General features: G+C 40.4%; 48 protein-coding genes and 1 pseudogene (1 of these 49 cut by a window edge). 9 read left to right on the top strand and 40 right to left on the bottom strand.

From position 1 onward, the window contains the following. Nucleotides 1–98, top strand: partial view of a thioredoxin family protein gene (locus tag BXY_RS20265; RefSeq protein ID WP_004315955.1) — the end only. 367 nt of this gene lie to the left of the window's left edge; only the last 98 of its 465 coding nucleotides appear in the window; its start codon lies beyond the left edge, outside the window; its stop codon occupies nucleotides 96–98. 144 nt (nucleotides 99–242) lie between these two features. Here BXY_RS20265 and BXY_RS20260 read toward each other — a convergent pair whose 3' ends face one another. From BXY_RS20260 to BXY_RS20205, 12 genes are all read right to left on the bottom strand, one after another. Further along, the gene (locus BXY_RS20260; protein WP_178286184.1) at nucleotides 243–878 is read right to left on the bottom strand and encodes a SagB/ThcOx family dehydrogenase; all 636 of its coding nucleotides are present in this window, start codon (nucleotides 876–878) and stop codon (nucleotides 243–245) included. Between the two features lie 94 nt (nucleotides 879–972). Then, a complete protein-coding gene (locus BXY_RS20255; RefSeq protein WP_004297333.1) occupies nucleotides 973–1,533 on the bottom strand; it encodes an NADH peroxidase in 561 nt (186 codons plus the stop codon). Between the two features lie 22 nt (nucleotides 1,534–1,555). Further along, the gene (locus BXY_RS20250; RefSeq protein WP_004315958.1) at nucleotides 1,556–1,984 is read right to left on the bottom strand and encodes a Fur family transcriptional regulator; all 429 of its coding nucleotides are present in this window, start codon (nucleotides 1,982–1,984) and stop codon (nucleotides 1,556–1,558) included. Nucleotides 1,985–2,225: 241 nt separating this feature from the next. Beyond that, nucleotides 2,226–2,720: a lipocalin family protein gene (locus BXY_RS20245; RefSeq protein ID WP_225450801.1), complete on the bottom strand. Its 495-nt coding sequence runs from the start codon at nucleotides 2,718–2,720 to the stop codon at nucleotides 2,226–2,228. A 21-nt stretch (nucleotides 2,721–2,741) separates the two neighbouring features. Then, a complete protein-coding gene (locus BXY_RS20240; protein WP_015532818.1) occupies nucleotides 2,742–3,503 on the bottom strand; it encodes a DUF1573 domain-containing protein in 762 nt (253 codons plus the stop codon). 8 nt (nucleotides 3,504–3,511) lie between these two features. Next, on the bottom strand, nucleotides 3,512–5,575 hold the full coding sequence (locus BXY_RS20235; protein WP_015532817.1) for a S8 family serine peptidase: 2,064 nt from the start codon (nucleotides 5,573–5,575) through the stop codon (nucleotides 3,512–3,514). Between the two features lie 7 nt (nucleotides 5,576–5,582). Further along, entirely contained in the window at nucleotides 5,583–7,286 is a 1,704-nt protein-coding gene (locus BXY_RS20230; protein WP_008643290.1) for a BACON domain-containing protein, read from the bottom strand. 23 nt (nucleotides 7,287–7,309) lie between these two features. Further along, a complete protein-coding gene (locus BXY_RS20225) occupies nucleotides 7,310–9,955 on the bottom strand; it encodes a DUF4458 domain-containing protein (RefSeq protein ID WP_117684616.1) in 2,646 nt (881 codons plus the stop codon). A 22-nt stretch (nucleotides 9,956–9,977) separates the two neighbouring features. Further along, a complete protein-coding gene (locus BXY_RS20220) occupies nucleotides 9,978–11,519 on the bottom strand; it encodes a DUF5003 domain-containing protein (protein WP_008643288.1) in 1,542 nt (513 codons plus the stop codon). Nucleotides 11,520–11,538: 19 nt separating this feature from the next. Next, nucleotides 11,539–12,429, bottom strand: coding sequence for a DUF4984 domain-containing protein (locus BXY_RS20215; RefSeq protein ID WP_015532815.1), 891 nt, complete (start codon nucleotides 12,427–12,429; stop codon nucleotides 11,539–11,541). Between the two features lie 25 nt (nucleotides 12,430–12,454). Beyond that, a complete protein-coding gene (locus tag BXY_RS20210; protein ID WP_008643286.1) occupies nucleotides 12,455–13,972 on the bottom strand; it encodes a RagB/SusD family nutrient uptake outer membrane protein in 1,518 nt (505 codons plus the stop codon). A 12-nt stretch (nucleotides 13,973–13,984) separates the two neighbouring features. Beyond that, on the bottom strand, nucleotides 13,985–16,918 hold the full coding sequence (locus tag BXY_RS20205; RefSeq protein WP_015532814.1) for a SusC/RagA family TonB-linked outer membrane protein: 2,934 nt from the start codon (nucleotides 16,916–16,918) through the stop codon (nucleotides 13,985–13,987). Nucleotides 16,919–17,530: 612 nt separating this feature from the next. On the opposite strand from BXY_RS20205, the gene BXY_RS20200 reads away from it, so the two are divergent. Further along, on the top strand, nucleotides 17,531–19,456 hold the full coding sequence (locus BXY_RS20200; protein WP_015532813.1) for an NAD(+) synthase: 1,926 nt from the start codon (nucleotides 17,531–17,533) through the stop codon (nucleotides 19,454–19,456). Nucleotides 19,457–19,640: 184 nt separating this feature from the next. Here the strand turns inward: BXY_RS20200 and BXY_RS20195 are convergent, their stop codons facing one another. From BXY_RS20195 to BXY_RS20105, 19 genes and pseudogenes are all read right to left on the bottom strand, one after another. Continuing rightward, the gene (locus BXY_RS20195) at nucleotides 19,641–20,204 is read right to left on the bottom strand and encodes a dual specificity protein phosphatase family protein (RefSeq protein ID WP_004315962.1); all 564 of its coding nucleotides are present in this window, start codon (nucleotides 20,202–20,204) and stop codon (nucleotides 19,641–19,643) included. 26 nt (nucleotides 20,205–20,230) lie between these two features. Further along, complete coding sequence (gene hisB / locus BXY_RS20190; protein ID WP_015532812.1) at nucleotides 20,231–21,355, bottom strand: bifunctional histidinol-phosphatase/imidazoleglycerol-phosphate dehydratase HisB; 1,125 nt, start codon at nucleotides 21,353–21,355, stop codon at nucleotides 20,231–20,233. 3 nt (nucleotides 21,356–21,358) lie between these two features. Continuing rightward, nucleotides 21,359–22,456, bottom strand: a complete 1,098-nt coding sequence (hisC, locus tag BXY_RS20185) for a histidinol-phosphate transaminase (RefSeq protein ID WP_015532811.1) — start codon at nucleotides 22,454–22,456, stop codon at nucleotides 21,359–21,361. Beyond that, complete coding sequence (hisD, locus tag BXY_RS20180) at nucleotides 22,416–23,705, bottom strand: histidinol dehydrogenase (protein ID WP_015532810.1); 1,290 nt, start codon at nucleotides 23,703–23,705, stop codon at nucleotides 22,416–22,418. The genes hisC and hisD overlap by 41 nt, the downstream gene beginning before the upstream one ends. A 29-nt stretch (nucleotides 23,706–23,734) precedes the next feature. After that, nucleotides 23,735–24,586: an ATP phosphoribosyltransferase gene (gene hisG / locus BXY_RS20175; protein WP_008021757.1), complete on the bottom strand. Its 852-nt coding sequence runs from the start codon at nucleotides 24,584–24,586 to the stop codon at nucleotides 23,735–23,737. A 245-nt stretch (nucleotides 24,587–24,831) separates the two neighbouring features. Further along, nucleotides 24,832–25,323 (bottom strand): PaaI family thioesterase, encoded by a 492-nt coding sequence (locus tag BXY_RS20170; RefSeq protein ID WP_004310812.1) that lies wholly within the window; start codon nucleotides 25,321–25,323, stop codon nucleotides 24,832–24,834. 73 nt (nucleotides 25,324–25,396) lie between these two features. Further along, a pseudogene (locus BXY_RS20165) lies at nucleotides 25,397–27,299 on the bottom strand (fimbrillin family protein). Nucleotides 27,300–27,624: 325 nt separating this feature from the next. Continuing rightward, a complete protein-coding gene (locus BXY_RS20160) occupies nucleotides 27,625–28,278 on the bottom strand; it encodes a DUF2490 domain-containing protein (RefSeq protein ID WP_192919012.1) in 654 nt (217 codons plus the stop codon). A 205-nt stretch (nucleotides 28,279–28,483) separates the two neighbouring features. Further along, nucleotides 28,484–29,830 carry an MFS transporter gene (locus BXY_RS20155; protein ID WP_015532808.1) on the bottom strand — a complete coding sequence of 449 codons (1,347 nt, stop codon included), beginning with the start codon at nucleotides 29,828–29,830 and terminating at the stop codon, nucleotides 28,484–28,486. Between the two features lie 12 nt (nucleotides 29,831–29,842). After that, on the bottom strand, nucleotides 29,843–30,742 hold the full coding sequence (locus tag BXY_RS20150; protein ID WP_032811830.1) for a glycerophosphodiester phosphodiesterase family protein: 900 nt from the start codon (nucleotides 30,740–30,742) through the stop codon (nucleotides 29,843–29,845). Nucleotides 30,743–30,762: 20 nt separating this feature from the next. Next, nucleotides 30,763–31,821, bottom strand: coding sequence for an MBL fold metallo-hydrolase (locus BXY_RS20145; RefSeq protein WP_015532807.1), 1,059 nt, complete (start codon nucleotides 31,819–31,821; stop codon nucleotides 30,763–30,765). A gap of 1 nt (nucleotide 31,822) precedes the next feature. Beyond that, complete coding sequence (locus BXY_RS20140; protein WP_008021743.1) at nucleotides 31,823–32,704, bottom strand: sugar phosphate isomerase/epimerase family protein; 882 nt, start codon at nucleotides 32,702–32,704, stop codon at nucleotides 31,823–31,825. A 6-nt stretch (nucleotides 32,705–32,710) separates the two neighbouring features. Continuing rightward, complete coding sequence (locus BXY_RS20135) at nucleotides 32,711–34,675, bottom strand: outer membrane protein assembly factor BamB family protein (RefSeq protein WP_009040895.1); 1,965 nt, start codon at nucleotides 34,673–34,675, stop codon at nucleotides 32,711–32,713. Nucleotides 34,676–34,702: 27 nt separating this feature from the next. Beyond that, the gene (locus BXY_RS20130) at nucleotides 34,703–36,094 is read right to left on the bottom strand and encodes a RagB/SusD family nutrient uptake outer membrane protein (protein ID WP_015532806.1); all 1,392 of its coding nucleotides are present in this window, start codon (nucleotides 36,092–36,094) and stop codon (nucleotides 34,703–34,705) included. 23 nt (nucleotides 36,095–36,117) lie between these two features. Then, on the bottom strand, nucleotides 36,118–39,561 hold the full coding sequence (locus BXY_RS20125) for a TonB-dependent receptor (protein ID WP_015532805.1): 3,444 nt from the start codon (nucleotides 39,559–39,561) through the stop codon (nucleotides 36,118–36,120). A 208-nt stretch (nucleotides 39,562–39,769) separates the two neighbouring features. Continuing rightward, nucleotides 39,770–40,759, bottom strand: a complete 990-nt coding sequence (locus tag BXY_RS20120) for a FecR family protein (protein WP_015532804.1) — start codon at nucleotides 40,757–40,759, stop codon at nucleotides 39,770–39,772. An 86-nt stretch (nucleotides 40,760–40,845) separates the two neighbouring features. Then, nucleotides 40,846–41,448, bottom strand: a complete 603-nt coding sequence (locus BXY_RS20115; protein WP_009040891.1) for an RNA polymerase sigma-70 factor — start codon at nucleotides 41,446–41,448, stop codon at nucleotides 40,846–40,848. A 150-nt stretch (nucleotides 41,449–41,598) separates the two neighbouring features. After that, nucleotides 41,599–43,680 carry a protein-disulfide reductase DsbD family protein gene (locus BXY_RS20110; protein WP_015532803.1) on the bottom strand — a complete coding sequence of 694 codons (2,082 nt, stop codon included), beginning with the start codon at nucleotides 43,678–43,680 and terminating at the stop codon, nucleotides 41,599–41,601. Nucleotides 43,681–43,694: 14 nt separating this feature from the next. Beyond that, complete coding sequence (locus tag BXY_RS20105; protein WP_015532802.1) at nucleotides 43,695–43,994, bottom strand: Dabb family protein; 300 nt, start codon at nucleotides 43,992–43,994, stop codon at nucleotides 43,695–43,697. A gap of 108 nt (nucleotides 43,995–44,102) precedes the next feature. On the opposite strand from BXY_RS20105, the gene udk reads away from it, so the two are divergent. Together udk and BXY_RS20095 are read left to right on the top strand one after the other, a co-directional pair. Continuing rightward, nucleotides 44,103–44,714: a uridine kinase gene (gene udk / locus BXY_RS20100; RefSeq protein WP_049703399.1), complete on the top strand. Its 612-nt coding sequence runs from the start codon at nucleotides 44,103–44,105 to the stop codon at nucleotides 44,712–44,714. A gap of 44 nt (nucleotides 44,715–44,758) precedes the next feature. Then, nucleotides 44,759–46,150, top strand: coding sequence for an MltF family protein (locus BXY_RS20095; RefSeq protein ID WP_208946929.1), 1,392 nt, complete (start codon nucleotides 44,759–44,761; stop codon nucleotides 46,148–46,150). 94 nt (nucleotides 46,151–46,244) lie between these two features. On the opposite strand, the gene BXY_RS20090 is transcribed toward BXY_RS20095, so the two are convergent. From BXY_RS20090 to BXY_RS20055, 9 genes are all read right to left on the bottom strand, one after another. Next, nucleotides 46,245–47,789, bottom strand: coding sequence for a sodium:solute symporter family protein (locus tag BXY_RS20090; protein WP_015532799.1), 1,545 nt, complete (start codon nucleotides 47,787–47,789; stop codon nucleotides 46,245–46,247). Beyond that, the gene (locus BXY_RS23915) at nucleotides 47,786–47,911 is read right to left on the bottom strand and encodes a symporter small accessory protein (protein WP_015532798.1); all 126 of its coding nucleotides are present in this window, start codon (nucleotides 47,909–47,911) and stop codon (nucleotides 47,786–47,788) included. Before BXY_RS23915 ends, BXY_RS20090 begins: the two co-directional genes overlap by 4 nt. A gap of 68 nt (nucleotides 47,912–47,979) precedes the next feature. Beyond that, on the bottom strand, nucleotides 47,980–48,582 hold the full coding sequence (locus BXY_RS20085) for a nitroreductase family protein (RefSeq protein WP_004315984.1): 603 nt from the start codon (nucleotides 48,580–48,582) through the stop codon (nucleotides 47,980–47,982). Between the two features lie 11 nt (nucleotides 48,583–48,593). After that, the gene (gene metH, locus BXY_RS20080; RefSeq protein WP_015532797.1) at nucleotides 48,594–51,341 is read right to left on the bottom strand and encodes a methionine synthase; all 2,748 of its coding nucleotides are present in this window, start codon (nucleotides 51,339–51,341) and stop codon (nucleotides 48,594–48,596) included. 88 nt (nucleotides 51,342–51,429) lie between these two features. Next, nucleotides 51,430–51,882 (bottom strand): SsrA-binding protein, encoded by a 453-nt coding sequence (gene smpB, locus BXY_RS20075; protein WP_008643258.1) that lies wholly within the window; start codon nucleotides 51,880–51,882, stop codon nucleotides 51,430–51,432. Nucleotides 51,883–51,891: 9 nt separating this feature from the next. Then, nucleotides 51,892–52,437: a Yip1 family protein gene (locus tag BXY_RS20070; RefSeq protein WP_008021718.1), complete on the bottom strand. Its 546-nt coding sequence runs from the start codon at nucleotides 52,435–52,437 to the stop codon at nucleotides 51,892–51,894. A gap of 32 nt (nucleotides 52,438–52,469) precedes the next feature. Then, nucleotides 52,470–53,243: a hypothetical protein gene (locus BXY_RS20065; protein WP_117809150.1), complete on the bottom strand. Its 774-nt coding sequence runs from the start codon at nucleotides 53,241–53,243 to the stop codon at nucleotides 52,470–52,472. A gap of 82 nt (nucleotides 53,244–53,325) precedes the next feature. Next, entirely contained in the window at nucleotides 53,326–53,826 is a 501-nt protein-coding gene (locus BXY_RS20060; protein ID WP_008021714.1) for a DMP19 family protein, read from the bottom strand. A gap of 436 nt (nucleotides 53,827–54,262) precedes the next feature. Next, nucleotides 54,263–54,667, bottom strand: coding sequence for an HsmA family protein (locus BXY_RS20055; RefSeq protein ID WP_008021711.1), 405 nt, complete (start codon nucleotides 54,665–54,667; stop codon nucleotides 54,263–54,265). A gap of 237 nt (nucleotides 54,668–54,904) precedes the next feature. On the opposite strand from BXY_RS20055, the gene BXY_RS20050 reads away from it, so the two are divergent. From BXY_RS20050 to BXY_RS23910, 5 genes are all read left to right on the top strand, one after another. Continuing rightward, nucleotides 54,905–55,606, top strand: coding sequence for an iron-sulfur cluster assembly scaffold protein (locus BXY_RS20050; RefSeq protein ID WP_007759112.1), 702 nt, complete (start codon nucleotides 54,905–54,907; stop codon nucleotides 55,604–55,606). A gap of 19 nt (nucleotides 55,607–55,625) precedes the next feature. Beyond that, nucleotides 55,626–56,636 carry a GGGtGRT protein gene (locus BXY_RS20045; RefSeq protein WP_004315991.1) on the top strand — a complete coding sequence of 337 codons (1,011 nt, stop codon included), beginning with the start codon at nucleotides 55,626–55,628 and terminating at the stop codon, nucleotides 56,634–56,636. Nucleotides 56,637–56,943: 307 nt separating this feature from the next. Next, a complete protein-coding gene (locus tag BXY_RS20040; protein ID WP_008021707.1) occupies nucleotides 56,944–57,243 on the top strand; it encodes a nucleotidyltransferase family protein in 300 nt (99 codons plus the stop codon). Continuing rightward, a complete protein-coding gene (locus BXY_RS20035; protein WP_009040918.1) occupies nucleotides 57,236–57,574 on the top strand; it encodes a HepT-like ribonuclease domain-containing protein in 339 nt (112 codons plus the stop codon). The genes BXY_RS20040 and BXY_RS20035 overlap by 8 nt, the downstream gene beginning before the upstream one ends. Before the next feature lie 37 nt (nucleotides 57,575–57,611). Further along, nucleotides 57,612–57,671, top strand: a 60-nt coding sequence (locus BXY_RS23910; RefSeq protein WP_208946928.1) for a GGGtGRT protein, incomplete at its 3' end; no start/stop codon positions are given.

Raw genomic sequence — 57,671 nt, 5'->3', positions numbered from 1 at the left:
TTGTGTTCATTCCGATGAAAGGGGATCCACAGCTTTTCCGTGGAGCTGCTGATAAAGCAACTTACAAGAAAGCGATTGATGAATTTCTCTTGAAATAATGAAGAAAATATAGTGACGGTATCCGGTCAGGATAGTGACGCTATAACAAGCAAAGAGTGACGGTATCCGATAGAGATAGCGTCACTCTTTTTTATAGGCTTATAAATCTTCTTTATACGGCTTATAAGTCTTCCTGCGAATCCTTATTTGAAGTATCCTACAGGATGATTCATCATTGGCATCTGACTATCTTTCAATTTCAAAACTTTCTTTAGCTGCTCATTGTCCATCGAAGCACGTGGTACTGTTGCCAAGTTAGCAGCAGAACAAAAGATTGAAATATTTTGGGAAACAATACCGGCATCCATAGCCCCCATCAACTGACTGCGTGGACTTTTGGCATCGCCAAACCGCGAAAGATCGCTGATTAAAACCAATGATACCGGAGCTGTTTTCACAAACGCCTGACCACCTGCCACTGCACCACGATAATCTCCCGCAGCTATCAGTGTCAACTGATGATTTTTAGCATCATACAGATAACTTCCTTCAGGCAACACTACATATACATCCACATCCTGTTTATTCAACGCTGACGGAGCGGTTCTCATTCCGGATTCCTTACGGTTGATTCCATTAGCAGCCCACAACAAATCAGACAGTTCAGCCAGGCTCAATGCTTTCGAAGCATATTCGCGAGTTGAATGTCGTTCAGACAATGCCTTCATCACCGCACCAGTGCGGTTTAAATTAGGCTTCGGCAATTTAATCACCTTATCAGCAGCAAAGGCAGCCGCTGAAAGCATTAAACAAACTAACAATAGTTGTACTTTTCTCATAACTGTGGTATTTAAAAATTGATAGACAAATATAAATAAAAAAGGTCTGTATTCGTTGCGAAATACAGACCTTTTAAGAGTTTATTAGGCTTAATTATTTCTTATCACCGAAATAACGGTTGTATAATCCTTCAAAACCTTTACCGTGACGAGCTTCGTCTTTGCACATTTCGTGTACAGTGTCATGGATAGCATCCAGGTTCAGAGCTTTAGCACGAGTTGCGATGCGTTTTTTGTCTTCGCATGCACCTTGTTCAGCGTCTTTACGTTTCTGCAGGTTAGTTTTAGTATCCCATACGCAGTCACCCAACAGTTCTGCAAACTTAGCAGCATGTTCAGCTTCTTCCCAAGCGTAACGTTTGAAAGCTTCAGCTACTTCAGGATAACCTTCGCGGTCTGCCTGACGACTCATGGCCAAATACATACCAACTTCAGTACATTCTCCCATGAAGTGATTGTTCAGGTCCTTAATCATTTCTTCGTCACAACCTTTTGCAACACCGATAACGTGTTCGTCAGCAAAAGACAATGCGCCACCTTCTACTTCAACAACTTCTACGAACTTGCTAGCAGGAGCTTTACACAATGGACATTTCTCAGGAGCTGCGTCACCTTCATGAACGTAACCGCATACAGTACATCTAAATTTCTTCATTTTCTTCTCAATTTTAAATTAATTAGTCAATACGTGTTTCTTTATCTTTACTTAAGCAATTCTTGCAAATACCTTTATAATAATAATGAACTTCCGATACCTGATGACCATCCATTTCCAGATTTTCCACTTGTTTAATCGCTTCCGGACATTTCAAATCATAAATATGTCCGCAACGTTTACAAAGGAAATGGGAATGTACAGAAGTATCCGCATCAAAATTTGTATTCTTTTCGTCAATCGTAAGCATTAATGCCGCACCCTGTTCGGAAAACAATTTCAAAGTATTATAAACCGTTGTCTTTGAAAGTGTCGGCATTGAAGGAGACAATGCTGTGTAAATATCATCAGCCGACGGATGAATCGGATGCTCCATCAAATATTCCATGATAGCGATGCGTTGCATGGAAGGCTTGATATTATGCTCTAATAATCGATCGTATGGTTTCATTATCTTCCTTCCTTTTCAAAGTTGTATTCATTACAATTATAAATCCAATGCAAAGATAAGAAGTCTTTATTTTATTTCCAAATAAATCTTTGATTTTATTTGTGCGGTCTTGTACCAATAAAGATAAATACAAAAATAAAAACCGTTTAAATACAAAGATTTGCTTAAACGGTTTTATTATAAAAAGATGCCCCAATTTTCAAGAAAATCTGATGGCAATAAAGTAAGAAACAGAATACAACTAGAATGAAGCTCTTGTTCCGGCTATGATATCTGCCGGAACTTCATTACAACGAGTATAAACTTTCATTTCTCCCATATCTTCTTTGGCAGTCCATATCATCGAAGTATCAGTCAACCCCGAAACAATGTATGAATATTCCCATTCATCATCCGTATCAAGCTGATAATAGTAAGTACCGCTAATAATATCTCCGTAATCATCTTCTTTACTCAAAAGAAAAGAACCGGGAATTTGCTCAGATGTAGCACTGTTGAGATTCGTATAAATAGTGTAAGAACGTTTTCCGTCTTTTTCCTTCCGATCAAACGTTATATAATAGTAACGTGTGTCACCTTCCAGGTTTTCTCCATTCCATTCACTCAATCGCCAGCTTCCTGCGATATTCGCATAATTTACATCCTTAGTATCAGGAAGCTTTACTTCATCATCATCCCCACATGACACAAACAGCATCGTGGTGAGTAGTAGCATTATTCTGAATATATTTTTCATATACATATTTTATATTATTTATTATTGTAACAATAATTTCACTTGTACTGTCCGTTCAGAAGGGCGTACTGAAATGCCGTCCAAGACCAAACAAAATGTAATTTCATTCTTTTGAGGCAACAAACTTCTATCAATAGAAAGAATCATGTCGGCTTCCGTTTCCGGAAGAATAACTTTCGGCTCTGTTCGAAAACGAATGTATTCCGGCAGCATCAAGGCTGACAAATTTAAAGGTTGCTTTCCTGTATTGACACAAATGAATCTTTCCACTTGCATTCCTTCTCGAGAAAGCACTCTAATCTGCCATTCTTTCCGTTTCAGTCGCAATGTATTCCCAATAGCTACGGGATATCCCTTCCATTGGTCGCTGGTAGGTGATACCTTACCAGTAAGTACCAGACTGATCATCGGTTTCTTTCCGGAGAGATCGGTATAGACAAATGCTTCCCGATACAAATCACCAGCCTGATCCTTAGGATGAAAAACCAAATTGATTTCTCCCCGTTCCCCCGGTTGTACCAAGTCTTTATTACACTTGGCTACCGTACAGCCACAGGAAGTAGTCAACTTAGAGATACGCACCGTTTTTTTACTTACATTACAGTATTTAAAATGATACGTTACCGGCGCATCGTCTTCCGACAAAGTCCCTATATTGATTGCAGTACATTCAAACTGCAAGACTTGCTCCTCTCCTGTTTCCTGCACAAAACTATGCGCAGAAGACAGAAGAAAGAAAAAGAACAGTCCATACTTGATGGCTCCGGTAAAGTATCGTTTCATAATCACATTTACAACCAACTATCGTTTTTACGAACAGTAATAAAGAAATCTTGCTTGGTACCGTCAGTCGCCGTAACGGTAGCTTTCGTAGAACCCACTTTCAATCCTTTCAAGGTGAAAGTAATGTTGTCTTCCGCAGTGAGAAAAACAGCTATCGAGCTATCATCAACTTTACATGAGAAAGTCATATTCTCTCCATTCTTAAAATAACGGGAGTAATTGATCTTACTTGTACCACCAACGGACACATATATATTGGGAACAGTCATCTCGACACCTCTGCCCTCAACAGCTTTCAATAACTGATAGGCATCAATCAGTCCTGTACCCATATTACCTGTATAAGCAGCAGGTTCCATCTGTCCGGCTGCAATTTGGCCAAATGAAGCATTTGTGTACCAATATACTTTCATTTCCGTGAAATATGGTTCTACCGGCTTGGCAGATTCCAATATCATTTTACGGAATTCATCTGCACGAAAATGACGATGCAATTTGGCAGCATAAGAAAGTCCCAGTGCGGCTACTCCCGAAACATGTGGACAAGCCTGTGACGTTCCTTCCATGTATCCATAATTCCCACCATCTTCACTGGCAGAAGATGGTATTGTGGAATATATTTTACCTTTGGGGCTCTGATGATAATCACTGTCTCCACCTGGAGCACAGATAGAAACTCCATGCGCATAATTAGAATAACTGGATGGAGTACCATCGGCTGCTACGGCCGCTACCGAAATATAATCAGGATAAGCGCCCGGATATCCGGCCATGGCTGCATATTCATTACCTGAAGCAAACACGATGATACCTCCGTCTATGACATCATTTGGCGAGCCGGCATTATGAATAAAATAGTCAAAAGCCTCTTTCTCCAGCGGAGCACTGTCTACCCAGGCTTTATCAGAAGTATAACCCGGACTATATCCACTAATGGGATTGGCAAGTCCCGAATTGTATCCCCAACTACACTGCAAAATAACGGCACCATTATCTGCTGCATATTTCACGGCTTTCGCTTCCTGATACAGGTCACATCCTTTAGAACCGGAAAACACCTGACAACTCATTATCTTTACACCACCTATATTACTAGCTTTATCCCCTCCTGCAATACCACTAATACCTTCACCATTATTTCTCACTGCACTGATAATCCCAGCCACATGAGTTCCATGTCCGGTATCATTCGGGTCATCATAAGAAATATAACCTTTATCATCTGTGAAATTGTAGCCATAACGGTCACCGGCATAACCATTTCCATCAGCATCTTCCTTTGAAGCAAATGTTTCGGCCTCATTCACCCACATATTCCCCTTTAAATCAGGATGATCATACATCACACCTTCATCAAGCACAGCTACGATGATGGAAGGATCTCCCGTACAAAGTTTCCAAGCTTCTCCACAATTTACATCAACCCCCGTTACAGCAGGTACCACCTTGTCACCCTTGTCATTCTTGTCTTCATTCTGAAGAATAGAACCATCATTCTTACACCCCCATTGTAGATTAAAATAGGTATCATCCGGTGTGACATTTATGGCGCGAGTGTTACGCATCACATGACTCATTGCTTGTTTGGTGAGAACTGTTGCCCGCACATTAGGATCGTATGAACGTTGGATAATATGGCTAAATTGGACTTTCGCCACATCTGCTACCTGCGACAAATCTTTAGCCACCTGCTCCAAATTCGTATCTTCATCAAAATGGATAACATACCAAAGATTCAGTCCTGCCTTGCGGGTGCGTTCTTCCGTGCGGTTATCTATCGGGAAAATACGCTCCAATTTATGAGTACCGATTCGCTGCAGAATTACATCCATATCCGAAATTCCCGAACGGGTCATCGCACCTCCAATAGAGCGAGTTACAGCAGCATCCAAAAAGGATGCCGCTTCCGGTTTGAATTTTACCATTATTTTTCCCTGGCTCGCTCCCTCGGGTAAATTAATAATTGGAGCTCCCTGCCCTGTATCAGGTTTCACTGTATCCATATCCCGGTCGGAACAGGATGTAAAAGTGATTGCTACAGCGGCTATTAGAATTAAATATATTCTTTTCATAATCAAATCAATATTCAGTTAATGTAGGTCTGGCTTTCGGATAACGCTCGTAAAACCATTCCAAATTAGAAGGTTCGTTCTTAAATCCCGGAACATTACCATTCATATCCTTTCCAGAATCCTGTGTATAAATCAAAGTGAACGGATCGAAACGTGCGAAACGCGGATGATAAAGTAGCCATTCCGGTAAATCATCTCCCGACAAGAAGTTCAAGTTAATAGTGAACCGCTCGGCATTAGGCAGAATCCTTGGAATAGTCTTTAATTTTGCCTTCACCTCATTGCTTGCACTGTTTAATGTATCGTTACTCTGAATATCTTCATCGGTATAAGCATATACACCCGATTCCAGTCGGCCACCGTAACCGATGAATGTAGGTAGCTCTCCATATATCAAATTATAGGATAATGACAACGATTTCAGTTTTTCCCACTTCAACAAGTTCTTAAAATTATAATTATTACTCGCATCAAATTTCAAGCCGAGATTTTCACGTGTATCGTTCAAATCTGTAATTGAACTGTATCGACGATTACCTGTCAAACTCAAATGAGTCAGTTCCGGGAAGTTCCTGAATTGCAAGTCAGACGGTATAGCCGTAAAGTTATTACTACTCAAATCCAATTTAGTTAAAATCTGACAAGATCCTTCTAATTCTGATTTTGAGATAGTTGTAATACCCATCGCACTTATTGTCAGATTCTTCAGATGCTGCAATCCCTTTAATGCGTTTCCAATCCTATAAGTAGCAGGAAGCAACTGCGTATTCGTATTACTAGCGACAACCAATGTCTCCAAATATTTGATTTTACCGATTTCAGCAGGTAATTCCTCCTTTGTATTCAGCATTTTGAATTCAACAGAACGTACACGACCGATTTGTTCCGGAGTCACACCTTTATCTGTTCTCTCCCATACGGTTATGCCTGCCCAATAGTCAAGACGTTCGCTGGTATCCCAACTTATCATTGAACGCAATTTGGTACTTGCAATGACAATAGCAATGGAATCTCCCCGTCTATCATCTGTTATTTCCGGTGAAGCTTCCTGTTTTATAGTCAAAGCTACCTCTTTCTCCAGTTCATCTTCCTCGTTCACCGGAAGGAACTTAATCGAAGCGATTCTTTCTTTCGGATCCGTATTCATATCCCACTTAAATCGCATCTTGATGGTACGGGGACGAGCTCCATAATCCAAAGATATATCAGGTTGTCTTTTGGAAGTAGTCACCCAAGAGCCCATCAAAGGATAATCGACCTTGAACTTGACATTCGTAGTCACCGATATATCAAAATATCTTTTATCCTCGTTAGCCATACTGGCAACTTCCACTTCATATTTATCCAGACCTATCATCTTTCCATATCCGGTCTGATGTATTTTCAGTTCTTGCTTAGACTGTCCTTCCGGTACAAACGTCACGACAGCATGTCTCACATCATTAGAAAGTGTAGAATCCACTACAATCTCACAATTAGTGCTTCCGACACCATTAGCAGGCATCACCTTCACCCAAGGCTGGTTGACCTTTGCCACCCATTTAGTACCCGAAGCCACTTTCACCGACTCCATTCCACCTGTAGCACCCAAGGTGAACTCCTGGGCATTGATGGTGAAGCCAGAAATGCCTTCCTCATCCGAATCATCACAAGCGGCAATAAAACACAAGCTTGCAAAGAGGCATAAATATATTTTAAACAATGGTTTCATATAGATTCTTTTTTGTTATTTATCTATTTATCTTTCAAATAATCGCATCCACGAATATCCTGTTCCGGATCGTAGATAAGAAGATATGCTCCTGCCTTAATCATATTACAGACATTGGAAAGATTGAGAGAAATATTTGGATTATCCTTTATCTCAAAAACGACAATATATGGTGATATCGTATCAGAAATCTTTCGCAAATCATTTCCACCAATACAGAACTGTCTCAAACTCGGACATAAGCCTAAATTGCCCGGCCATTTTCTCAACAAGCGGTTACCATTCTCATCGCGCTGGTTACGTACAGCATAAACAGTTAATGTGGCAGCGTCCATCGGTCCGGTAGGAACTTCCGTAAAGCGGTTGTTACTTAGATCCACACCATAAAGGAAAGGCATATTTTTCCCATTAAAATCATCCGGAAGCTTTGATAAGTGATTATAAGTCAAGTCGAATGTTTTCATCATATACGAATATTTTGATGCATTGAATGTACCTTTCGGTATCTCTTCTATTCCATTACCGTTCAGTCCTAAAGCTGATACCTGAGAATTTGTATCAAACAGTATCTTCGGGAATTTTTTCAGTTTATTACCCCCCAATGCAATCGTACTGGCATTTACGCCCTTAAAAGTTCCATCCTCTTCACCCTCAAATCCATCAATTTCATTGAATGAAAAATTAACAGAAGACATTACATATACAGATTGCGAACTGAATATATTTGGAAATTTCTTCAATTTATTATAAGCAAAAGAGAAAGACTCCACATCAGCATATCCGCAGAAACTTCCACTTTCATCACGTGGCAATTCCTCTATCTGATTGTGATCCATTGACAATTGTACCAAAATAACATCACTACCGAATGCTTTCTCAATCTTTTTAATCTGATTGTATGCACAATCCAGTTTACCAAGTTTTTTCACCATTGACATATCCGGCAAAACAGTCAGTTTATTATAAGTCAAATAAAAGATCTGTAATGTTTTACTTATACTTTCGCTGGCCACAAACTTACCTAAATCTTCATGAAAATCTCCCAAACTCGGATTGCTCGCCAAGTTGAATGATTGAAGGTTCGGCAGTTTATTCAGTTCTTCCGGAAGTTTTGTCATAGACGGACAATTGTAAATTTCAAGGTCTGTCAGATTCTCCAGCCCACTTAGGTCAGTCCCCGGTTCAAATCCTTCGAATTTACCGTTGGCAATATACAAATATTGCAATTTCTTCAGGTTTCCAATAGAAGCGGGTATTCTATGAATTCCATTTGTCAACCGATTGACCGGGACATCTTTCAAAGAAGGACGATTGGCTTTGCTATTTACAGTAGGCTGAGAAAAACGACTGGGTATCCCCTCTTTCTGCCACTTCAAAGCAGCTTGTATCGGTTCGGAGAAATACGATTCAATATCCACCTTTACAAACTTATTATAATAATCACTCCTTATAGAGTTCTTCTGTACTTCAGTCAATTCAGTTCCCATCGTCTTCTCAATGATGTTATCACCTACTTGGTCGGAATGATTACCTAAAGATAAAGTTCTAAGCTCCGTTAAGTCTCCTAAAGATTCAGGAATATCACCTTCAGGACCGAACGCACCGATAGAAAGACCTGTGACACGTCCTTTGGCATCCAAATCGACACCAGGTTGATCTCCCCACAAATCAATATCTTTATTGAAATCCCAGTTAGTACCTAAAGGATATGTAGTACCCGAATAACTCCATCCCTTCTGATTCTTTTCTGGAATAGACGGGCCTTTCAAGGCTTCCCACATTTCTTTCAGAACAAGATAGTCCTTAATACTGCCGGTAGTTTTACTGAAGTTAATCGGAACGTTAACTTCAGTAGTCACATTATCCAGCACTTCAAAGTCAGCACCGTTTACTTCTCCATATTCCAAAGACCCCTTATTTTTCTTTTTAGTCGTATAACTTTTAATCTTATATTTACCGGCAGAAAGACGGAATAATGAATCACTGACAGCCACGGATATCTTCTTTCCACTATCATCCAGCTTCTCTGTATACTTTACGGCAATATTCTCAAGAGTCGTCTCTTTTTTCGTAAACTGTTCCTGTACCGTTACATTGATGTATTTGATATCGGAGAAAACATAATCTTCGCCTATTGCCCGAGTGGATGGTAGAAATTTTTTAGTTATAGTAAATTTCACTATCCCTCGATTCACTACTTTCACCTGTATGTCTTGTACAGCTAACCCACCATTTACTACAGTCAAAATTGTCTTTTTATCCGGTTCGCCGGAAAGAATCTGTTTCAAATCCTGCGTAGTTCCATCTGCTTTATACAGATAGAAACCGATAATCTGATAAGTTCCGGCCATCAATTGAAGTTTGTCACTTCTCAAGCCAAATTCACTATCGTCACCCATCGCTTCCAGACCGACAGTCTGTACAATTTCAGTACCGTCTTCCTGATTGATAAGCACGATTTTCATTTTTTGCGCATCACGCAAATAATCCAGCTCATTCGTACTGGCACGTGTACCTGTCGAAACACCTTTATAAAGTTTGAACTGAGCATATCCATATCCTGCCTGAAGTACGTCATCATCGTCAGAGCAACTTCCAGCTGTAAACCCTAAAGTAAACAACATGCAAGAAAGGACAAACATTTTTATAAATAATATCTTAGTTTTCATATAAGCTAAATTTTACATGTTATCAATCCTCATATCGGGGTTGAATCAGCAATACTCCTAAAATAGTTTCATTATCCATTAATTTAATAACCATAGGCTTTGTTCCATTCTTGCTTTCGTCCATACCTGAAACATTGACAAATGCACTTGTCATATACCTTCCCTCAACTTCAATTCCTTCCCATACGGTATCCTGACCATTATGCTTAGTTTCAGCTTGCAAATTCCAACCGGAGTAGCCATTTACAATAATATGGAATGGATCATAATTAACACCTAAAGTCAACGATGAAACCAAAAATACATTTGTAGTACCATATTCACTTTCTAATTGTTCATCTGGCATATCCGAAGGTACAGCTTTCACAGGATTGCCTGTACCATCCAAAATAGGTTCACCACTTTCTTTAACCAAAGATATCAGATCTCCTGCCACTCCTTCCTGTTTTATATCAGCAATTATATTTTCATCATATTCCTTTGGAATCCCCTTTTCAAGTAAAACAAGATCGGATAGATGATCCTTAATTTCAGCATATATAACGTTAGGAAATGCTAATACATACGCAGTTCTTGCTTTCGAATTATTTGCGCTTGCTGCTATATTAATATTCCCTTCTTTATCATCATCTATCCAAAGCCAACGATTAAAGGAATCCATTATTGTATAAGAATATTCAAGCTCCCATGTCATCTGATTCCGTTCTGCCACATATTCCACACATACCAAGGTATATTCATCATTCTTAGCCATTACCGTTACAGGAACTCCCTCGCTATCATAACTATTATCGCCTGCAGTATAACTTTCTCCATCAACCGAGACTTCTATGTTGTCTTTCAGAGTACCAATAATTCTATCAGCAGGAATACCTTCATACTTCACAGGAACTTTTGCAACAGCTCCGCTTCTACTTTCAATTGTCAGAAAGCCGGTAATTTCATTCTTTTTATATTGCATTATCATCTGTGGAATGACGCTGACATTATCTCCGGCATTGCCAGATACAACTTCGCTGTCTGATGCTCTACGATTGAATTCCATCCATTCGGGGTTACTTTTCAAAGCCCAATCCTCATTAGCTTCTAACACCAATATGTCAGTTCCATCAAAATTGATGACAAAAGGATTTTCTTCTGTGTACATTACAGACTTGTCCGCATTGAAAGCCCGAACTTCATAACCAGTAGACGGACGCGTCACCTCCGCTATCACCTGCTGGCTTCCTGCCAGCTTCATAGTCAGCTCTGCCTTATAAGATTTTAACAGTTCGGTAGCATCATCACTAATATGGATAGTGACTGTCTGCTTTCCGGCATTGCCTGAACAAACGAACGTCCTCTCACCATCCTGTTCAAAATAGCACCATAACGATGAGGAAGTCAATATCCAGTTATCGGCAGCCTCAAAAGTCAGTGTCTTGGTATCTCCGACTTCACATTCTATTTTCTGCAAATCCGGGAATACAGGCGTTGTAGTCTCGTCATCATCACTGCAAGCAGATACGAAGAGACAAAACACTAACGTAATCAATTGCAAATAATATTTCATTATATCTTTCATATTTATTTCCGATTATAGTTTAGAGTCCTTCCTCTTTCTTATACTGTTCCGCTTCTTCATCACTAATCCACTCCAAGATATTCACATAAGTACCTACTGTACCTTTACCCACCACATAAATAGTGCTATATAAGAATACGAATTTCTGGCATACATTATAATAAGAATCGTACGCAACAGGCTGAGTACACATCAGCTTTCCATTACCGTAAATGGTTCCGAAGGCTTCTGCCGTACTACCTATAATTTGATCATCAAACTCTACAAATGGTTTCAACGGATCGGAAGGATCATACTTAATTTTAAGATCATAATTCTTGTAGAAAAAATCATGTAATATGATAGTATTATCTTCCGTCTTGTCTCTTTCTGCCTGCAATAACCGATGTTCCGTATCCGTCATATATGCATTAAAGAAAGAAGAAGTCAATAGACAATAGCCTTCAAAAGTACTTAGTTCAAAAGGACATGCTTTTTGCATTTGAACACGAGTACGTGTACCGTACAAATCCCATATATTTTCATCTTTCGGAAGCAAATTGAATGTAACCGACAAAGAGTCAGTTTTACCTATATTTTCATAAACACCCTTCATCCGGAACTTTGCAACTCGCTCCCCTGCTTTAATGGTTACCGTATTTGATTCAACTACATATTGCTTTTTTTCAATTGCATTACTAGCCTTATCGTCTACTTCCACACCAAAAGAACGGTCATAATCGCATATATTCGTAGCTACTACCGGAATCTCAAACCATTTCTCGCTGTCCTGCACCGGATACATAGATAATGTATCGGAGAACATCACGTAGTCGGAACCGCTGTAAGTCGTCCGGGAAAGATCATTACATCCCCAGAATCCGACAGCCAACGTCGTAAGTGTTACTATTCCTGTTATTAATCGTTTCATTGTTTCTCTATATTATCTTTATACATTATTTATTGCTTTCATTAGGTGCTAGATCCACGCCAGGAGCATCCAACTCATGTTGTGGAATAGGCCATACAAAACGAGGATCGTCTTTCTCTAACTTCAACGTATTACCCGGAGAGATAGTCGAAGTTTGTTCTTTACGTTCAAATCCCTCATGCCAACGTTTCAAGTCGTTAAGACGGAAACCTTCCATAAAGAGTTCTTTCATACGTTCTTCACTGACAGTTTTAAACCAATTTTCTTCTGTAAGCGTAGTAGAGCCACCATAAGAAGAATAACGAGCCATACGTAAAGTAGAAATATCAATTCCTGCTTTTCCATAATAAGATGCTCCCATCCGGCAATAAGCCTCTGCACGAATCAGATATTGTTCCGCTAACCGGAACGGTTTCGGCATGGATACACACAGCAATCTTTGGCTTATAAAATCCTGATTTCCCATGTATTTAACCAAAAGAGGCCAAGTCAACCCATGAGAAAATCCGGTCGTTGCCGTAGCGAAATAAGCATTATAGCGTAAATCAGCATTGGCATAGGTATCCAATGCCCATTTAGCTGGTACATAATCCGGTTTATAAGATGTATAATCATAATTGAGGAATACAGTGCCTAATGCCCCTCCATAGGAATTTACCTCAAACATTACTTTCCAAATGATTTCAGTAGAATTATCATACTGCCACATGTATGCAAAATCATTATAAGTAACCGAATAACTATGCTTGGTTGCATCAGCTAATATATATTTCTTACTATCTATTACTTTAGTAGCATATTCAACAGCTTTCTCCCACTTCCGCATATACAGGTACATACGAGCATATAAAGCATTGACTGTACCAATCGTGAAATATGCAGAATTATAAATAACCTCAGTGTCATCATCCGTAGCCAGATATTCGGCCGATCTAGCCAAATCATCCAATACAAACTGATACGAATCTTTTAAAGAAGCACGTTTTACAGGTCCCGGATTAACGTAGCTGGACTGCAGTACAACTCCCAGTTCATTGGCAGCTTCTTCGTCACTTTCATAAGCTTTACAGAAACACTTCAACAGTTCTGAATAAGCCAGCGCACGGGCAAAATAGATATGACCTTTATAGGTATCCAACTTGTCCAGTTGTTCATCATCTGAAGTGTTGGCCTCTACAGCAGCAATGTTATCAAGAACAAAATTGCAACGTCCGATGACAGTATACAAGCCACCATACACATATTCCACCTGTTTATTGATAGCTAATATTTCATTACGCCATACATCACCATAGATATTTGTATATCCTTTAACAGCGTATACCAGATCCGTCTGAATATCAGGCAATAAAGTCAAGTATCCGCTATATAGGCTGGCATTTTTAAACTGTGCATAAATACCGACCAAAGCTTGGCGTACATCGCTCACTGTCTTAATAGCCTCTTCTTGCGGAATTGCATCTTGCGGATATTTATCAAGACAGGAAGATGCCGAAAGCAATACCGCAACTAAAACTATATATAATTTTATTTTTCTTATCATCACTGATTAATTTTAGAATGAAACTTCCAGTCCGAATGTAAACTGACGGGACATAGGGTATTGAGCCTTATACACATTGGAGGTAGACTCCGGATCCATCCCTGTAAAACTTGTAAATGTCAACAAATTCTGTCCCTGCGCATAAATACGGGCACTACTTAAAAAATTAGTCCGCTGCAACCATTTCTGTGGGAATGTATAGCTAAGCATTAAATTTTTCAGACGCAGGAAAGAAGCATCTTCCAGGAATCGTGAATCTAGTTGAGGAGTAACTCCATAACGAGGGATATCAGTCACATCTCCCGGCTTTTTCCATCGATCATAAAGCATACGTTTTGACTGATTGTAGGCACTGAACAGTCCGTTGCTCTCTTGAAAGACTCTGTCATTGTTAAGCATCCAGCGATCGGCCACCCACGTGAACTGTGCGGAAAGTGAAAATCCTTGCCAAGAAAGTGTAGTACCAAAACCACCTTGCCAAGGAGCTTCATGTGTCTTACCCAGCATCACTTTGTCATTTTCATTATATTCTGTAGTAATTTCACCGTCTTTGGTATACCATAAAGCATCTCCATTAGTAGGATTGACTCCTGCATAACGGTTCAGATAAAATTCACCTAACGGATGACCTACCGCAACCATTCTACCAGTATCAGAGGCTACATATTCTGTTATCCCATTATAAAGCTCGGTTATCTCATTTTTATTATATGAAACATTGGCGTTCACATTCCATGTAAAGTCTTTGATGCGAAGTACGTCTGCACTGACATTAATTTCTACACCACGGTTTCGCATAGCTCCCACATTATCCCAACGAGTTCCAAAACCGCTAGTTGTGTAAGAAATGGGAACTGCCATCAACATATTAGTAGTTTTCTTATTATAAAACTCCACATCCAAATTTATACGATCAATAAAACCTAAATGCAGTGCCACATTAGTAGCCCATGTAGACTCCCAACTTAATTCTTCATTTCCCAACTGGGAAATAGCAATACCTGATTCATTGTTATACTTATATCCACCGGAAACTAAAGCCAGATGTTCATAGTTATTAATAGAAGAGTTGCCCGATGTACCGGTATTAATCGCTATTTGCGCATTAGTAAGCCATTTATATTTTTGCATGAACTTCTCCTTACGGAGATTCCACATAAACCCGACTGACCAAAAAGCTCCCCAATGTTTATCTGTTCCGAAACGGGAAGATCCATCCCCACGAACCGAAAAGTCAGCATAGTAACGATCATCATAATTATATTCACCACGACCAAAGAAAGAGAGAAAAGAATATTCCGTAACGGGATCTCCCCATGATGAAGCGGTAGAACCGGAAGACAAGTTTGTCAAAATATCATTTGTCTGTCCACGAGTCGTAACCTGAAAACCTTCATAATGATAATCGACTCCTTCCTGCCCAACCATAAAGTTGAATAAATGAACATCATTCAACATAAAACGGTAGTTTGCCGTATTTGTAATCATCAAATTAAGCATATCATACGAACTACGCTGGGCACCTCCATAATTATTATTTGGCTTATAACTCGGAAAACTTCGATAAAAAGAAGTAGTATGACCATAATCTGCACTTAGTTGTGAACGAATTGTGAGATTCTTTATAGGTGTAGCTTCAGCATAGAAAGTAGATAAAAGTTTATACTTCTTATTTGATAACGGATTGTTTTCCATCCATGCTAACGGATTCTCCGTCGTTCCTTTCCAACTGCCGTCATCCTGAAGAGCCAGACTTCCATCCTCCTTATAAGGATTCCAGTAAGGCAACATGAAAAAAGATGCGGAAATAGGAGCCCACAATGCATATTCACCATCATCACTCTGTTCTACCTCCTGATAAGTAAACATTGTATTCGTTCCTATTTTCAACCATTTATTAGCTTTCGCCTCCACATTGGCACGGAAGTTAACACGCTCAAATGTAGAACCTACTGCAATACCATCCTGATCATAATAGCTTCCCGAAACATAATAATTTAACTTTTCCGTACCACCATTTACTGACAACTCGTAATTCTGCAAGGGTGCTTTGTCATTGTATACCTTATCCAGCCAATTGATATTTATCTTACTTAATTTCTCGTAATCCTGTCCTTTATCCAATCCCACTTCTTTTTCAAACTGAATACGTTCGTTCGTATCCATCTGATCCCAGTCCTTTGAAGCTAATTGGGAAAAACCTAGTTGTGTACGGAAAGTAATCTTGGCAGCTTCCCCCATACGTCCACGCTTGGAAGTGATTACTACCACGCCATTAGAAGCACGTGCGCCATAGATAGAAGTAGAAGAAGCATCTTTCAACACTGAAATGCTCTCAATATCATTAGGACTAATCGTGTTGAAATCTGAACTTGAAATAGCCACTCCATCCAATATAAAAAGAGGATCTTTCCCCGAATTAATTGAATTTGTTCCGCGAATACGAAAAGTTGCTGCCTTACTGGGTTCACCTGATTCAGAAAGCACCATTAATCCCGGTGCCTGCCCTTGCAGTGCCTGATCGAAACTCGGAGCAGGAACATCTTCCATCTTTTCAGCTTTTACCGTAGATACAGAACCTGCAATCGTACCTTTCTTACGTACACCGTAGGCAACAACCACTACTTCTTCTACCATTTGTGCATCACTCTCCATCTTCAGATTCATGCGAGTGGCAGCAGACACCTGCTTTTCCATCGTTTTCATTCCAATGTAAGAAAACTGCAAAATAGCAGGGGATTTCGTCACTGTGATACTGTAATTACCATTCATATCGGTAATTACTCCGTTCGTCGTACCCTTCTCCAAAACAGACACACCAATCATCGGCTGATTGTCTTCCGCCGAAATAATGTGTCCCGTTACCTGATATCCACCCTGTGCAAAAAGCAACAGGGGGATACTTGTCAGAGTAAAGAGTACAAACAAGAGAATTGATTTTCTCATCTTTGATACTTTGATTTTAAATTAATGAAATTGATTTATTTTTATAGATTTATCTACAATAAGGAATACGCAGTCTTCGCGTAGAATAATACACTCCTTTCCCAAAATCGGTTTATGCATTTTCTGCACCGACTTGGGACAGGCTATTATTATCTATAAATATAGAATAGGAATAGACTAACTTGGCAAATTCTTAATATTGCGCCAAATATCCAAATAGATTTTTCGTGTTACTGCTGTGTGAATTAAATGTATGACCATCTGCTCTCTTAAGTTATAAATTAAACACTTCTAATATTGTTCTATTTTGGCTACAAATATATATATTATATTTAAATAAAAGAAACAATATGTCGCATATTTTATACCAAATTTCCACTTATATCTTTTTGATACATATTTAAGTACACAAACCCATAAATGAAAATAAATCCACAACATATTTCAATGATAATTGAATATAAACGTTCATTTTGATAGTTACTTTAATTGCTCAAATAACAACATCACAACTCATACAAAATAGCTTATTAAGAGGATTCAATATAGAAAAGATAATTATTCAAAACTATTTCCTATTTTTGCACTCATTATATATAAATAAGGTATAAGATGAACTACGGATTTGTAAAAGTAGCTGCAGCCGTGCCACACGTAAAAGTGGCTGACTGTAAATTCAATGTAGAGAAGATAGAAAGTCTGATTACAGTGGCTGAAGGAAAAGGAGTGCAGATCATTATTTTCCCGGAAATGAGTATCACCGGATATACTTGTGGTGACCTATTCGGACAACAACTTTTGCTGGAAGAAGCAGAAATGGGGCTGATGCAAATTCTGAATAACACCCGTCAATTAGATATCATTTCTATTGTTGGCATGCCTGTCGTTGTCAATTCGACAGTAATCAATGCAGCCGTAGTGATTCAGAAAGGGAAAGTGTTGGGAGTTGCAGCCAAGACCTATCTGCCGAATTATAAAGAATTCTACGAACAACGTTGGTTCACATCAGCGCTTCAGTTGACTACAAACAACGTACGCCTGTGTGGACAAATCGTTCCCATAGGTGCAAATCTGCTTTTTGAGACTTCAGATACGACTTTTGGCATTGAGATATGCGAGGACCTTTGGTCTACTATACCTCCAAGTTCCTCACTGGCACTGCAAGGGGCAGAGATTCTGTTCAATATGTCTGCTGATAATGAAGGCATTGGAAAGAACAATTATCTTTGTTCTCTCATCAGCCAACAATCTGCACGTTGTATTGCCGGATATGTATTCTCGTCTTGTGGCTTTGGAGAATCTACTACCGATGTGGTTTTTGCCGGTAATGGGCTGATTTATGAAAACGGTTCACTGCTTGCACGCAGCGAACGTTTCAGTATGAAAGAGCAACTGATTATCAGCGAAATTGATGTGGAACGCATCCGGGCAGAACGCAGGATAAATACTACTTTCGCCGCTAATCAGGCAAATTTAGGAGACAAGAAAGCAGTTTCTATCGCGACAGAATTTGTCAACAGCAAAGAACTGACCTTAACCCGGAAGTTCAACGCCCATCCTTTCGTACCACAAGGAATTGAGCTAAATGAACATTGCGAAGAAGTATTCTCTATCCAAGTGGCCGGACTAGCACAAAGATTAGTTCACACCGGAGCCAAAACAGCCGTAGTCGGTATTTCAGGTGGATTAGACTCAACACTGGCACTGCTCGTCTGCGTGAAGACTTTCGATAAACTGGGATTATCCCGAAATGGTATTCTCGGAATCACGATGCCGGGTTTCGGAACGACTGACCGCACCTACCATAATGCGATCGATCTAATGAAATCATTAGGTATATCCATCCGTGAAATTAGTATTAAAGATGCCTGCATCCAACATTTTAAGGACATCGAACATGACATGAATGTACATGACGTTACATACGAGAATTCGCAAGCGCGCGAACGTACACAAATACTAATGGATGTGGCCAATCAGACTTGGGGAATGGTTATCGGCACAGGGGATTTATCCGAACTTGCATTGGGATGGGCTACTTACAACGGCGATCACATGTCCATGTACGGGGTAAATGCGAGTGTTCCCAAAACACTTGTGAAATATTTAGTACAATGGGTGGCAGAAAACGGTATGGACGAAAACTCGAAAGCTACTTTGCTTGATATTGTAGACACTCCTATTAGCCCGGAATTGATTCCGGCGGATGAGAACGGAGAAATTAAACAGAAAACAGAAGATTTGGTAGGTCCTTATGAACTGCACGACTTCTTCCTATATTATTTCTTACGTTTCGGCTTCCGGCCTTCCAAGATATTCTATTTGGCAAGAACGACATTCAAAGATACGTATGATGAAGAAACCATCAAGAAATGGCTTTCCACTTTCTTCCGTCGTTTCTTCAATCAGCAGTTCAAACGTTCTTGCTTACCGGACGGCCCTAAAGTTGGAAGTATTTCTATTAGTCCACGGGGGGATTGGAGGATGCCTAGTGATGCCAATTCAACTATGTGGCTTAAAGAAATAGAGAATTTATAGGGAAGTACAAACATCAAACTATTCTCACTGCTATGAGAAAAAATACTCATTACTATGAGAAGATTTTCTCATTATAGTGAGATTTTTTTTCTCATAGCAGTGAGAATAGTTGAGAAAATATAACGCCTCATCATAGCTTCGATACAACATTTTAGCAAGACATGTATCTGCACAAAATTACATACTAAAATCCCTCTGTACACATAACTTTTCTTCTTATTTGCTCTATATCCGCTTCTTTAATCCTCCGAATGATATTTTTATAAATACGATGAAAGCCAAAACCGCCTTCAGTCATTTCATGAATCGCGTCTTCTTTTGAAACATTCTGAAATACCACTCGATAAAGTGCGCAAACAGCTCCTGTGCGATCTGATCCGTGATGGCAATGGATAACAATCGGCGCTTTACGATTCTTTATAATACGCAATGCTTCAATCAACTGTTCTTCATTGATGGAATGAGCTTTGGTCTTTACCCGATGAAGCTTTACGTTTGTTCCTGCGGCTTCATCATCATCACTATGTCTATTACGGAGATTGAGAGCTTCGCCAATACCATACTTTTCTAAAGCTTTAAAGTCTTCATGCGAAGGTTGCTCTGAACGATATACACCCGAATCGATCTTGTACAGATTGGTTAATTCACTATCAGGAAGAGTAATCTTCTCTACTTTTAGATTCTGACTAAAAATAGATATAGAGAAGATTACTCCCAAAAGTAGGCTCAACAGGATTCGTTTCTGCATAAGTCTATATTGTTATTATAAAAAGATCAAAGTACTCCCTTGCTGGATGGAAGTTCAAAATGATAGATATCTCTTTTGATTGCCATTTTCAAGGCACGGGCAAGGGCTTTAAAAATACCTTCTATCTTATGATGTTCATTTTGTCCTTCCGCCTTGATGTTCAGATTCATTTTTGCCGCATCACTTAGTGACTTAAAGAAATGAAGGAACATTTCCGTTGGCATCTCCCCTATCTTCTCACGCTTGAATTCGGCATCCCAAACCAGCCAGGGACGACCACCAAAGTCCAGACAAACCTGACAAAGACAATCATCCATTGGTAAAGCATAGCCGTAACGCTCAATTCCACGTTTACTACCTAAAGCCTGGTAAATACATTCTCCTAATGCAATAGCAGTATCTTCGATCGTATGATGTTCATCTACCTCCAGATCTCCTTTCACACGGATTGTCAAGTCCATACCGGAGTGTTTTCCAATCTGCTCGAGCATGTGGTCGAAAAAGCCAAGACCGGTAGAGATGTCACAAGCGCCGTTTCCATCCAAGTTCAAAGTCACATCAATATCTGTTTCTTTTGTTGTACGACGTACTTCCGCTTTCCGTTCTCCGGCAAAAAGGAATTCGGCTATCTGATCCCAGTCGGTCGTTGCAAGGGCGCAGACTTCTTCCAATCCTTTTTCTTTCAGGGTTTCAGGTGAATTTTGCAGATAGATTGCCCGACAACCCAAATTCTTGGCAAGTTCCACATCCGTAGGACGGTCGCCTATCACAAAACTTCCGGCAAGATCGTATTCCGGATTATTTAGGTACTTCGTCAACATTCCGGTACGTGGTTTACGGGTGGGCGCATTATCTTCCGGGAAACTACGGTCTATCAGAATCTCATCAAAAGTAATCCCCTCTCCTTCCAATGTTTTAAGCATCAGATTATGGGCAGGCCAAAACGTTTCTTCCGGGAAAGAAGATGTACCCAATCCATCCTGATTGGTGACCATCACAAATTCAAAATCGAGTTTACTGCGGATAAAACCTAAATTACGGAATACTTTCGGATAGAATTCCAGCTTCTCCAATGAGTCGAGTTGGTAATCCACGGGAGGTTCGATCACCAACGTACCATCTCTATCTATAAATAATACTTTCTTCTTCATAAATTATCCCGGGTATTTTTTAAGGATAGCCAATAGGGTATTATTCTCTACACGGGTACCGACAGTCACACGCAAACAGTTGCAGCAAAGCGAAATGTTATGGCGATTACGCACAATAATTCCTTCACCTACCAAATAATTGTAGATTTTCACGGCATCCGTCACTTTTGCCAAAAAAAAATTCGCATCAGACGGGAACAGTTTAATGGTACATGGAAGCTTTTCAAATTCCGCTTCCAAATAGTCACGTTCTTCCTTCAGAGTTTTCACCCAACGTTCTATCTCATAATGTTTATGCAACATGGCGATGGCTTGCTGTTGAGTCAACTGGTTGACATTATAGGGATATTTGATTTTACTAAGAATATCAATAATCTCTTTGGAAGCAAAAGCCATTCCTAAACGGATAGCAGCACATCCCCAAGCTTTGGAGAATGTCTGAAATACGACGAGATTAGGATATTGATCCAACTCTTCGAGGAAAGACGGAGCTTTAGAAAAATCATTGTAAGCCTCATCCAACATTACCAATCCTTCAAACTGGCAAAGAATCTTTTCTATTTCGGAACGAAGCAGATCATTTCCCGTCGGATTGTTAGGCGAACAAAGGAAAATCAGTTTGGTATGCTCGTCGGTAGCTGCCAGCAATTTGTCAGCAGAGAACTGGAAGTCATCATCCAACAATACTTTCCGATATTCCACATCGTTTACATCGGCACAGACCTGATACATTCCATAGGTAGGATCGATAGCTACTACATTATCTTTACCCGGTTCGCAGAAAGCACGAAAGACCAAGTCGATGGCTTCATCACTGCCGTTTCCGAGAAAAATATGTTCGGGAGATACTTTCTTAATTTTCGACAACAATGTTTTCAGTTCACACTGCATAGGGTCCGGATAACGGTTGTGAGGCGTATTGTACGGATTTTCGTTTGCATCCAGGAAAACAGAAGCGGTGACTCCTTTATATTCATCACGTGCCGAAGAGTAAGGCTTTAATTTCCAGATATTCGGCCGGGTTAATTCTTGTAATGTTTTCACTTCTTTAAATTTTAAGTTATGAATTTTGAATTGCTTTGAGACGAACTGTGACCGCATTCTTATGCGCGTCCAAATGTTCGTTAGCCGCCATCTCTTCAATAGCAGGACCAATAGCCTTTATTCCTTCCGGGAGAATTTCCTGGAACGTAATCTTGCGGATAAAACTATCCAGACTGACGCCGCTATATGCTTTGGCATAACCGTTGGTAGGCAAGGTATGATTTGTTCCGGAAGCATAGTCACCGGCACTTTCGGGAGTTAACGATCCAAGAAAAACAGAACCGGCATTTGTTACACGCTCTGCTACTTCCATGTAGTTTTCCGTTTCTATGATTAAGTGTTCCGGCGCGTATGCGTTAGTCAGTTCCAATGCTTCATCCAAATCCTTTACTAAAATCAGTTTACTATTCTCTAATGACTTTGCAGCAATTTCACGACGGGATAATTCGGCTAATTGACGTTCTACTTCCGCCATTACTTCTGTTTGAAGCTTCTCGGAAGTGGTAATCAATATAGCCTGGCTATCTATTCCGTGTTCTGCCTGTGACAAAAGATCTGCTGCTACAAAAACCGGGTTGGCAGATGCATCAGCCAGAACTTCGACTTCAGAAGGGCCGGCAGGCATATCAATAGCTACATCACGCAGGCTTACCAACTGTTTGGCAGCTGTCACATATTGATTGCCTGGACCAAATATCTTATATACTTTGGGGACACTCTCCGTTCCATAGGCCATAGCGGCAATAGCCTGCACACCACCAGCCTTGAATATTTTACTGACACCTGCCAGTTGCGCAGCAAAAAGAATAGCCGGATGAATATTTCCATTCTTATCGGGAGGCGTGCAAAGTACGATTTCCTTGCATCCTGCAATTTTAGCCGGAACAGCCAACATCAATACAGTTGAGAAAAGTGGTGCTGTTCCACCCGGAATATACAATCCCACTTTTTCGATTCCTACCGATTTTTGCCAGCAAGTCACACCGTTCATTGTTTCTACCTTCTTTCCGATAAAACGTTGGGAAGCATGAAAGGTTTCAATATTTTGTTTTGCCAGGGAGATGGCTGCTTTCAGTTCATCGCTTACCAATGTTCCGGCAACCTGTATCTCTTCAGGAGTCACAGCAAGCGCAGACAAGGCGACTTTATCAAAAGTAGCTTCATATTCCAAGACGGCTTTGTCACCTTCTGCCCTTACCTTATTTATAATAGAGCGAACAGTGTCGAACAAATTTTCCGTATTCAGTGCCGGACGTTTCAAAAGTTCCGTCCACTGTTCTTTTGAGGGATATTTAATCAATCTCATGGTTCCTACTTTATTAGATACCTATATATTTATACAATCATCTTTTCAATCGGCAGTACTAAAATACCTTCCGCTCCCAGTCCTTTCAGTTTTCCAATGATTTCCCAAAAACGTTTTTCATCAAGTACTGTATGAACAGAGCACCAGCCTTCCTGTGCTAACGGCATCACCGTAGGACTCTTCATACCCGGCAATACAGCAATGATTTCTTCCAGTTTATCTTTCGGAGCATTCATCAATACATATTTTTTATCTTCGGCTGTTTTTACCGCATTCATGCGGAACAGCAGTTCTTCGAGCACTTCTTTTTTCTCGTCGCTCATATTCTTGTTGCCAATCAGCAATGCTTCCGACTTCATTACGACTTCCACTTCTTTCAAACGGTTACTTACCAACGTAGAACCGGAGCTTACAATATCGAAAATAGCATCAGCCAATCCAATTCCCGGAGACACTTCTACAGAACCGGTAATCACGTGAATTTCAGCATTTACACCATTTTTCTTCAGGAAGTTACGAAGAATAACCGGATAGGAAGTAGCGATCTTCTTACCGTCAAACCATGACAAACCGGGATATTCAATATCTTTCGGCATAGCCAATGAAAGGCGACACTTACTGAATCCCAAACGTTTGATGATTTCCGCATCTTCTTCCTTTTCCATAAATTCATTTTCGCCAACAATTCCCAAGTCTGCCACACCGGTAGCCACTGTCTGCGGGATATCATCATCACGAAGGAATAGAACTTCAATAGGGAAATTGGAAGACTGCACCAATAAGGTACGTTTTGTAGTGCTCAACTTAATATCCGACTCTCCTAAAAGTGCCATTGTCTCTTCGAAGAGACGTCCTTTGGCTTGTACTGCGATTCTTAACATGACTTTATTTAATTTTTAATTATAATATGCGTTGAGAAATAAAAAAGGCTTACCGTATTCGGCAAGCCTTAGTTATCGTTTATATAGTTATACACAATATCATCCACGCCCACCGATTATTCGTTAGGAAAATGATGATGATGATGTGTAGTTGTATATTTCATATTTCTTTTATTAACTGCGACAAAAGTAAAGCATTTGTTTGAAACCACCAAACATTTATCACAAAAACTTGAGTTTTTATTTCAAATTAAAGGCAATATCTCTTCCGGCTCTACATCACATTTCGTAAAATGCATTTCGTCTTTCGACTTTTCTTTCGAGAAAGTAAAGTAGGTACAAACCGATTCTGTGCATACTTCTCCATCCTCATTATATAATTTTGCTTCAACAATGACAATGTTCCGCTTCACTTCTTTAATAGAGGCGCGCAATACTATATGAGAATCTTTGGTATCAACAGATTTTCGGTAACGGGTTTCCATCTTCGAAGTCACTCCAGTCGTTTGTAGTTTACGAAGCACCACCCACGCACAGATTTCATCCATCAAAACTGCTTGAATACCGCCATGCAAAGTGTCAATCCAGCCTTGATACTCGGGACGTGGCTTCCAAATGCTCACTACTTCGTCACCATCCTCATAAAATTCCATTTTTACTCCAGCTTCATTATTAGGAGCACAACCGAAACAATTGTACCCTTCCAAACCCTTCCAGGGATTTATTATCTTCTTCATAGTTCTCTCTTTTAGTTAGTTTTACTTCCCAAATATAAGCAATTTATGAAAAGGAGATGCAATTTTCACTGATTTACTTTCTAATACAACGAATAGCGAAAGCTTTCGTATCAATACCCGCATTAGATTCTTCTATGATATTCGTATCACTTTTCATGTAGAAAACCTTAGTATCGATGGTGGCATTTGTATTGTCCAATGTCCAATATGCCAAATGTTTGTTCTCATAATCTGCTTGAAAAGCCCCTACATACATTCCTACAGGAATACCATTAAAACCGGATAAATTAGTTGCAGGTTGCACTTGTTCTTCCGTCTTCAGGGACAACCAGGTCCCTGACTTCAACAAAGAAGCTTCCCCCTTCAAGTAGTCTTTTAAAATATTCCAGTCTTCCCAATTCGGTATACTCCAGTGAGTTGGCAAGATCCTACCGGAAAGCGCAACATTAGCGGTATAAAAATAATGCTCTGTAGTAGATTGCAAATATCCGGCTATATTTGCTGTTACCTGATTCAATTTAGGGAGCGCATCATCGTTTACATATAAAGATGTCTCCAAATTACTCCTCATCCAGTATTGAGTTCCGATCTTCACTAACGGATAATTATGGATACTCCTCCACGAACATCACGAACAATATCTTCCTGTGCCAAAACAGGTAACACATCATCTGCCAGTGTTACTGATAAGGAGATTGTTCCGTCTGCCAGCACATAAACATTATGACGAGCCAATAAGGTGCCATCCACATAGGTTAATGAATGATCTTCCATATTCCATGATACACTTCCACCATTCACTTTTCCTGATTTTCCTAATAACTGTGCTACAATCCCTTGAGATAAATTAACGCTACCGTCTTCTTTCATCGGATAGGCAACAATCGCTTGAGAAGAAAAATCCGGAGTAACAAGATACTCTTTACATATTTCGGCTACTTGTTTTCCCGAATGTATCACTTTGTACACATTCGATTTTTCAAAAGTCAGCTTCGATACATCTATGTATTTATGCAAAATACCCGATTCGGTATGATCCACTTCTGTTCCATCCCAATCCCCGATTTCTCCGTTCACTTTACTCATTAATATATCTTCGGCCGATACAAACGTTATTTCCAACTCTCTCTGTTTTCCACTTTCCAATTGTAAAGTGGATGGTAATAAACTGGTATATAGTTTGCCGGCAGCTTCCAATGTTATGTATTGATACCCAACAGTCGCCTCTTGGGGAATCAAAATAAGCTCTTTTCCTACTAGTCGACCGTCTTTTATTTCCCATTCTCCTGCAGGAGTAATATCTTTCTCTTCAGAATAGGCAGAGAATGTTTTCTTCTGAAAATCATAAATGGTCTTAGTATAAAAGCCACTCACCGAAAGTGTAGGTTTCACAGATAGTATTTCTTCTATATTCTCTTCCTCTCCGGGGACAAGGACTATTTTCATGCGAAAGAACTGGTGGTTGTAAGTCAAAGCAACTGCATCTTTACTAGCTAATACTTCCTTTTTGGAAGCAACTAGAAAATCAGAATGAGAATAATCATCCAGTTTATCTTGAGTTGTTGCAACGGTCACTTGCATGGAACTTTCACCCATTGCTACCCCGCCCTTCTGATATGGATAATAACTGATTAAATTCAATGTTACTCCATCATCCGGATAGTAAACCGACTCATCAGATACAAACTCACCAGTAGATGAACGCACAAAATGAAGATTATCTGCATAACGTTCTTCTTGCATTGTAGTAGTTCCTGCAAGTGCAAATAATCCCACTTCATCTTTTTCTCCAAAACTATTGTTTACTACACGAGTATTCATAATCTCATGAATATCAGCTACAAACTTCAACGGAATATCTCCATTATTAATGATTCCCCTTCTTCCTCCGAAATATGGTTTACACAAGCAGTAAACATAGTACAACAAAGGATAAAAAAACCTACTCCCACAAATAGGTTATGGCATGTTTTCATTTTGTTTTTCTATTAGTTCAAAAAAAGAAATTCTTGATTAAGCAGAAAGAATGCCATAAGAGGAAGTATTCACTTTCGGTTATGAAAAACCATACAACACGTCTGTTGCAACTGTAAAATCTTAAATTTCCACATTACAGTTTGAAATGTGGAAGCGAAAGTACACATTATAATTAAGAAAAGAAATATTTTCCTTTGAAAAGATTAGTATTATACATAAACAGCATATAATCAAACATTTACACAGCACATACAAATACAAGACATTCTGAAGCCCACCTTATTATATTAGCTATCAGTTATCATTTACTATTCGTCTTTTATTTCAAAAAGAATATCCCACTTCTATTCCGACAATGTGTCTACCTTGCGAAGAAGCATATTGATAACAATAAAATGCATCTAATGACCAACGTTTGGCTAAAGCAATCTCTACTCCAGGACGATAACGCATACGGTCTGCTCTCCAAAAAGAGGTGTCATCCAAACTTTGATAAATTTCAACAGAGAAATAAGGTGAAACGATTCCTTTTGTAGGAGCATAGGATAACTTCAAACGAGAACGTAGACGAGTTTCAGAATCACCACGGTCATAAGTCTGCTGAAACCTCTCCCGCAAAGACACTTTTAACCATTGATAACGAAAGGTGGCAGTGGCAGATATATGATAGCGATGTCTAAATTTCCATTCTGAATCACCCAAGTTCCGAAGGTGGGTTTCATATCCCACCCCCAGATTCAAAAAAGAACAAGGGCGATAACTTCCACCAACTGTCAGTCCCCAACGATCTAACCGGCTTACATCATCTTTCATACGCAATTCTAAATCGCCTGAAACAGAGAACCGAGAATCTATCTTATGGTTCACTTTAAACTTGGTCCATGTAGTGAAATCATCACTTTGTGCCCATGCGGGAAACGACATTCCAAACAACAACACAAACAGCCAAATCTTAGTATTTAATATTATTCTACTCATTGATTATCGGGTTAAAGTTACAAAGATAATAAATTATCTCCGGCAAAGGAAAAGCATGATACTGAAATAATACTGAAAAGACTGCTAATGTTGCATTAAAAGGAACACTTTGTTTCTCGGTGAGAAACGGGTCGTTCCTTTAAAAGAAACGCCCCGTTGGTTTAAAAGGAAAAAAGTATCTAAGTAAAACACTAATATTCAACTATTATTTTGGCTTCGCATTCCAAACTAACAATGCACAAAAAACTGACAATAAAGCCGCCCCTATCCAAAACCAATTGATATAGGTGAAGTCATAAACATCAACTCCGTTCTGAACCGTTTTTTGCCCTTCTATCAGTATACCACTCATCACATCCTGCAATCCGGCACCAATATAACTGGCAATGCCAACAACTCCCAATGCAGCTCCCGATGCATTGCGAGGAGCAATATCGACAGCCATCAAACCACCCAAAAAGCAAATTAGTACTCCAATTCCTAAACCAAAAAGAATCATAGCCAATACATCTATCCAAAAATGTACGCCCGGAACCAACAGGAAAAGGCAAAGTGCAAATACATTCATCAATCCGAAGATTAAGGCAGGAACATTGCGACGACCACCAAACAATTTATCCGAAATCACTCCGGAAAACATCGTACCAATGATACCACAAACCGGACAGATAGAAATGATAAAACTGGCATCCAGGGTAGAATACCCTTTTTGAGCTTCCAAGTAAAAGACGCCCCAGCTGTTTATCGCATAACGACTGATATACATAAAAGCACTCGAAAGGGCAAGAATCCAAATGGCAGGCATCATCAACACCTGGCGCTGTGCTTTATTGAAATCCGCCGTTTCTGTTGCACTCATCTCTTTTTTCTGTTTGGGAACATTCACCGGAGGGAAACCCTTACTCTCGGGAGTGTCATGAAAGAACTTCCACACGATTAAAGCTCCAAGCAAACCGACAATACCGGCTCCGAAGAAGCCGTATCGCCAACCCAAGACACTGACAATAGACGCAATAATCAAAAAGGTTAACGCCTCACCGATGTTATGGCTGGCAGACCAAAATCCGTAATAGGAACCGCGTTCTTTGTCCGTGAACCAACGGGAAAGACCAACCACACAGGAGGCGGCCCCCATAGACTGAAACCAGCCGCTAATCCCCCAAAGGACAGCAAACAGAATAAAAGAATTGGTAAAGCCGAGACATAAGTTCACTAATGCCGTAACCAATAAACCGGTAGTCATGAAGCGATTGATATTGCTACGGTCGGCAAGGAAACCATTCGTGAACTTTCCGAGGGCGTAAGTGAAGAATAATACGGAACCGATTATTCCCAGTTCCGTTTCAGAGAAGATTCCTTCCTCTACGATGGGCTTCTTTACGACGTTCAGGCTAAGGCGGCAAACGTAATACATACCGTAGCCAAAAGTTGCCGAAAGGAAGGTAGACCATTTCAGATACTTCAGACGACGTTCATCGGAAGAGGACAAAGCCTCCCCGTTACAAGGTCCCGGTGAAGAGACCTTGTAAAAGTTTATAAGCTGTTTTAACATGAAGAAATACGGTTAGTCGTGAAGTTTCTTTTTGCGCAGATACTCCAATAACAGAGCAGGACGATCGGTTTGAATTAATTTCGCTCCCTGATTAATGATCCATCCCCAGCTTTCTTCCGGTTGATGGAGTTCCACCGCACGGTCATCATCATGACCGCCACATAGTTCGGGCCAAAGAGAATTGATAAACAAGTTAGAACCTGTATCACGCACTTTCTTTATCAGGTTAAGAACCTCCGGGCTATCATTGTCGAATACTAATTCATAAGCAGCAGGCTTCATGTGTGTCTGGTAACTATCAATAATAGCTTCGGCTCCTTCTTTGTGCAACTGTACAATAGGCATAAAAATTACTTTATCCAACACAGCACCGTTTTCAGTTTTCACTTGTTCATAAGGAAGCCCGGCTTTGATAACACACTGGTCGACTGTTCCTGTCTTCTTAAGTACGGCATAAGCCTCCTGAAAATAATCATAGCCCTTATCAATATTTACCATTATCTTACCTTTGCAGAGCAACATGACTTCCTCCAATGTAGGAATCTGATGTCTTGTTTTACAAGCGACCCCATTTTTAAGACGCATTGCTTTCAATTCCGCTAATGTATAATCTTCTACCAGCCCTTTTCCGTTCATGGTGCGATTGATAGTTTTATCATGCATCACTACCAAATGTCCGTCTTTGGTTCTTTTCAAATCGATCTCTACCATATCGACTCCCATATCAATGCAATTCTGTATACCTTGCAATGAGTTTTCCGGAGCATTACGCCAGTCAGCCCGATGTGATACAACCAGTATTTTATCAGGATGATTTCCTAACAGGTTTTCTCTGATTTCAGTTATTCTATTTTGAGCAACAGCCAGTTGTACCAAACATAGAAGAAGTATGAAGTTACATATCCGTTTCATAAATGCAAACATTAAGAATTTTAATTCAGTTTATTGTTTTTCCAGACCATTTTTTCTCCCCACATTGGTACATAGGTCTGTTCACAGTTAATCTTCGAAGCCCGTTCGAGTGCCAGTTCCAATGACCATCTCGATTCGTCAACACCTGCATGAGCAAGTTCCAGAATATGCGATAACAAGACATAATCCGGTTCTACCTGCCCTGCACCTGAACCCAGAATATTATTTTCAGTCAGTGCATTGGGAGCGTAACGTGGTATCAATACATTCACATGAGAAGCCAGATTCGTATATTGTTCCGGTTTATAGTTGGAGTCTCCTACATGCATAAAGACGAAGTTACCGGTATCTTCACCACAATCAATCGAAAATACAGTCACAAAATTAGATAACCCGGAATTGTTGTGATCGGTGATACAGGTTTTAATTTTGAATTTTCCTATTTCATAATCTTTATCTCCTTTTGCGGTATAAGGATATGTCGTATCCTTCAAGTAGTTAGACAATACCGGTTTGCCTAAATCAAACATAGCCTGAATAAGATCATTGTTATAATGATCGGAATGCTTATGAGTGACGCAGAGAAAATCAATATAAGGTGCCAGTTCTTTTGCCCAACGATGAGATATGTCAATAGCAAAACACCCTGACGGAGTCTTAACCACATACCCCATATTATAGAGTGCCCAAATCTCTGCCGTACCATTTTCCACTTTTGAGTTTTTAATTCCATCCATCACGCGGTCAAATGCACTCCGATAAAAATAGATAATAGGATCGCACTTTTCCATACTTGTACTTGCTTGGTCGAAGCCATTCAGATAGCTGACAAAATAATCATTTTTACATTTATCCGCATACCCCTGAATTTTGGTCAAAGTAGCAGTACGTCCGGCATTGACAATCAAAGGAGAAGAACTCCACAACTGTTGTGCTGTGGCATCCACTTCCTCTGCCAATTGAGCAAGGATTCCTTCATAACCTGTTTCGGTACTGTTGTTGTCATCATCATCGCAAGCAACAAAACCTATTGCCAAAAGGCAAAACAGTAAATATTGAATTTTTCTTATTATATCCATCTTATTTCAGTGTTTTATAATCATTTATTATTTTATTGAAAGTTTCAACGACCCGTTCCGGTGTTGGACGTGTATCATGGCTTTCATGATCTTTAGTCGCTTCATACATGAAAACTCCTTCATAACCGACTCCTTCGAGTGCGTGCATTAACTTTCCCCACTTAATATCGCCTTGCGTAGGAAGCCAGTGGCACTCGTTGACAAAATCAAAATCCGAAGCATGTATGGTGCCAATACGTTCACCAATGGTTTCTACAAAATGTTCCGTCGTTCCTTTTGTATAATGATTGGTATCAAAACAAACCTTCACACCGGGAATGTCTTTGATAATCTCCCAAAGTTCTTCAGGAGTATTTCCCAGACAAGTCCGCGGCAGATTCTCTATACATAACTGTGCTCCTATCTGATCCGCATACTTCTTCAGATAAGCGATAGACCTGGAAGCATTGGCTATTCTTTGTGCCCGAATACTGTCGTCAATCGGTTCGGAACTTGGATGCAGAACTAAACATTTCGGTTGAAATTGAGCACACTGTTCAATCATCTCCGCCATAAAATCTACATTTTCTTTCCTTTTCTTTTCATCGAGAACCGATATATCCAGCGTGCGGGAAAAAGGAAGATGTATAGACCAGACTTTGATACCGGCACTATCAATTTTTGCTTTCATATCCCGAACACGAGGAATGACCTCATTTGCCGGAACGCCTCTATAACACTGGTTAAATGCAACTTCCACATACTCTAGCCCCACAGACCGAGCTTGAGAAAAATCTGTGGAAGCAGGTACTTTCCACAAAGCTGTAGTAGTACCTACTTTATATTTCTGTGCATATACTCCCATTGTCATCGTCATAAATACAATAAAAACCGAGATTCTCATTATCACTTACTTTTGACGGTTTGTACCTTGAATATCACCACCACGAATACTCCAGGAGTCTGTCTCCAAAGTCTTATTGATATCAAATGCTTTGACAGCACCTATATTACCAGATCCGATCGTTCCGCAATAAAGCCGTTTGTCCGGACCAATAGTAACAGCTGCCATGACTTGTTGTCCTACAGTTTCTTCAAAAACAATGTTTCCATTAGTAATATCAAGTCCCAATACTTTGTTTCCTGATTGAGTACCTATATAAAGAATACCATCCGTGCTCAAGGCACCTCCACTGTAATTCAAATTGTTGCCTACTTTTTTCTCCCAGATTTTAGCCCCGTTGGCATTTACTGCATGAACTGTCTGCGATCCTTTCTCCGTAAAGTAGATATTACCATTTTTATCTACAATCGGGAAATAGGCATCTCCTTTCGTAGTCGGATACGTCCATTTCTTTGTCCCGTTTGTCATATCGACAGCAACAAGTCCGCCTCCTTTCAACGTCGCATAAAGCATCTGATCTTTCAAAGCAAACGTAGCCTGTTCTGTCACATTTACTTCTTCCAATTTCCATATCTGATCCTTATTCGGTTTAAAAGCATAAATAGCAGCACTTGTACCCGCATAAACATTTCCGGCTTTATCAATAGCTACCGCACTACCTGTTGCTCCGTCAAGGGATTGTTGCCATTTTATAACGCCACTGGATGCATCGAGGGCATACAACGTACTCTTATTAGTAAGACAGTAAAGAACACCATCGACAGACAATGCAGGAAAAGCACCTACCGCAGCATCCAATTTAACCGCCCACTTTTGGGTTCCATTTGGATTTATAGCATATACATTATTAATAGTAGCATTTCTTACACACTGATATATGGTACCATCAGAAGCCACTAACGCACCTCCACCATACGTTATCTGACTGATAGCAAACACCCATTTGAATTCACCGCTCACTACATCAATAGCAAATAAATGCCCTGCAGGAGTAGATGTTGGGATGTACATTGTTTTTCCATCCGGAGAGAACACCGGATTGGAAGTCTTTACATATCCGGTAAGTCCGCCAAAGTTCAAATCGACAGAATTCCATTTATAATTGCCGACTGTAACAGCCAGACTACCCGACTCGGTTGTGTTATTTACATAAGTCACCGTGACAGCTACTGTATAAGTTCCGGTAGTAGCAAATGCATGTACAGGATTGTTTTCTCCTGATGTCGTACCATCACCAAAATCCCAGCTTACCGATTTCACTTCACCTGCCATAAAATACATATCGTTATAAGCAAAGGCGCAAGGTTCCCACACGACCAGTTCCGTATTGGCAAGAATAGGATAGATCAATCCCGGAGTAGCTGAAGTCTCCACTGGAATAGAATTGCCCGTAGGATAAACACAAACTACGTTGAACGTATATTCCTGATCGTTAGTCAACCCGTCAACAATGTATTCTTCCAATGAAGTATCATCCAGATTGATAATCTGATTGCCCGGATTAACAGTAACCTGATAACGGGTAAAACGTTCACTGGCAGGTTTTGTCCATCTTAAACGCACTCTTTCATTGCCGGCTGCTGCCGTCAGATCAGAAATCGGGTATCTCGCATTCTTCGGCGTACAGGCAGCGGTAGTTTTACTAGCCAATCCTCCTGTATAACGAGGCTGTACAGAAAAAGTGTAAGCAACGTCATTCACCAGATTATTGATTGTGGCAGTCATTGTTTTTGCATCCACAGTCATCTCACCTCCTTCCGCGTCTGACGATCCGGAAGTCCAAAGAATCAAATATTCATTAGGCCGGGCATTTTCGTATGCCTCCCAAGCAAGAGTCACATTCATATCTCCGGCTGTTGCCGTAAGTGACTTCAGTTCATATAAATCGAAATTCGCTTTTGGCAGCTCTTCTTCACAAGCAGTAAAAACTACTGTGAGAATAAACAACAAGCTATATATTATTTTTTTCATTGTCTGAATTCTTTTAGTTTAACCCTATTAATATCCCGTATTCTGCCACAACAATTCTGTGTTGTTTATTCTTTCCAATTCCGTTTTGGGAATAGGATACAGGAATTGGTAATCCTGAATAATATGTCCTTCCGCTTTCATGGCTTCCTTAGCACCTCCCATACGTACCAAATCGAACCAACGCTGTCCCTCATAAGGAAATTCCTGTTGACGTTCCAGCATAATCGCATTACGGAAACTATCCTGGTCGGGTAACTCTGTAATCAAAATCGGAGACAATCCGGCACGGGTATGTACGGCATTCAAAGCAACCAAGGCTTCTGAATTCTGCAAATTACTATAGCTTATTTCATTCAAAGCTTCTGCGTACATCAACAATACATCGGCATAACGGAGAATAATCTGGTCATTACCAACAGTGTTATAAGTCGCACTCTTGATATCTTTAAATTTATTCATGACACAGACCTTATCTTCCACCTTTACATAAGTAATCAAATCTTTCCGCTTATCCCCGTCTTTATAACATTCTTTCAGCGCTTTTGTCTGATTGGTATCGTCGGTCAGGTTAATAATAGAGAACCAGTATCCATGCCCTTCTCCTTCCACATCCTTATTAAAGCGAACAGCAAAAATGATCTCATCATTCATTTTATTATTTACATCAAAAACCCGGTCCGGAGTAGTCATCAGAGAATACTTACCTATCAATTGAGATAACACATTTCGAGCTTCCGTCCATTTATGGAAAGTGAGGTAAATCTTGCCGAGCAGTGCCATTGCAGCACCGGAAGTCACTCGTCCCATATCGGCACTTGCATAAGAAGACGGCAACATACTTTCATTAATAACCTGATTCAAATCACCGACAAGGAAATCATAAACCTGCTGGTCTGAACTACGTCCGATTTTCAGAGCTTCGGCCACTGTTACCACCTTATTAGTCATCGGTATTCCTCCCCACAGACGGTACATATTAAAATAAGTAAGTGCACGAATGAAAAGGGCTTCTCCTTTATATTGTTTTTTCAGAGTAGCGTCAAAGTTGGCTTCATCAATCCTATCTAATATAAGATTACAACGATACACTCCATTATTAAAATTCGCCCAAGCATTTTCCAGGATTCCATTAGAAGCTTTATCTGCAAACTGATCGATATCATAACGGTCCTGCGTTCCGGCAGTAGGTGCGCTCAATGTCAAATTATCACTCCGATATTCGCAACACTCCGTAAAATAGGAAACCTGTGTCTGCAATTTAGAGTAACATCCCATCACAGCTACATTAAAATCGTCTGCTGTCTTATATACCTTATCGGTAGGCACACTGCTACTTGGTTCCAAATCGAAGAAACTATCTGTACAGGCAACTGATAGAAAAGCAGTTGACAAGAATAGTATTAGTTTATATTTTTTCATACAACGTGTATTTTAAAGGATGATTAAAGAGTTATATTCAATCCGAATAAGAATGTTTTAGCCAATGGATAAGTACCATAGTCCTCACCCGGTGAAAGAGAATTAGACGGCCGGGCATTCACTTCCGGATTGTATCCGCTATAATTAGTTGAAGTCCAGAGATTTTGTCCGGAAACGTATACTCTCAACTTTTCTACAAAAAAGCGCTGGGTCAGATTCTTCGGCAGAGTATATCCCAGTGTCACATTCTGCAACCGCAGATAAGAGCCATCTTCCAAATGCCAGGTTGACGTACGTCCATTATAACCTTTTGATTTACGATTGGCACGATTCACCTGACCGTTTCCCGGATCTTCCGGACTCTTCCAACGATTCAAGGCGATGGTAGTGCCATTGGTATTGCCTTCCAGATTATCAATGTAACGGCGATTCAAGTTCAGAATCTCATTACCATACACTCCCTGGAAATTGAAATCTAGATCAAATCCCTTAAACCACACTTTTCCCCCGAATCCATAGGTAAAATCAGGCATATAGTTACCTACTATCGTACGGTCTTTATCCAAGTCCATCACACCGTCTCCATCTACATCCACAAACCGGAAATCTCCGGGCTTGGTATTGCTGAAATGAGGATATTTCTTTAATTCTTCTTCATTGGAGAAAATACCATCCTGCACCAACAGATAATAACAGCCGATAGGTTCACCAACTTTCGTTATGTAATACGCATGATCTACGCTACCGGTAGATATGATAGGAGCATTACCCGGACCGAGTGCCTTTACTTCGTTTGTATTCGTAGCATAATTGGCATTGAATGAATAACCGAAATCTTTCGTTATATTCTTCTGCGAGGTCAATGCTATTTCCCATCCCCTGTTGTTTACTTTACCGATATTCATCAATGCAGTGCTATATCCGGTCAGATGAGGAACAGGTACGTTCAACAACATATTAGAAGTGTTGGTATTATAATAATCCACAGTCAGTCCCAGCAATCCTTTGAACATTTGTAAATCAAGACCCACATTCACCATCGCATTCTTTTCCCAACTCAAATCCTCATTCTTTATGGTACTAGGTTTATATCCATTCACCAACTGCCCATTGCCTGTACCGAGTATATAATTATCGGAAGCCATCAGAGACAGGTGGTCATAATTACCAATCTGGAAATTACCGGTAACCCCATAACTGGCTCTAAGTTTCAAGTCATCAACAAATGACAGGAATTTTGCTTTCGTGAAAAAGTCTTCTCCACTTATTCTCCATGCAAAAGAAGCAGAAGGAAAATATCCCCAACGGTTGTTTTTTCCAAAACGGGAAGAACCGTCTGCACGAATGGCTGCTGAAGCCATATACTTACCTTTATAGCTATACTGTACACGTGCCAGATAAGAAGCAATTGTCCACTGTGTTTTATCAGATGCACCTTTCGTCACCGTACCTCCGGAAATCGTTTGTATGTAGTCATTCGGGAAATCGGTAGCCGTCACATTATCACCTTTATATGTTTCTTTTTGAGCCGATTGCACTAAAACGACATTGATAGAATGAACATCCTTGATGGTCGTATTATAATTGATTTTATTCTCAACCAACCAGTTGAAATAAAAACCGGATGAACTGTATGCAGTAGGATTCGACTTCACATCATAATATTTCTGTCCTAATAACGGAAGCTCCGATGAACGGTATTGATCGTTATGTGAACCGTAATAATCACCACCAAAAGAAATGTTATAGGTAAGCCCTTTATATAACTCCAATTCCGCAAAGACTTTTCCCACAATAGCCATACGATCTACAACATCCGATTGGAGGTTTGCCATGGCTACCGGGTTTAATACGGCATTGTGCTGATAGTCATTTCCAATTCTCCAATATCCGTTTCCCTGATAGTTATAGCTTCCATCCGCATTATACACCGGCCATACCGGAGGCATCATCAAGGCTGATTGCACAATACCGTTAGACCCGGAAGCATCTACCCGGTTGGAAGTAGAATAAGAAGGAGAAAAATTCAGACCGAATTTCAGCCTTTTATATTTCCCGTCCAAATTCATACGCATACTATATTTCTTAAAATCGGAATTAATGATAATACCTTCTTTATCATAATAGTTGGCTGAAATAAAATAACCGACTGTTTTTCCTCTGCCGGAAATAGATACATTGTGGCTGGTAGTAGCAGCAGTACGGAATATAGCGTCTTGCCAGTCCGTATCGGTCAGTCCTTTGTCACCATTCAGATAAGGAAAGAGTTCAGTGGGGATACGTTCCCATGAGTTGGGACGCATTCCATTCGGATCGTCCGGTGATCCACCGGGATTGGCATCCAGATAGGCGTTGTCATGCCCATCTTTTGCAAATTCGGCAAACTGATATGCATTCATCATTGAAAGTTTCTTCGAAACACTCTGGATACCATAATATCCATCATACTGCACTTTCATTTTCTCCGACTGCCCCTGTTTGGTTGTGATAATAATTACACCATTCGATCCACGACTACCATAAATAGCTGCCGAAGAAGCATCTTTCAAAACTTCTACAGATTCAACATCATTATTATTCAGATTGGCAAATCCACGTTCCACCGGTACACCGTCGATAATATAGAGAGGATCACTACCTGCATTCACTGTGCTGATACCACGAACACGGATACTTACGCTTCCTTCCGGATCACCACTAGGTTGCGTAACCTGTACTCCCGGCATTTTTCCCGCCAACGCCTGACGAAAATCGGAAGCGGAAACTTCTGCTATTTGTTCGGCTTTCACGGAAGAAATAGAAGTAGAAACATCTCTTTTTCTCTGAACACCATAGCCTACCACGACTACTTCATCGATCATCTTACTATCTTCCACCAACGTGATTTTTGCCGTATTCTTATCTTTTGCAGAGATATTCACAGTTTTATAGCCGATATAAGAAATAGTCAGTGTGGCAGATTCCGGTACATTCATGATTGAATAACGTCCGTCGATATCGGTAATGGTACCACTGCCTTCTCCTTTAATCTGAACACTGGCACCAATCACCGGTTCTCCTTTATCATCTGCAACAATTCCCTGGATAGTGCGTGTGCGTTGAGCTGTTTCTTCCTTTTTAAGCGGCTGTTTGCTGACAGCAATTGTATGATCGGTCCTATTGAAATAAAGTTTGGCCTGGGTGGTTATCTCGCCCAGAATCTGTTTTAATGAAGCATTTTTAATGTCGAAAGAAACTCTCGGAGCTTTGTTCACTGTCTCCTGGTCATAGAGAAATTTAAAATTAGTCTGTTTGCTGATTTTATTGAAAACACTTTCTACCGGCTCATTTTGCACGCGAAGCGTTATATCGTGCTCTTTCAGTGTTTGAGCAGCAGCCGGAACAATTAAAATGAAGGTGAATAGTAAAAAAGCTAAAAACGAACAGCTATTTTTACTTATCCCTTTACAAATAAGAAGATTATTCATAAATTTGTGCGTTTTAGTAATTGACTAAAGTTATTAAAAACGAGCAATGCGCGATACGTTATTCATTTGGGTCGAAGCTTATGAATATCCGTCCGGATTGCGGATAGGGGCATTCCTTTGGAGTGCTTCTATCATTTTAGGGAGGTTCATGAAGGGGCTGTTTTCATCTATTATTCTTTTAAAGGTTGAACATTATCTTTTCTTCATCTCATTCTTTATAAAGAAGGACATTAATACCTTCTTTCTTATATTTGATATCACCACTGATAAATTCGATGGATTTAAGTACGGCCTCCAGACTCTTATTATCGTGCTCACCGGTAATCAAGTTGTTGAAATCCTGACCGGGAGCAAAAGTAATCCGGCAATTATATACACGCTCCAGTTCTTTTGCCACATCCCGAATCGGTGTACTGTAGAAACGTAAACCTCCTTTCATCCAGACAGCCACTCCCCTGTCTTCTGTTTTCTTGCTATATTCACCGGAAACCGTATTGATAAGCACTTGCTCTTTGGCAGTCAGCCTCATCATCGCTTCCGGTAAATCAACCTGTACTTTACCACTCTCCACACTCACAGATACAATCTCATCCGTTGAATAGGACTTGACATCAAAACGAGTACCCAATACCCGAACATCCAGCCGCTTCGTCTTTACAATAAATGGCATCTTTTCATTACGGGCAACACGGAAATATCCCTCACCTTCAAGTTCTATTTCACGGCTATCTCCCACAAAACGTTCCGGATAACGCACTTGAGAACAAGAATTCAATACCAAAAGAGTTCCATCCGGCAAAGTCACTTGCCTTTTTTCACCAAAAGAAGTAGTGACTTCGGCAAGCGTGACCTGCTGCTCATTCATATACCGGAAAAAGTTGACACTCCCTATTATAATGGCTATGACAGCCGCCGTACTAACCGCCACCACAGATGCCCGACGGAACCAGGTACGTTTTTTGTGTTCAATACGTTTCAATAACTGACGTGCCTCTCTCTTATATTTTTCCCGTTCCAAATCAGTAGCAGGTTGCAAGTTCCCGGATTCTTCCCAAACCTCTGCTGCCAGTTCATCCAATAAATCTTGGTTTTCTGCCTCTTTTATGCTTTGCAAAAGTTGCGAAGCCTCTTCCCGGGTATAAAGGTCATCCAGGTAACGATGCAATTTATCTTTTTCTGTTTTAGTATCTTTCATCATACATTCAAAATAAGGATATTAATTTCCTTCCCTTTGTATAAGTAATACACAAAAGTAAGAAAGAGCTAGGGTGTGATTAACATTTATTATAAGTTTAAACAAAATAGAATCAAAAGTATATCAGCTGATGTACTTGAATATTTAGTCAGATAAGAACGAATCACTTTCAGAGAAACAGAAATATGTTCCTGCACCGTATGAACAGAGACACCCAACGCTTCGGCTATTTCTTTATGAGACATCTGTAACTCACGGCTCATTTTGAACACTTCCCGTTGGCGGGGTGTCAATTGTTCCAATGCACGGGCAACAATCTCTTTCAAATCATTGAGCAAAATATGGTTATTGGTTTCGTTAGTTGAATCGATCGCTTGAGAAAGAATCTGTTCTTTCAGCTGATCTTCATTAGCCATGTCACGCAACTGATTCAGAATACGATTACGTACGATGGTATAAAGGTAGGAAGAAAAAGAGGCTTCGGGATTGATGAAACGACGAGTTTGCCAGACTACCGTAAATGCATCCTGAAAAATATCTTCAGCAAATTCACGCGACTTGACGAACTTCAGGGCGAAGTAGAGCAAACGATTCTTGTAAGCGGCATAAAGTTCGCAAAAGGCCTCTTCATCTCCGTCTATCAGACGGAGAACCAATTCCCGTTCATTTACAAGAGTGTCTGTTGCGTACATATTTTCTTTATTTTTGGGCACAAAGGTATTGTTATGATGTTACAAACGTATGTATTTTTTCTGAAATAAAAAAATAAAAGCGATCTCACCGAAAAGATGAGACCGCTTTTATTTCATTTATCATTCAAGACAGTGCCTTATCGAAGATTTTTAATTTTTCCCTTTCTTATAATTCTCCAATCCGGTCTGCAAGAATTCGATATACTTAGGAATATCTTCGTTATAAGCATACGACTTATTCAACGGTTTGCCCTGATTGTCCAACAATACATAGAAAGGCTGGGCGTTGGCTCCGAATTTCACACGTTGCAGATAACTCCATTTATCGCCGACAGTACGCAAAGTACGTTCTGTACCGTTCTCGATTATCTTTACGGGCTCGGTCAACGGAGTCTTATTATCCACGTAGAGAGTAATCAGTACATAATCGTTATTAATCAAATCACTCACTTTCGGATCAGTCCACACCGCTGCTTCCATCTTACGACAGTTTACGCAACCATATCCGGTAAAGTCGAGCATAACGGGTTTTCCGTTCAGACGGGCATATTCCATGCCTAAATCATAATCATCGAATTTCGCATGTACCTCGTTCTTATACAAATTGAAGTCTTGCGTCTGCATAGGCGGAGCAAATGCAGATACAGCCTTCAATGGTGCTCCCCACAAACCAGGAACCATATATACGGCAAACGCTAAAGAGATTAATGCCATAAAGAAGCGGGTGACTCCCACCTTATTATCATCGTCATCATGCGGAAATTTGATCTTACCCAACAGATAGAATCCAAGCAAAGCAAAGATTACAATCCACAGAGCCAGGAATGTTTCACGGTCAAGCAGTCTCCAACCATAAGCCAAGTCAGCTACCGACAAGAATTTAAGCGCAAACGCCAATTCGAGGAAACCCAGCGTTACTTTGATTACATTCATCCATCCACCGGACTTCGGCATAGATTTCAGCCAAGACGGGAACAGGGCAAAAAGTGTAAACGGCAATGCCAAAGCAATGGCAAATCCCAACATACCGATTGCCGGAGCAACCACACTTCCTGTGGTAGATACCTGTACCAGCAGAAATCCGATAATCGGACCTGTACAAGAGAAAGATACCAATGAAAGCGTAAAAGCCATCAGGAAAATACTTAGTAATCCGGTCGTAGATTCCGCTTTGCTATCTACTGCGTTTCCCCATTTCGAGGGTAGTCTGATTTCAAACGCTCCAAAGAATGAAGCCGCAAAAATCACCAGCATCAGGAAGAAGAGAATATTGAAAATAGCATTGGTAGATAAAGCGTTTAATGCACTGGCACCGAAAATTAACGTAATAGCCAAACCTAATGCCACATAAATCACTACGATAGATGCCCCATACGTCCACGCATCACGAATTCCTTTCTTTTTATCTTTACTACGCTTCAGAAAAAAGCTGACTGTCATCGGAATAATCGGCCATACACAAGGAGTGAACAAGGCCAATAATCCTCCAAGAAAACCTGTAATGAATATATATATCCAAGACATATCCTCCTGACCGTGCTCTTCGCCTAATGCTTGCAGATCACTGATAACGGGTTTCCAAAGTTCACTGGAGGTAACAGCCGGCTGAATATCCGTAATAGCCTCCGTTGTAGTTGCAGGAACCAATTCCATCATAGCAGATGAATCTTTCGAAGCAACAGGAGTTGCCCCTTCTTTCTTATCTGCCTTATCCACTACTTTTTGTTCCGGTTGTTCTGCTTTCGGTTGTTCTGTTTTCGTTGCGGCAGCATTTCCGGCTTTCGCTACTCCCGAAAACTTGAATGGCACTTGAGTAGGGGGCAGGCAGCTCTCGTCATCACAAGCTCCGTATTCCAGATAACCTTCTATCGCGTAAGCTCCACCCGTAAATTTCACTTTCTGTACAAACTTTGCTGTATTCTCGAAATAACGTACCTTCATTTCGAACAATTTATCGAAAGTAGCTACTTCTTTGCCCACAGGCTTCAGTTTACCGACAAGTTCGACACCTGATTTATTATCAACATTAAATGTTGCAGAAATAGGACCGCCATCTCCCAGGTCGGTAGAATAAACATGCCAACCTTTATCAATGGTAGCTGTAAACACCACTTCTGCCTCCGTATCGGAGAGAGTTGTCAGCTCTGTTTTAAACTTTACCGGATCCTTGATCTGCGCTTGCAATGCATATACAACAAAGCTTAAAAGCAGGAAAGAAATTATTTTTCTCATCTTTATTTTTTAATTTATAATTCATAGTCTACGCATGCACGGCTTTCCTTCGTTTCAGCCAGAATCTTGCCGGCAGCTACGTGGTCGGGATGCGTTGCATAGAATTTCACATCTTCTAATGTATCAAACTCACTGTAAAGCGCTATGTTCCATGTTTCACCGGGATTCATATTCAATCCGACTTCCACTTTGCGAATTACAGAGATTTTAGCAGGAAGAGCTTCTATTGCTTCCTTGAATTTAGTCATGACTATCAGTTTCTCTTCAGCAGGAACTTCGTCTTTTAACTTAAATAATACGATGTGTTTTACCATTACGTTGTTATTTTAATGAATTGTTTCTATATTTGTCTTGTTAATGCATACATTGCATTAATAGAAATGCAAAAATACTCTATTTGGTTCAAATATACATTTAAAGAGATGTTAATTATAGGAATAGCAGGCGGAACGGGCTCCGGAAAGACCACCGTCGTACGGAAAATAATAGAAAGCCTCCCCGCAGGAGAAGTAGTACTCTTACCACAGGATTCATACTACAAAGACAGTAGCCATGTCCCGGTTGAAGAACGCCAGAATATCAATTTTGACCATCCCGATGCTTTTGAATGGAGTTTGCTTTCCAAACATATCATGATGCTGAAAGAGGGAAAAAGTATCGAACAGCCAACTTATTCTTATCTCACTTGTACGCGCCAGTCCGAAACAATCCACATTGAACCTCGCGAAGTGGTTATCATTGAGGGAATCCTTGCTTTGTGTGATAAAAAGCTGCGCAATATGATGGATCTTAAAATCTTTGTAGATGCCGATCCCGACGAACGCCTGATACGTGTTATCCAAAGAGATGTTATTGAGCGCGGACGTACTGCCGAAGCTGTAATGGAACGTTATACACGGGTTTTAAAGCCTATGCACCTGCAATTTATCGAACCTTGCAAACGATATGCCGACCTTATTGTACCGGAAGGCGGCAGTAATAAGGTAGCTATTGATATACTGACTATGTACATCAAGAAACACTTGAAGAGTTGAGAGTGGAGAATGGAGAGTTGAGAGTTAAAAGCAAAATGTCAGGTATGAATGTCAAGACACTGATTATCCCTTTATTCCTCGTATTGTTCTGTTGTGTGTTCGGATGCCGGAACAAACAACATAGTACAACGGATGAATCCGCACGTGATCTTCCACAAATAAAAGATAGTGGCGAACTCGTTGTATTGACATTGTATAGCTCTACTTCCTATTTTATTTATCGGGGACAGGAAATGGGATTCCAGTATGAACTTAGCGAGCAGTTTGCCAAAAGTCTGGGACTAAAGCTTAGGATTGAAGTTGCCAAAAGCGTTGACGAGATGATTCAAAAATTGCTGGCAGGCGAAGGAGATATGATTGCCTATAATCTGCCTATCACCAAAGAGTGGAAAGACAGTCTGCTTTATTGTGGTGAAGATGTCATCACCCATCAAGTGATTGTTCAGCAAGGAAGAGGAAAACAGAAGCCATTAAAAGACGTAACCGAACTGGTAGGAAAAGATATATACGTAAAGCCGGGGAAATATTACGACCGCCTCGTCAATCTGAACAGCGAATTAGGAGGCGGCATCCGGATTCATGAAGTTACCAATGACAGTACTACCATCGAGGACTTGATAACGCAAGTGGCGCAAGGAAAAATCCCGTATACAGTAGCCGACAATGACTTGGCAAAATTAAATAAGACCTATTATCCTAATTTAAATATCGATCTATCTATCAGTTTCGATCAACGGTCTTCGTGGGCAGTACGAAAAGACAGCCCCGAACTGGCAGCCGCCGCTACTAAATGGCATCAGGAAAATATGACCTCTCCTGCCTACACAGCCAGTATGAAACGTTATTTTGAGAATAGTAAAATGATGCCCCACTCTCCTATCCTTTCATTGAAAGAGGGGAAAATTTCTCATTATGATGATTTATTCAGAAAGTATTCCAAAGATATCGGATGGGATTGGCGTATGCTGGCGTCACTAGCCTATACAGAATCTAATTTCGATACCACCGCTGTTTCCTGGGCCGGCGCTAAAGGACTGATGCAGTTAATGCCTGCCACCGCCCGGGCAATGGGAGTACCTCCCGGCAAGGAGCAGAACCCGGAGGAAAGTGTGAAAGCGGCTATTAAATATATCGCCGCCGCCGACCGCAGTTTCAGTATGATTCCCGACAAACAGGAACGACTTAACTTCATTCTGGCATCTTATAATGCCGGCTTGGGACATATATACGATGCCATGGCGCTAGCCGAAAAATACGGAAAGAACAAACTAGTATGGAAAGACAATGTAGAAAACTTCATCCTGCTCAAAAGCAACGAAGAATACTTTACCGACCCTGTCTGCAAAAACGGGTATTTCCGTGGTATCGAGACTTACAATTTCGTCCGTGATATCATGTCGCGCTACGAATCCTACAAGAAGAAAATAAAAGCATGATTAATATTAAGTATCAAGTATTAAGTATTAACCGTGGCCTTTGAGGTGCTTATCCGTATGGCGTAATACTTAATACTTGATACTTACTTAATACTTATTTTTTGGTTACTAAGCTGATTACGATGATGGCTAATACAGATAATGGTAAGGCAAATAATATCGGATCAATCACAGGGAAAGGATAAGTGGTAATCAATACATCCCGTCCAAATAATGCTTTGCAGATACCTAATGCTGCAGATTCTTTCTGATGAAGAAATACAAGGGCAAACAGGCTACCGATTGTTCCGACCCAAAGACTTGCCATGACACCCTGCTTAGTAGCTTTCTTCCAATATAAAGCACAGAAATAGGCTGGAAGGAAAGCTGCAGCACAAATCCCCATAAAGATAGAAGTTCCACGGGCGATAATATCATGAGGCAACATATAGCAAATAATGTAGCTGACCAGAATAGAGAACAATACTCCCAGACGAATCACGTTGGTCAGTTTATTCCGCGAACGGGGTTTATAAGTTCCATAGATATCAGAACCTACCGAAGCCCCCATTGTATGGAACTGCGAGCTTAGTGTAGACATACTGGCCGAAAGGATACATAACATAAAGAGTGCGGCAAACCAGTCGGGCATCGCTTTATTAATAAAATATGGAATAATCTTATCGATGTCCTGCACTACTTCGGTAGCAACCGCTCCTTCTGTTTTCAGGAAGAAAAGGTTACTCAAAGCTCCGGCATGATAGATAGCTCCTACTGTTATAATCAAAAAGAAACAACCGATAAATACACCGCGGTTTAATTGTTTGCTACTTTCCACAGTCATAAAACGAACCACTAGCTGGGGTTGCGCAAGACATCCGATTCCTACTCCTAAAATAAGGGAAGTAACAAGTGAGTACCATTGCGGTGAACCTGTAACAGGCATTGCAGTCCATCCCTGATGTCCCAATGCTTTAAATTTTTCCGGGACTAACGGAGCAATAGCAGTCAACTCTTTATTCGCCTCGGTAAAACCCATACCGAGCACCTGGTATAAAGAGAATAATAGAAACAGCATGCAACCGAACATGATTACTGCCTGCAACGCATCTGTATACATGACTCCTTTCATACCGCCTGCAATAACATAAGCAGCAATAACCAATGTAAATATCAACAAAGAGATATTGAAATCAATCTGAAAGATCTGTTCGATAAATACAGCTCCACCTTTCATCACAACTGCTGCATAAAGCGGCATTCCGACAAAAATAACAGCAGCAATAAATACCTGTATATTACGGGAACGAAAATGACGCCCTAATAATTGAGGAAAAGTGCTCACATTCAGTTTTGCACCCATACGCCGGGTGCGTAAACCGAAAAAGATAAAAGCAATGACAACCCCAATAAACATATTCAGGAAACAGAGCCACTGAATACCCATTCCGAAAGCTGCCGCCACTCCTCCAAAACCTACAATAGCAGATGCAGAGATAAACGTAGCACCGTAAGAAAGTGCCATAACAATAGGATTCATCTGACGTCCGCCTACCAGATAGTCACTGGTATTCGTTGTTTTCTTGTATCCCAAAAAGCCGAGGTAAGCAAGTGACAGGAGATATCCTATCACAATCAAGCCGAGTGTAAATGTATTCATCGAGTTTCGTCTTTTTCGTCGTCCTTAGTCCAATACTTCAGCCCAAACCAGGCAGCAAAGATCACACATACCACTGAAAGAAGGTAAGGCAGAATTATAAAAGGGTCGTCTATTCCAAACATTTGCGTATCAGATTTTAATTAGCGTTGCAAATGTAAGGAAATTATTGAAAAGACAAAACTTTTGCTTACTAATACTGATTATAATGTATCTTTTTCTCGTCAAATTTCTGTTTCGGGTTCTCTTTTGTAGCCGGATAGCCGAAAGGAATGACACAAAGCGGAAGGATATTATCAGGTAGATTGGTATATTTGCGTACCACCTGCATACGGTCTTCATAAGGATAGGCAGCCGTCCATACAGCCCCCAGTCCCAGACTTTCGGCAGCCAGCAGAATATTTTGCGCTGCTGCTGAACAATCCAAATACCAATAAGACGAACGTACAGAATCTCCGCAGACAATGATAGCGTTACGGGCTTGGGTTAACATCTTTGCATAAGGAAGCGCAGCAGCCATTGAATCCAGTTTGGCACGGTCGGATACTACTATAAACTCCCAAGGACGGACATCTTTACCCGAAGGGGCAGCCATTCCGGCACGAAGCATCAAGTCTATTTTCTCTTTCTCCACTCCCTTATTCAGATAAGTACGCACACTTTTACGTGCGAAGATATTATCCAAAGCAGCATTTCCGGTTTCGGACGTTCCTTTTTCTTCTTTGGTAGAAGAACATGCGCTCATAGCAACAACTATTGCTGCAATCAGACATAAGAAAGAGAAAATCTTTTTCATTGTGATACTATTTAAAACAGATTCAACTTATTTTTCTGCGCCTCTTCCAATGAAACCGTTTCACGTTTCAGCAGACCGCTTTTTTCACGAAGCACCTCATATTCGCTATTCAGTTCGTTCACCAATTCGGCTTTCAGCTGTGGATTCAATAATTTGGAAGCAACACTTGCATTCTGGGAAGCATCTTTCAGATGTACCACCGGAGCGTGATAGACAGGAGCAATCTTCAATGCCGTATGCATTTTCGATGTAGTGGCCCCACCAATCAGAAGAGGAATATCCAGTCCTGCTTTTTCGAGTTCCAAAGCCACATGCGCCATTTCTTCCAAAGAGGGAGTAATCAGACCACTCAATCCGATCATATCCACTTTTTCTTCAATGGCACGCTGCACAATGGTTTCCGCCGGCACCATCACTCCCAAGTCTACAATATCATAACCATTGCAAGCCATCACCACCGCTACAATATTTTTTCCAATATCGTGCACATCGCCCTTTACAGTTGCCAGCAACACTTTTCCAGCCGCGGCGCTTCCTTCCACTTTTTCCGATTCGATAATCGGTTGCAGGATAGCTACGGCTTTTTTCATCGTACGGGCAGTCTTCACAACCTGGGGAAGGAACATCTTACCGGCACCAAACAACTCGCCTACATAATTCATTCCATCCATCAACGGGCCTTCAATCACATCGACTGCTTTATCATAAAGCGGCAATGCTTCCGCCAAATCCTGTTCAAGGAAATCTCCGATTCCTTTCATCAAGGCATATTTCAAGCGTTCCTGAACGGATTCTTCTCTCCACGCATCTTGTTTGGCAGCTGGTTGTCCGGCAGTTCCGCTCATAGTTGCTTTCAGCGATTCCGCCAATTCTATCAGACGTTCCGCTGCGTCCGGACGACGATTCAAGACGACATCTTCTATCTTTTCCAATACATCGGTCGGGATATCACTATATAACACGGAAGTACCCGGATTCACAATCCCCATGTCCATTCCTCGCTGAATGGCATGATAAAGGAATACAGCGTGCATCGCCTCACGGATATAATTATTGCCACGGAAAGAGAAAGAAAGGTTACTGACTCCTCCGCTAATATGAGCACCCGGAAGATTCTTTTTGATCCATGCGGTAGCTTCAATGAAATCTACGGCATAGTTATTATGTTCTTCGATCCCTGTGGCTACGGCAAGTACATTGGGGTCAAAAATAATATCATGAGGATTAAAACCTACTTTATCTACCAAAAGACGGTAAGCCCGTTCGCAAACTTCTATTTTACGGGCGGCTGTATCTGCCTGACCTTTCTCATCAAAAGCCATTACGACGGCGGCCGCTCCATATTGGCGGATGATACGGGCATGTTCGAGGAAAACGTCCTCGCCTTCTTTCAGAGAAATGGAGTTAACGATTGACTTTCCTTGCAGACATTTCAGGCCGGCTTCAATCACTTCCCATTTGGAAGAGTCAATCATTACCGGAACACGGGCTATTTCCGGTTCGGACATGATAAGATTCAGGAAAGTAGTCATCTCTGTCTTTGCGTCCAACAGTCCGTCATCCATATTGACGTCAATCACCAAGGCACCATCTTCCACTTGTTGACGGGCGATGGAGAGAGCTTCATCATATTTCTTTTCGTTTACCAGACGGAGAAACTTACGAGAACCGGCTACGTTGCAACGTTCGCCAACATTTACAAAATTAATTTCCGGTTTGACTTCCAATAGTTCAAGCCCGGAAAGCCACATACAATCCGGTGCAAGAGCAGGGACGTGTGGTTTAGCACCTTTCACGAGGGCGGGATATTCGGCAATATAGGCATCCGTCGTTCCACAACAGCCGCCAATGATATTGATTAGTCCTTCTTCAATATATTCTCTCACTTCGTGAGCCATATCAGCAGGTGTCTGGTCATACTTACCCAGGCTATTCGGTAATCCGGCATTCGGATAAGCACTAATATAATAAGGTGCACGAGCTGCCAGTTGTTCAAGGAATGGTTTCAATTGGCGGGCTCCGAAAGAACAGTTTAAACCGACAGAAAAGATATTGGCATGTTGCACGGAAGCAAGAAATGCGTCCAATGTCTGGCCGGACAATGTTCGTCCGCCAATATCAGACACCGTTACAGATAACATGACAGGCACTTCGACACCTGTTGCTTTCATTGCTTGTTCGGCTGCAAAAATAGCAGCTTTAGCATTCAGGGTATCAAAGATTGTTTCGATCAGAATGGCGTCTACGCCACCTTCAAGCATTGCTTCCATCTGTTGCTGATAGGATGCAGCCAGTTCGTCGTAACTCAAAGCACGATAAGCCGGATTGTTCACGTCCGGGCTCATAGAGCAGGTTTTATTGGTTGGGCCTACAGAGCCGGCTACAAAACGCGGTTTATCGGGATTCTTTGCAGTGTACTCGTCGGCAAGATCACGGGCTAGTTTTACGGCTGCCAGATTCATCTCACGCACGTATTCTTCTACGTGATAATCAGCCATAGAAACTGTAGTCGAACTGAATGTATTGGTTTCGATGATATCCGCACCTGCTTCCAGGTATTTACGATGAATATCCTGAATCACGTCGGGACGTGTGAGACACAATAAGTCGTTATTCCCTTTCAACTGTCCGGGGATATGCGCAAACCGTTCACCACGAAAATCTTCTTCCTTGAGGTTATATTGTTGAATCATTGTACCCATTGCCCCATCCAGAATAAGGATGCGCTCGGATACGACTTGAGAAATTGTCTTTTTCATTACCCTATCACATTAATACCTAATTACCTACTCTGCCATCTTCTGCCAGACTCTTCGCAGTCCAGCGTTTATCTTATAGCGATTTTCTTTACCGCTTGAACATTCTTGCCATATCTCTACGGTCGTCTTTCTCCTTTATAGATTCTCGTTTATCATATTCTTTCTTACCTTTCGCCAAAGCGACTACCAGTTTCGCCAAACCTTTTTCATTGATAAACAAGCGTACAGGGACAATCGTAAAGCCGGGATTTTTCATCTCCCGCTGAAGTTTCTCCAATTCTTTTTTATTAAGCAACAACTTCCTCTCTCTACGTGCCGTATGGTTATTGTACGATCCATAGAAATATTCGGCGATGTGCATATTCTTCACCCACAATTCGCCTTTCGTAAAATAGCAAAACGTATCTACCAGACTGGCTTTTCCCAAACGAATGGATTTTATTTCCGTACCGGTCAATACAATACCTGCTGTGTAGGTATCTATCAGCTCGTAATCAAACGTAGCCCGTTTATTCTTTATATTTACAGGAGGTTGTTTCATCTTTACTCATTAATTAAGTATGGCCGTCAGCCTATTAAACACGATCTGTATCACCGCCGGACATAGTATTAACAATACAGACGACAAAAGGGTGTATTTTAATCGTTGTTTTTCTTCTACTCCCATCAGTATAGGAACTCCCTCCCATACCACATAGACGATGTAGAACTGCAGCAACCAAGCAATAATTCTAAAATCAGGTAATAGTCCGGTTACTATCTGAAGCAGGAAAGACACAACCAATGCATATCCTGCAAACTGTTGTGTCAACGGCATATTGCTATGCAGACCAAACATCCTTGTTCCCATTTCATTGATGGCATAAGCTGCCAGAAAATAGCCACCGAACAGGGCTACAGCTACGGCGCAACAATTGGTCATAGCTATCTGGAAACTTTGCGGACCTCCCCACCCATTCGTCAATAACGAACCGATGAATACGGACAGACCGCATAAACCAATCATAGGATAGACAAAAGCCATAAATACTTTTCGCCTATCCTCTTCCATAGAAATTTCCTCCCAGGCCTTGGCCGGAGAGGAAATCAATTTCATTGCTATGTTAAATAGTTCTTTGTAGTTCAATGTTATTCTGTAAATGCGTAATCATATTCAACCGAACGTTCAACCGAAGTTTCCTTCCCATCCTTATCGACCAATTCATCTTTTGAGTTATTGATTTCAGCTGTCAGTTCCAGGTATTTCGGTAATTTGCCTGTTTTCTCCTTAAATGCAGCAAGAGCAGCTCTAATTGAATAAGCCCTATAAGCATATGTAAAATTAGAACGAGTTACGGTCTCACCTGCATCCTCAACAACATGGCTAATATATAGTTTTAACTTAGTGTCAGAGGCAGTCATTGCTTCAGGATCATAAGAAAGAACAAATGAATGCTTCTTTACTTCTGAATCTTCAACACTAGAGTTTGTAACTTTCACCCAATATGGCATTGTCAAAACGATTGTATTTTTGTCATAATAAACCAAACTTGACTGTTGCTTATCCAATGAATAAAGAGGATTAGTAGGTTCCGTTTTTTGAGGATTCAAACCTTCATTACCTTTAGGGTCAATACAAAGCGGAGTAGATAGCAAAGTAACTGGTATACTAGTACTATTTGCTGTCACCTGTGATTGGTCATATTGGCATGAAATTATATACATATTTCCATCCAAAAAGCCCAATTCTGTAGTTGGAACCAACTTCGTAGTTGCATCCCCCATCAGAAATGATCCAAAATTATACTTAACAGGAACAGTCATTGTAACATTGTGGTTATCATCTCCATTCATACAAGAAGTAACTGACATACCCATAACCACAGCCATCAAAGCCACCAAGAAAAATTTCACTTGTTTCATAAACATATTTTTTAGATTTTGCAAAGATATAAATTCTAATTCATAATTAATAAATGCAAGTACTTAAAAAATACTGCATCAGTTACTTTATTATTTTTGCAAAAAGTTCCAAATGATCATCTACGTAGCTTGCAATCAATGCTGTGACTTGTTCTTCCATCTCTAAATAGGCTTCTTCCAACTCATCAAAAGCTTCATATTGCTCGTACATAGCCATAAATTCATCATCCGTCCGTTCCTTTTCCAAATCTTTCCGGTTGGCATCAAAGATTTTCTTAGCCTTATAAACTAATTTCGAAAACTCTTCCGCTCCCCACAAACGCATCACTTTCGCAAACGGATTATCAAAGATATAACCACCATAGCCATTCTGAATCAATTGACAGAACCCGCCAACCATCATCTCATCACGAAAAATCTGATAAGCCAGCAAAGAATGTTGTTCTCCCGTCAACAAAGGCATCGTCTCCGCAGTCAATTCACCACCGATTACCTCTTTATATTTATCTGTAAACGCCTGGATAAATTCATCCATTCCTTCACCCGCAGCCTTTTGTAAGGCTGATTCTACAACTTCGATCATAATCTTCTTTATATAATGATGCAGCAAAGCTACGAATTTTATTCTACATCCAGTAATAATCCCTCCATAATCTTGCCAATCTTAACTCCATTATCCGTCCTCCACGTTCTTCACACGATCCATATCATCTCATTTACAGACACTTCCTGTGAACAAATCATATAAAACACGGTATTCACATCCTTCACAGAATATGTATTTCACAGTTTCACCACATAGTGAGAACCAATACTTGCTATATTAATAGAAACAGGCAAATAGCATATATATCCCGAATGAAAAGCAACTGTTTAATAACAGACGACTCCAGTCGGCTATCCAGTCAACTCTAGTCGACTAATCAGACAACGATAGTTGTCCGAATGGCCGGCTAGAGTCAGCTGACAAGAATATTGTAAGGTGATTTATGAATTGCCGGCTCTATTCAGGCTGTTTATTATACATGTAATCGCATCCCCAAATAAACTCCTATTAGATAAGGTATAAGCCAAATGCACCAAACTACAATGCTGAAACGATTAAAATGTCTCTTTTCTATAGGCGTTCCCTTCACATAGGTCCATATCGCCCATAACGCATGTACAAACATCAGAAGAATAGCAATTGCCCCTATCACCGTATGCATTTCGTCATGCAAATGAGTCAGTTCGGCAATATGCTCCATCAGGCTTGTACCCACCGTGTCGGCCAGCAACCCGAGAAGAAAGAAAATGATATGCCAAAACTTTAATTTCCTTTGAAGACGTTCTCCCCAAACACCTATCGTATAAAACACAAGCGCAGATGAAATAACGCAAATTGCCGCTATTAAATAATGTATATCTATCTGATTCAGTTCCATAAATTTTCTTTTTCTAATAACAACAAAGCACAGGATAGATAGTTCTCGCGGTCTCAATCTTTCACAAATGCAATCCCGACTTTACAAACGACGAAAAAACGTAAACAGATTTGTCTCTTTTCACAAAAAAGTAATAAAAGGCGATTTGCAGAAACAAATAAATCGACTACCTTTGTGGGCGATTTAGAGAATCGTGACTACGTATTTTTAATTATATCACTAAAAAAAGAGCTAATTATGACTTATTCACACGAAGTGGAACACATGTGTGTTGTAAAGAAGGGCCCTAACCACGGACCGGCTCCCATACCCGAAGAAGGCAAATGGGTAAAATCTAAAGAAATCGTTGATATTTCTGGTTTGACACACGGTATCGGTTGGTGCGCTCCTCAACAAGGTGCTTGTAAACTGACACTGAACGTTAAAGAAGGTATCATTCAGGAAGCTTTAGTTGAAACTATCGGATGTTCCGGTATGACTCACTCTGCTGCTATGGCTGCTGAAATTCTTCCGGGAAAAACGATCCTTGAAGCATTGAACACTGACCTTGTTTGCGACGCTATCAATACTGCAATGCGCGAACTTTTCTTGCAAATCGTATACGGACGTACTCAATCAGCTTTCTCTGAAGGTGGTTTGATTATCGGTGCAGGTTTGGAAGACTTGGGTAAAGGTCTTCGTAGCCAGGTAGGTACTCTTTATGGTACTTTGGCTAAAGGTCCTCGTTACCTTGAAATGGCAGAAGGTTATATCAAACAAATCTTCTTGGACAAGAACGACGAAATCTGCGGATACGAATTCGTACACATGGGTAAGTTCATGGACGAAATCAAGAAAGGTACTGATGCTAACGAAGCTTTGAAGAAAGTTACAGGTACTTACGGACGCGTAACAGCAGAACAGGGAGCAGTTAAATCTATTGATCCACGTCACGAATAATATAAGGAGGAAAGAAACAATGATTAGAGAAGTAAAATTCGAAAGCCAAGACCGTCGTATCAAACAGATTATCGCTGCTTTGAACGCTAACGGCATCAAAGATATCGAAGAAGCTAACGCTATCTGTGAAGCTCATGGACTTGATCCTTATAAAACGTGTGAAGAAACTCAGCCTATCTGTTTTGAAAATGCAAAATGGGCTTATGTTGTAGGTACTGCCATTGCTATTAAAAAAGGTTGTACAAACGCTGCTGAAGCTGCTGAAGCTATCGGTATCGGTCTGCAAGCATTCTGCATCCCGGGTTCTGTAGCTGACGACCGTAAAGTTGGTATCGGCCATGGTAACCTTGCTGCTATGTTGCTGCGTGAAGAAACTAAATGTTTCGCTTTCCTGGCAGGTCACGAATCTTTCGCTGCTGCTGAAGGTGCTATCAAAATCGCTGCTAAAGCAGACAAAGTACGTAAAGAACCGTTGCGTTGTATCTTGAACGGTCTTGGAAAAGACGCTGCTCAGATCATCTCTCGTATCAACGGCTTTACATACGTTCAGACTCAATTCGATTACTTTACTGGTGAACTGAAAGTTGTTCGCGAAATCGCTTACTCTGACGGTCCTCGTGCAAAAGTAAAATGTTATGGTGCTGACGACGTTCGCGAAGGTGTAGCTATCATGTGGAAAGAAGGTGTAGACGTATCTATCACAGGTAACTCTACTAACCCGACTCGTTTCCAACATCCAGTTGCAGGTACTTACAAGAAAGAACGTGTTCTCGCTGGTAAACCATATTTCTCTGTAGCTTCAGGTGGTGGTACAGGTCGTACTCTTCACCCGGATAACATGGCTGCCGGTCCTGCTTCATACGGTATGACAGATACGATGGGTCGTATGCACTCAGACGCTCAGTTCGCCGGTTCATCCTCAGTTCCTGCTCACGTAGAAATGATGGGATTCCTTGGAATTGGTAACAATCCTATGGTAGGTTGTACAGTGGCTTGCGCTGTTGACGTAGCTCAGGCCTTGAGTAAGTAATTCAAATAATTACCATATAGTAAATCCCTGTAACTGATAAGGTTATGGGGATTTTTATTTTCAGTATGTTCGTAGGTTGAACTGCTGATTTACCTCTCTCCTACCTTTCTAATATAGTTTAGTTTTGTATTCCTACCTAATACTGATTTCACTTTACTAAGATGGATATAGATACTACTTTAAACTAAAAAAGAAAGTATTTATTAGTCCAATGCAAAAAAAGTAGAGTATTAATACAACTATCCCTAATGATACCTTGTTAAAGTAAGAGTTATTAATTATCTTTGCATTGAAAGGAGATACACCTATGAAGCTGATTGAAAATAATATCCAAAAGATAATTGACCTATGCAAAAAACATAAGGTACATAAATTATTTGTCTTTGGTTCTGTTCTTACGAGTCGTTTTAATGACAACAGCGATGTTGATTTAGTTGTCGATTTTAATAAGGCAGAAGTAAGCGATTACTTTGATAATTTCTTTGATTTCAAATATGCTTTAGAAAATTTGTTTGGTAGAAAAGTAGATTTACTGGAAGAACAGACTATTAAGAATCCATATTTGAAGAAGAATGTGGATGCAACTAAAACTTTAATCTATGGATGAGTTAATAAAGAAACACTTGCAAGATATTCTAACTGCCATTGAAGAAGTAGAAAGTTTCTTCGGCAATGCTCCTAAAGTTTATGATGACTTCTATAGTAACCTATGCCTTAGACGAGCCGTTGAAAGAAACATAGAAATTATTGGTGAAGCTATGAATAGAATACTAAAAATTGATAAAGATATAGCTATAACCAATTCTCGTAAAATAGTAGATGCCAGGAATTATATCATACATGGCTATGATAGTCTATCCGTAGATATACTTTGGAGTATGGTTATTAATCATTTACCAAAACTAAAAAATGAAGTAACAGCATTACTAAATATATAAGGTTTGTGACTTATTCACGACCATTTATTCAAAACATATGGGCCGTATGCACTCTGACGCTCAGTTCGCTGGTTCTTCATCGGTTTCTGCTCACGTA

Source organism: Bacteroides xylanisolvens XB1A (assembly GCF_000210075.1).
GTDB classification, from domain to species: domain Bacteria; phylum Bacteroidota; class Bacteroidia; order Bacteroidales; family Bacteroidaceae; genus Bacteroides; species Bacteroides xylanisolvens.
Note: the sequence above shows the minus strand (reverse complement) of the source record. Positions and strands in the feature narration are given on the sequence as shown.

Bases quoted from the DNA above. Each gene is read 5' to 3' on its own strand.
- BXY_RS20260 (WP_178286184.1), bottom strand. From the start codon at position 878: ATGAGAAAAGTACAACTATTGTTAGTTTGTTTAATGCTTTCAGCGGCT.
- BXY_RS20255 (WP_004297333.1), bottom strand. From the start codon at position 1,533: ATGAAGAAATTTAGATGTACTGTATGCGGTTACGTTCATGAAGGTGAC.
- BXY_RS20250 (WP_004315958.1), bottom strand. From the start codon at position 1,984: ATGAAACCATACGATCGATTATTAGAGCATAATATCAAGCCTTCCATG.
- BXY_RS20245 (WP_225450801.1), bottom strand. From the start codon at position 2,720: ATGAAAAATATATTCAGAATAATGCTACTACTCACCACGATGCTGTTT.
- BXY_RS20240 (WP_015532818.1), bottom strand. From the start codon at position 3,503: ATGAAACGATACTTTACCGGAGCCATCAAGTATGGACTGTTCTTTTTC.
- BXY_RS20235 (WP_015532817.1), bottom strand. From the start codon at position 5,575: ATGAAAAGAATATATTTAATTCTAATAGCCGCTGTAGCAATCACTTTT.
- BXY_RS20230 (WP_008643290.1), bottom strand. From the start codon at position 7,286: ATGAAACCATTGTTTAAAATATATTTATGCCTCTTTGCAAGCTTGTGT.
- BXY_RS20225 (WP_117684616.1), bottom strand. From the start codon at position 9,955: ATGAAAACTAAGATATTATTTATAAAAATGTTTGTCCTTTCTTGCATG.
- BXY_RS20220 (WP_008643288.1), bottom strand. From the start codon at position 11,519: ATGAAAGATATAATGAAATATTATTTGCAATTGATTACGTTAGTGTTT.
- BXY_RS20215 (WP_015532815.1), bottom strand. From the start codon at position 12,429: ATGAAACGATTAATAACAGGAATAGTAACACTTACGACGTTGGCTGTC.
- BXY_RS20210 (WP_008643286.1), bottom strand. From the start codon at position 13,972: ATGATAAGAAAAATAAAATTATATATAGTTTTAGTTGCGGTATTGCTT.
- BXY_RS20205 (WP_015532814.1), bottom strand. From the start codon at position 16,918: ATGAGAAAATCAATTCTCTTGTTTGTACTCTTTACTCTGACAAGTATC.
- BXY_RS20200 (WP_015532813.1), top strand. From the start codon at position 17,531: ATGAACTACGGATTTGTAAAAGTAGCTGCAGCCGTGCCACACGTAAAA.
- BXY_RS20195 (WP_004315962.1), bottom strand. From the start codon at position 20,204: ATGCAGAAACGAATCCTGTTGAGCCTACTTTTGGGAGTAATCTTCTCT.
- hisB (WP_015532812.1), bottom strand. From the start codon at position 21,355: ATGAAGAAGAAAGTATTATTTATAGATAGAGATGGTACGTTGGTGATC.
- hisC (WP_015532811.1), bottom strand. From the start codon at position 22,456: ATGCGGTCACAGTTCGTCTCAAAGCAATTCAAAATTCATAACTTAAAA.
- hisD (WP_015532810.1), bottom strand. From the start codon at position 23,705: ATGAGATTGATTAAATATCCCTCAAAAGAACAGTGGACGGAACTTTTG.
- hisG (WP_008021757.1), bottom strand. From the start codon at position 24,586: ATGTTAAGAATCGCAGTACAAGCCAAAGGACGTCTCTTCGAAGAGACA.
- BXY_RS20170 (WP_004310812.1), bottom strand. From the start codon at position 25,323: ATGAAGAAGATAATAAATCCCTGGAAGGGTTTGGAAGGGTACAATTGT.
- BXY_RS20160 (WP_192919012.1), bottom strand. From the start codon at position 28,278: ATGAGTAGAATAATATTAAATACTAAGATTTGGCTGTTTGTGTTGTTG.
- BXY_RS20155 (WP_015532808.1), bottom strand. From the start codon at position 29,830: ATGTTAAAACAGCTTATAAACTTTTACAAGGTCTCTTCACCGGGACCT.
- BXY_RS20150 (WP_032811830.1), bottom strand. From the start codon at position 30,742: ATGAAACGGATATGTAACTTCATACTTCTTCTATGTTTGGTACAACTG.
- BXY_RS20145 (WP_015532807.1), bottom strand. From the start codon at position 31,821: ATGGATATAATAAGAAAAATTCAATATTTACTGTTTTGCCTTTTGGCA.
- BXY_RS20140 (WP_008021743.1), bottom strand. From the start codon at position 32,704: ATGAGAATCTCGGTTTTTATTGTATTTATGACGATGACAATGGGAGTA.
- BXY_RS20135 (WP_009040895.1), bottom strand. From the start codon at position 34,675: ATGAAAAAAATAATATATAGCTTGTTGTTTATTCTCACAGTAGTTTTT.
- BXY_RS20130 (WP_015532806.1), bottom strand. From the start codon at position 36,094: ATGAAAAAATATAAACTAATACTATTCTTGTCAACTGCTTTTCTATCA.
- BXY_RS20125 (WP_015532805.1), bottom strand. From the start codon at position 39,561: ATGAATAATCTTCTTATTTGTAAAGGGATAAGTAAAAATAGCTGTTCG.
- BXY_RS20120 (WP_015532804.1), bottom strand. From the start codon at position 40,759: ATGATGAAAGATACTAAAACAGAAAAAGATAAATTGCATCGTTACCTG.
- BXY_RS20115 (WP_009040891.1), bottom strand. From the start codon at position 41,448: ATGTACGCAACAGACACTCTTGTAAATGAACGGGAATTGGTTCTCCGT.
- BXY_RS20110 (WP_015532803.1), bottom strand. From the start codon at position 43,680: ATGAGAAAAATAATTTCTTTCCTGCTTTTAAGCTTTGTTGTATATGCA.
- BXY_RS20105 (WP_015532802.1), bottom strand. From the start codon at position 43,994: ATGGTAAAACACATCGTATTATTTAAGTTAAAAGACGAAGTTCCTGCT.
- udk (WP_049703399.1), top strand. From the start codon at position 44,103: ATGTTAATTATAGGAATAGCAGGCGGAACGGGCTCCGGAAAGACCACC.
- BXY_RS20095 (WP_208946929.1), top strand. From the start codon at position 44,759: ATGAATGTCAAGACACTGATTATCCCTTTATTCCTCGTATTGTTCTGT.
- BXY_RS20090 (WP_015532799.1), bottom strand. From the start codon at position 47,789: ATGAATACATTTACACTCGGCTTGATTGTGATAGGATATCTCCTGTCA.
- BXY_RS23915 (WP_015532798.1), bottom strand. From the start codon at position 47,911: ATGTTTGGAATAGACGACCCTTTTATAATTCTGCCTTACCTTCTTTCA.
- BXY_RS20085 (WP_004315984.1), bottom strand. From the start codon at position 48,582: ATGAAAAAGATTTTCTCTTTCTTATGTCTGATTGCAGCAATAGTTGTT.
- metH (WP_015532797.1), bottom strand. From the start codon at position 51,341: ATGAAAAAGACAATTTCTCAAGTCGTATCCGAGCGCATCCTTATTCTG.
- smpB (WP_008643258.1), bottom strand. From the start codon at position 51,882: ATGAAACAACCTCCTGTAAATATAAAGAATAAACGGGCTACGTTTGAT.
- BXY_RS20070 (WP_008021718.1), bottom strand. From the start codon at position 52,437: ATGAAATTGATTTCCTCTCCGGCCAAGGCCTGGGAGGAAATTTCTATG.
- BXY_RS20065 (WP_117809150.1), bottom strand. From the start codon at position 53,243: ATGAAACAAGTGAAATTTTTCTTGGTGGCTTTGATGGCTGTGGTTATG.
- BXY_RS20060 (WP_008021714.1), bottom strand. From the start codon at position 53,826: ATGATCGAAGTTGTAGAATCAGCCTTACAAAAGGCTGCGGGTGAAGGA.
- BXY_RS20055 (WP_008021711.1), bottom strand. From the start codon at position 54,667: ATGGAACTGAATCAGATAGATATACATTATTTAATAGCGGCAATTTGC.
- BXY_RS20050 (WP_007759112.1), top strand. From the start codon at position 54,905: ATGACTTATTCACACGAAGTGGAACACATGTGTGTTGTAAAGAAGGGC.
- BXY_RS20045 (WP_004315991.1), top strand. From the start codon at position 55,626: ATGATTAGAGAAGTAAAATTCGAAAGCCAAGACCGTCGTATCAAACAG.
- BXY_RS20040 (WP_008021707.1), top strand. From the start codon at position 56,944: ATGAAGCTGATTGAAAATAATATCCAAAAGATAATTGACCTATGCAAA.
- BXY_RS20035 (WP_009040918.1), top strand. From the start codon at position 57,236: ATGGATGAGTTAATAAAGAAACACTTGCAAGATATTCTAACTGCCATT.